Origin of the sequence: Streptomyces sp. NPDC046716 (assembly GCF_040645755.1) — a bacterium.
Taxonomy (GTDB): Bacteria; Actinomycetota; Actinomycetes; order Streptomycetales; family Streptomycetaceae; genus Streptomyces.
Genome location: NZ_JBEYYU010000011.1, coordinates 56,534 through 109,928, shown reverse-complemented (window position 1 = coordinate 109,928; position 53,395 = coordinate 56,534). Strand labels below are relative to the sequence as shown.

The window sequence follows — 53,395 nt, the reverse complement described above, 5'->3', positions numbered from 1 at the left end:
GTCGAGGTCGCGGGCGAACTCGGCCTGGACGCCGAGGAGTTCGACACCGCGCTGATCGACGGCCGGCACATCCTGATCGTCGACGCCGACCAGGCCGAGGGCAAGGTCATCGGCGTGAAGGGCACCCCGACGTACGAGATCGACGGGAAGATGCTGGACGGCAGCAAGAACCAGGCGGGGCTGCGGGCGCAGATCGAGGCGATCGCGGACGGGCTGCTCGGCGCCTAGGTCCTGGTCAGAGCAGCTGCTTGTAGAGGTGGTGGCGGGTCGGCCCGTAGCCGAGCGACTCGTACAGCCGCAGCGCCGGGGTGTTGTCCGCGAAGACGTTGAGGCCGATCCGGGTGGCGCCCGCGGCGATCGCGTCGGCCTCGGCGTACAGCATCAGGGCCCGGCCGTGGCCGCGGCCCCGGTGGTCGGCGGCCACCTCGATGTCGTAGATGTAGGCCCCTTCGAAGCCTGCGGAGCGCTGGGCCACCCACAGCGTGCCGACCGTCTCCCCGTGGTGCTCAAGGACGCTGATCAGGACGTCCGGGGTCCCGATGCCCTCGGGGAGCAGCGCCGCGTGGTCGCGCTCGGACTTCTCCCGGGCGTCGCGCTCCGTGGCGCCGCGCTCGACGACGGTGCGCTCGTAGCGCGCCTTCTCCCTGGTCAGCCACGGCCCGTACTCGGCCTCCGTCATCCGGCGCCCCGCGCTGCCCGCCGGGAGCACTGGAGGCCGGCGCGGCAGGGCCTTGGCCATGTTCCGGTTGCGCTCCACGTAGCCGAGCGCGCCGGCGAGCCGCAGCAGGGCCGACTGGTCCGCGGGGACGGTTGCCTCGAGGCGGCGGCAGTTCCAGCCGCGGGCCACTTCCTCGGCGGCCAGCGCGGCGACGGTGCCGCGGCCGCGCCCCCGGTCCGGTTCGTCGATGCGCAGATCGAGGATCTGGGCGACGGAGGGGCCGAAGGCGGGGTGCGTGGCGAGGTGGAGGGTGCCCACGGGCCGGCTGTTCACGCACACCGCGAAACGGCGTGAACGATTCCCCTCGGCGGTGCGCTGAAGCGGCTCGGTCGGCCGCAGGGTCGTGGTCATCACGGGTGTTGTACCCATCCGTGCGGACGGAGCGACAGCGGTTTTACGGGGCGCTCACGGATCGATGCCGTCCGCGGCTCGCTCGTCCCACACCCGCATCGCCTTCGCCGTGACCGGGCCCGGCGCGCCCGGCAGGTCCCGGTCGTCGATCCGGTGCACGGCCTGGACGTCGCGCAGCGTCGAGGTCAGGAACACCTCGTCGGCCTCGGCGAGCACCGACAGCGGCAGCTCGGTCTCCCGGGCGCCCGTCCACTCGACGGCGAGGGCGCGCGTGATGCCCGCGAGGCAGCCGGAGGCGACCGGCGGGGTGTGGATCTCACCGTCGAGGACGACGAACACATTGGAGCCCGTGCCCTCGCACAGCTGCCCCACGGTGTTCGCGAACAGGGCCTCGGAAGCGCCGAGTTCACGGGCGCGGGCGAGCGCGACGACGTTCTCCGCGTACGAGGTGGTCTTCAGGCCCGCGAGGGCGCTCCGCTCGTTCCTGGTCCAGGGCACGGTGATCACGGCGGTGGTGTCGGGGCGCCGCGGGGCCTCGCCGAGCGCCACGACGAGCGTCGTGCCCGCCTCCCCGCGGTCCGAGCCGAGCGGCGAGAGGCCGCCGGTGTACGTGATCCGCAGCCGGCCCAGCGGCAGCGGATTGGCCGCGAGCACCGCGGCGCAGGCCCGGCGCACCTCGTCGAGGTCCGGCTCGGGCAGGCCGAGGCCGCGTGCGGAGCGGGTGAGCCGGTCGAGGTGGCGGGTGAGCGCGAACGGCGTGCCGTCGACCGACTTCACCGTCTCGAAGATGCCGTCGCCCACGGTGAGCCCGTGGTCGAAGACGGAGACGCGCGCCTCCTCGGTGTCCTGCAGACGGCCGTCGAGCCAGATCTTCACGGGCCTTGCCTCTCGTCGTGCGGTGCGGATACGAGCGACGCCCTAGGGCGTGTTCTGAAAGTCCCGTCGTCTGCCCGAAGGGCGGGCCCTGCGGCGTCCGGTGCGTGCGATCGCAAGGCGCCGGAGCGTCCTCATAGCGGAGCTATGCGGGCGTTTCGGCAACGCCGCGAGCGTGCGTGCCGGGCGTCGCAGGGCAGGCGGGACTTTCAGAACACGCCCTAGGCGCCGGCGTACGTTCCCGACGCTACCGTGAGCAGTCGGGCCGCCTTCAGTTCGGTCTCCCGCCACTCTCCCTCGGGGTCGGAGCCCCAGGTGATGCCGGCGCCGGTGCCGAAGCGCAGCAGGCCCGCGGCGCGGTCGATCCAGAACGTGCGGATCCCGACGGCCAGTTCCCCGGTCCCCCGGTCCGCGTCGACCCAGCCGATCCCGCCGCAGTAGGGGCCGCGCGGCGCGGTCTCCAGCGCGTCGATGATCCGCAGCGCGCTGGACTTGGGGGCGCCGGTGACGGAGCCGGGCGGGAAGGTGCCCGCGAGCAGTTCGGGCCAGCCTGCGCCCTCGCGCAGCTCGCCGCGGACCGTGGAGACGAGGTGGACGAGGCCCGGGTGCTTCTCGACCGCGCACAGGTCGGGCACGGAGACCGTGCCCGTGGCGCAGACGATGCCCAGGTCGTTGCGGACCAGGTCCACGATCATCACGTTCTCGGCGTAGTCCTTCTCCAGGAGGTCGGCCTCGGTGCGGCCGGTGCCCTTGATGGGGCCGGACTCCACGACCCGGCCCCGGCGGCTCAGGAACAGCTCGGGCGAGGCGGTCGCGATCTCCACCCCGTGGCCGGGGAGCCGGATCGTGCCCGCGTAGGGGGCCGGGTTCCCGCGCGCGAGGAGAGCGGTGAGGGCGTCGACGTCGGCGTCCGGCGCCACCGGCGCGGACAGTACGCGGCAGAGGTTGGCCTGGTACACCTCGCCGGTCGCGATGCGGTCGCGTATGCGGCGCACGCCCTCCGTGTACGCGGCGTGGTCGAGGGACGACACCCAGTCCGTCGCGGCGGGGCCGCGCCACGCCCCGGGCCGCGGTGCGGGCACCGGTTCCCTGCGCACCTCGCCGAAGCGGGCGCAGACGAGGCGCCCCTCGAAGTCCGCGGAGACCGCCCAGAAACCCGCCGAGTCCAGGGCCGCCGGATCGTCGGTGACGTCCAGGAGCTCGGTCGCGAGGAGTTCGCCGAAGCGGGCGAGGGGAGACAGAGAGGGGGAACCGTGCACGGTTTCGAGTCTATGGCGGGTGACCGGGCGGTGACCTGGGGTGGAGGTCCGGTGGTCGGTCCGGTGATCGGTCCGCCGGTCATACCGGTGATCACCGCGGGGCGGCACCGCAGCACGCTGCGCAAACGCGTTTTGGACCTCCCCCGGGAATCCGCTAGAGTTCAACACGTCGCCGGGACGCGCAAGCGAATCGGAAAGACACGCGAACGTAGCTCAGTTGGTAGAGCGCAACCTTGCCAAGGTTGAGGTCGCCGGTTCGAACCCGGTCGTTCGCTCAGGATGTGGGGGATCTTCCCAAACCCCTACGCTCCTGGTGGAGTGGCCGAGAGGCGAGGCAACGGCCTGCAAAGCCGTCTACACGGGTTCAAATCCCGTCTCCACCTCCATGCGCGATTAGCTCAGCGGGAGAGCGCTTCCCTGACACGGAAGAGGTCACTGGTTCAATCCCAGTATCGCGCACTGGATCTTCGGACTCCGGTTCGTATCCGATCCGTCCCGCGCGATTAGCTCAGCGGGAGAGCGCTTCCCTGACACGGAAGAGGTCACTGGTTCAATCCCAGTATCGCGCACGCAGCACCTGGTAGTACCCGGCAGTACCCCTCGCGGCGCCTGATAGAGTCTGGCCCGTCCCGCGCGATTAGCTCAGCGGGAGAGCGCTTCCCTGACACGGAAGAGGTCACTGGTTCAATCCCAGTATCGCGCACCAGCAAGAAGCCCCCGGTCCTCGTGACCGGGGGCTTCTTCGTGTGTCAGGGCTCAGGAGGAGAACAGCATCCGGCCGAAGCTCTTCTGGTGGTGGCCGTGGTGCCCGTGGTGACCGCCGTGGTGCGGGGCGCCCCAGGCCGGGGCCGGGGCGGCGGGATACGCCTGTGGAGCGGGCGGGGCCGGCGGGACCTGCTGCTGCCACTGGGACTCGAGGCGCGTCAGCGACTCCAGCTCGCCGTAGTCCAGGAATATCCCGCGGCAACCGCTGCACTGCTCGATCTGGACGCCATTGCGGTTGTAGGTGTGCATCGGTGCGTGACACTTGGGACACTGCATGGTCGGCTCAACTCCTCGCCGGTCGGTGCTGCTTCGCCGGAACACTTCCCGGCTTCCGTCCCCCGCACCCTACTTGGCCGGATCGCTCCCCAACTGGGGCGGCACCGATGCCATTCGGGCACACGCGTCGACCACCGCCTCCTCCACCTCGTCCAGCGCCCGGCCCGCTCCGGTGGCCTTCGCCACGGCGAGCGCCGCCGTCTGCACGGTCAGCGCGCGGGCCGGTACGTCCAGGGCGGGCCAGGGATCGTCGAGGCTCAGCTCCTTCGCGCCGCCCGCGCGTTGGTAGGCGGACAGGAAGCGCGTCCAGTCCTCGGCGGGCAGCAGACCGCAGGCGAACCAGGCGGCGGGCCGGGCCAAGTCCCACGCGGGGTCGCCGAGTCCGAGGTCGTCGATGTCGATGAGGAGCCAGGCCGCCGGGTCGGCCGGATGGCGGACCAGCTGGCCGAGGTGGAGGTCGCCGTGGCAGAGCGCGCGGGCGTGGTCGTAGGGGGCCTCGGCGCGGGCCCAGGGCGGCAGGGTGCGCCAGGCGGCGAGGATCGGCCCCGCCGCCGGGTGGCCGGGGGCCGCGGCGCGCAGGCGGGCCAGCGCGGCGGCCGCCTTCCGCGGGCCCCGCATCGCGGGCAGCTCCGCGGGCAGCCGGTGGGCCGGGACGGTGTGGAGGCGGGCCAGCAGGGTGCCCACGGCTTCCCACGGTGCCCGCTCGGGGTGGTCGGGGGCGACCGGGGTGCCGTACGGCCAGAACGTGACCAGGCGGTCGTGCAGGTGCGCCGCGGCGGGGTGCAGCGGCGGCAGGAGTACGCCGGTCAGGGCGGGGTGCGCGGCCACGGCGAGACGGCGGTCGAGGTCGGCGGGGTCCGTGCCGGGGCCATGGGCCTTCGCGACGGTGTCGCCGTGCCGGACGACGGCGCCGTCGGGGCGGTCCGCGAGCGTGGTCGCGCCGCAGACGCAGGCGATGCCGGTGGGATGGGCAGCCGTCCGGGCCCTGGCGCGCAGCTCGGGAAGGATGGGTGTGGAGGTGGTCACGGGGCCCCCGGGTGTGGTGCGTGGTCGCGCCGAGCCTACGGCTCCCGGCCCCCGCGCGTGCCCCGGGGAAAGGGATCCGGAAAACCGGACAAGGGGGCCGGAAAAGCAATACTGCGCGCAGCTCCCCAGCTGCGCGCAGTATTTGTGCCGTCCGCCGCACCCCCGTCCCCACGGGGTTTCATGGCCGGATGTCCCCGCCCGGACCGCTCTTCCGGGTCTGGAGGCGCCGCTCAGCGCCCCAGCATCACGCCCACGGACGACGCCTGTGTGACCATCGCGTCCCAGCCGCCGAAGACGACGACGAGCAGGGCCGCGAGAGGGAGGACCATGGCCGTGGCCACCAGCGGGTGGCGCCGGCCGGTGGCAGGGCCGCCGAACAGGCCGGCCCGGCCGATCCGCGTGCGGAACGCAGTCGTCCGCGATGCCGTGTCCGCCATGGCCCTCTCCCCTCCCGGTCGAAATCCAGTTGTTCTGTGGAGCTTGCAGCGGCGGGCACGTGACCTCGGGGGACGAGTGCTGCACCCGCCGCTTGACCTCAAATCTATGGGCGCCGCGCGTCCCGGTCGTCATGCCCTCGTACCGATTGCCGGGCCTCCCGGAGGATGACCGCTTCCGCCTCGTGTACTCCCCTGGGTGGAGACGGTGGCCCGTGGGGCTACGCGGTCTCGGGGTCTTCCCCCAGGGAACGGCCCGTCCGCGCCTCCCGCTCGGCCGCCTCCTCGCGCGGCACCGGCTGCTCGACCAGGGCCAGCACCCGGGTCGCCATGAAGCGCGCGGTGCGCACCACGGAGCCGGACCGGGTGACTTCGCTCACTTCCACGACTCCCCTGCGCACCGCCGTCTCCACTCTTCGACCGGCGCGGCTGGCCACCACCTCGTACGTGCGTGTCGTGTCCCCGGCGTCCACGACTATCTCGACGCGATCACCCTTCATGGGCCCAATCCCCCTTCTGCGACGGGTGGTTGGGATTTCGGGCGGTATGGATCCGCCCTGCTCCCGCGCTCCCTGACCACTTTTCAAGTCTCCCACCCGGCACTGACAATCGAATCTGCCGTGAGGGCGCGGCCTCTGCGCGCAGCCGGGCGCGGAAACGTAAGCTGTGGCTCGTCAGACGGACCGGGCAGCAGCGGGGATGAACATGGCGATGATGCGCCTGAGGCGCGAGGACCCGCGCGTCGTCGGCTCGTTCAGGCTTCACAGACGACTCGGCGCCGGTGGGATGGGCGTGGTCTATCTCGGTTCCGACCGCCGGGGCCAGCGGGTCGCGCTCAAGGTGATCAGGCCGGATCTGGCGGAGGATCAGGAGTTCCGGTCGCGGTTCGCGCGCGAGGTGTCCGCCGCACGGAGGATCCGGGGCGGCTGCACGGCGCGCCTGGTCGCCGCCGATCTGGATGCCGACCGTCCGTGGTTCGCCACGCAGTACGTGCCCGGGCCCTCGCTGCACGACAAGGTCGCGGAGGAGGGCCCGTTGGCCGCCGCCGACGTCGCCGCCGTGGGTGCCGCGCTGTCGGAGGGGCTCGTCGCCGTGCACGAGGCGGGCGTCGTCCACCGGGACCTCAAGCCGTCCAACATCCTGCTGTCCCCGAAGGGGCCGCGGATCATCGACTTCGGCATCGCGTGGGCGACCGGCGCCTCGACGCTGACGCACGTGGGGACCGCGGTCGGCTCCCCCGGCTTCCTGGCGCCCGAGCAGGTGCGCGGGGCGGCCGTCACCCCGGCCACCGACGTGTTCGCCCTCGGGGCCACGCTCGCGTACTCGGCGATGGGCGACTCACCCTTCGGGCACGGCAGTTCCGAGGTCATGCTCTACCGCGTGGTGCACGAGGAGGCGCAGCTGCACGGGGTGCCGGACGCGCTGGCGCCGCTGCTGCGCGCGTGCCTGGCGAAGGATCCCGAGGAGCGGCCCAGCACGCTGCAACTGTCGCTGCGGCTCAAGGAGATCGCGGCCCGCGAAGCCCAGGGGCTGGGCGAGGCGCGCCCGCCGTCCCAGCGGGTCGCGGAGCAGGACCGGCCGACCGGGCGCATGGCCAGTCCCTACGACTCGCAGGAGCAGCACGAGCAGCAGCGCACCCAGCGGCGTACCCAGCCGGGCACGGCCACGCCCCGGCCCAGCAACGGCCGGACCGGCGGCGGATCGCGCAACAGCACGTCCCGGTCGGGCAGCAGGCCCGCGCCGCGCAGTGGCGCCGGACGCCCGGCACCGCGGACGAACGGGACGGGTACGGGCAAGCGGCTGCGGCCCGCCAATCCGCGGCTGCTCGGCCAGCGGCTCTTCGTGTTCGTGGTCGTGACGCTGCTCGTGGCGCTGGCCATCGCGGCCATGCAGGGCTGCCAGGGGCCGTCGCGCGGCCTGGGCGACCTCGGTGTGCCGCACGCGAGTGCGACACAGCCGCAGACACAGCCACAGACTCAGCCCGGCGCCGAGCCGGAGAGCTAGGACTGTCGGGTCAGAGTTCGGGGCGGCCGGTCGCCACCGCGTAGAAGGCGACCGCCGCCGCCGCTCCCACGTTCAGCGAGTCCACGCCGTGGGCCATCGGGATGCGGACCCATTCGTCGGCGGCCATGAGTGCCTTGGTGGTAAGGCCGTCGCCCTCGGCGCCGAGCATCAGGGCCACCCGGTCCATCCGGTGCGGGGCCACCTCGTCCAGGGACTTCGCCCGCTCGGCCGGGGTGAGCGCCAGCAGGCTGAAGCCCGCCTCGCGGACCGACATCAGCGATTTCGGCCAGGTCTCCAGACGCGCGTACGGCACCGCGAAGACCGCGCCCATGGAGACCTTCACCGAGCGGCGGTAGAGCGGGTCCGCGCAGTCCGGGGAGAGCAGGACCGCGTCGATGCCCAGCGCCGCCGCCGAGCGGAAGATCGCGCCGATGTTGGTGTGGTCGTTCACCGACTCCATGATCACGACACGGCGGGCCGTGGTGAGCAGGTCCTCGGCGGTGGGCAGCGGCTTGCGCTGCATGGAGGCGAGGGCGCCGCGGTGCACGTGGTAGCCGGTGACCTGTTCGGCCAGGTCGGGGGCGACCGCGTAGACCGGGGCGGGGACCTCGTCGATGACGTCGCGCATGACGTCGACCCACTTGGCGGAGAGCAGCATCGAGCGCATCTCGTAGCCGGCCAGCTTGGCCCGGCGGATGACCTTCTCGCCCTCCGCGATGAACAGGCCCTCGGCGGGTTCGCGCTTGCGGCGCAGTTCCACGTCGGTCAGGCCCGTGTAGTCGCGCAGGCGCGGGTCGTCGGGGTCCTCGATGGTGATGAGACCTCTGGGTTCAGCCACGGATCGATACTGCCTTGTTCTGGTTGTGGTGCCAACGGTTGAGTACTGCTCTTGCTACCGCTGGTTACGTGTGGGGTTCTCGTGGACCACCGCGCCGACGACGATGACCGCCGGGGGCTTCACGCCTTCGGCGACCACTCGTTCGCCGACCGTGGCGAGCGTCGCGTCGACGCGGCGCTGGGCGGCCGTCGTGCCCTCCTGGACGAGGGCGACGGGGGTGTCGGCCGGCTTTCCGTGCGCGATCAGGGCCTCGGCGATCTTCCCTATCTTGTCGACGCCCATGAGGATCACGAGGGTGCCGGTCAGCCTGGCCATCGCCGACCAGTCGACGAGGGAGCGGGCGTCGTCGGGGGCCACGTGGCCGCTGACCACGGTGAACTCGTGGGCGACGCCGCGGTGGGTGACCGGGATGCCGGCCGCGCCGGGCACCGAGATCGAGCTGGAGATGCCGGGGACGACGGTGACCGGGATGCCCTCGGCGGCGAGCGCCTGGGCCTCCTCCATGCCGCGGCCGAAGACGTAGGGGTCGCCGCCCTTGAGGCGGACGACGGCCTTGCCCTGCTTGGCGTGGTCGATCAGGGCCTGGTTGATGGCCTCCTGGACCATCTGACGGCCGTACGGGATCTTCGCCGCGTCGATCACCTCGACGTGCGGCGGGAGTTCGTCGAGCAGGTCGCGCGGGCCGAGCCGGTCGGCGATGACGACGTCGGCCTCGGCGAGCAGCCGGCGGCCGCGGACCGTGATCAGGTCGGGGTCGCCGGGGCCGCCGCCGACCAGGGCGACGCCCGGGGTACGGGTGCGCTCCGCGCTGACCGTGCCGTCGCGCAGGGCTTCGACCAGCGCGTCGCGTATCGCGGCGGTGCGGCGCGGGTCGCGGTCGGCGGCCTCGGTGGAGAGCACCGCGACGGTGACGCCCTCGGTGCGGCCGGTGGCCGGGGTCCAGGCCGTGGCGGCCTCCGCGTCGTCCGAGCGGACGCACCACGTGCGGTTGCGCTCCGCTTCGGCGGAGGCCAGGTCGTTCGCCGCGCGGTCGGCCGTGGCGACGAGGACGTACCAGGCGCCGTCGAGGTCGCCCTCCTCGTAGCGGCGGCGGGTCCATTCGATCTCGCCCGCGTCGGCCATGGCCTCGACCGAGGGGGTCGCCGACGGGGAGATCAGGGTGATGTCCGCGCCGGCCGCTATCAGCGCGGGCAGCCTGCGCTGGGCGACCTGGCCGCCGCCGATGACGATCGTCCTGCGGTTGGTCAGGCGGAGGCCCACCGGGTATGCGGGGTGCTGAGGGGACGGCATGTCGGGCGGCTCCTGGGCGGCGGCTCGGGGGCTGCGACGTTGGAGCCCTGTGACGTGCAGATTCTGATGAGGCCAGCTTATGCCGAGGCCTTCTGGACAGTCACCCGGCACCGTTAGGGCTGTGCCCACCCGTTCCGCCGGGCGGAACGCCTGCCCGCAGCGCTGGGAGGGCAGGCGTTCCTGTTGAGCGTGGCTACTTCTCGGTGACGCCCGCCGAGTCGAACGTCGCCACCTCGTGCATCGCGCGGGCCGCGCTCTGCACGATCGGCAGGGCCAGCAGGGCGCCGGTGCCCTCGCCGAGGCGGAGGTCGAGGTCGACCAGAGGGCGCAGGCCCAGCTTGTTCAGGGCCGCGACGTGGCCGGGCTCGGCGCTGCGGTGGCCAGCGATGCAGGCGGCGAGCACCTCGGGGGCGATGGCGCGGGCGACCAGGGCGGCCGCGCCGGCGCTGACGCCGTCGAGGATGACCGGCGTACGCAGCGAGGCACCGCCGAGGAGCAGGCCGACCAGGGCCGCGTGCTCCAGGCCGCCGACCGCCGCGAGGACGCCGATCGGGTCCGCCGGGTCGGGCCGGTGCACGTCGAGGGCGCGGCGCACGACCTCGATCTTGCGGGCGTGCGTCTCGTCGTTGATGCCGGTGCCGCGACCGGTGACGTCGGCGGGGTCGACCTCGGTGTAGACCGAGATCAGCGCGGCCGACGCGGTCGTGTTCGCGATGCCCATCTCACCGGTGAGCAGCGCCTTGTTGCCCGCCGCGACCAGGTCGCGGGCCGTCTCGATGCCGACCTCGATGGCGGCCTTGACCTCTTCGCGGGTCAGGGCGGGACCGGTCGTCATGTCGGCGGTGCCGGCCCGCACCTTGCGGGGCAACAGGCCGGGCGTGGCCGGGAGTTCGCTGGCGACGCCGACGTCGATGACGCAGACCTCGGCGCCGACCTGGTTCGCGAACGCGTTGCAGACCGCGCCGCCGCCCAGGAAGTTCGCGACCATCTGGCCGGTGACCTCCTGCGGCCACGGGGTGACGCCCTGGGCGTGCACGCCGTGGTCGCCCGCGAAGATCGCGACCGCCGCGGGCTCCGGGACCGGGGGCGGGCACATCCGGGACAGGCCGGACAGCTGCGCGGAGATGATCTCCAGCATGCCGAGCGCCCCGGCGGGCTTCGTCATGCGCTTCTGCCGCTCCCAGGCCTCGCCGAGCGCCTTGGCGTCCAGCGGGCGGATGTTGGAGACGGTCTCCGCGAGCAGGTCGTGCGGGTCCTCGCCGGGCAGGGCGCGACGCCCGTACGTCTCCTCGTGCACGACCCAGGACAGCGGGCGGCGCTTGGACCAGCCCGCCTGCATCAGCTCGGGCTCCTCCGGGAACTCGTCGACGTAGCCGACGCAGAGGTAGGCGACGACCTCGAGGTGGTCGGGCAGGCCGAGCGTGCGGACCATCTCGCGCTCGTCGAAGAACGAGACCCAGCCGACGCCCAGGCCCTCGGCGCGGGCGGCGAGCCACAGGTTCTCGACCGCGAGCGCGGAGGAGTACGGGGCCATCTGCGGCTGGGTGTGCCGGCCGAGGGTGTGGCGGCCGCCGCGCGTCGGGTCGGCGGTGACCACGATGTTCACCGGGGTGTCGAGGATGGCCTCGATCTTCAGTTCCTTGAACTGCTTCGCGCGGCCCTTGGGCAGGGACTTCGCGTACGCGTCCTTCTGCCGCATGGCCAGTTCGTGCATCGTGCGCCGGGTCTCGGCGGAGCGGATGACGACGAAGTCCCAGGGCTGGGAGTGGCCGACGGACGGCGCCGTGTGGGCGGCCTCCAGGACGCGGAGCAGCACCTCGTGCGGGATGGGGTCGCCGCGGAAGCCGTTGCGGATGTCGCGGCGCTCGCGCATCACGCGGAGCACGGCCTCGCGCTCGGCGTCGTCGTAGCCGGGCGCCGCGGTGCCGACCGGCTCCGGCTCGACCGCCTCCGGCACGGGCTCCGTCTCGGGTGCGGGCTGCGCCTCCTGGACGGGCTGTACGTCCTGGACCGGCTCCGGGGCGACCTCGATCAGCTCCGGCTCGTCGTCGGCGACGGGCTCCTGCGCCATGACCGGCTCGGGTGCCTCGGCCTGCTCGGGGGCCGGGGCCGCAGCGGGGCCGCCGTCCCGCGGGGCGGGCACCGAGGCCGCGACCTCGATCGGCTCGGGCTGCTCCTCGGCGACCTGCGGGGCGACCGGCACCTCGGCGGGCGCCTGCTCCTCGGCCTCGGGCTGCTGGAGGGGCTGCGGCTGCTGGAGCTGCTCGGCCGGTACGGAGGCCGGTGCGAGCGGCGCCTCGGGCTGCGGCTCGGGCTCAAGCTCCGGCGCGGCCATCGGCTCGGGGGCGGGCTGCTGCGGCTGCTCGGCGACCGGTTCCAGCGGCTCCGCCTGCGCCACCGGCTCGGCGGGCTGCGGGAGCTGCTCCGCCTCGGCGGCCGGCTCGGGCAGGTCGATCTGCTCGGGCTGGGCGGCGGCCGGCTCGGGCGCCTGCTCGGCGACGGGCTCCGGCATCGGCGGGACCGTCATGGCGTGCGGCGGCGTCGGGGCCAGGTGCGGGGTCGTGGGGACGAAGCCCTCGACGGGCACGAACTGGCCGAGCGGCTGCTGTGCGGCCTCCTGCGGCACGCCGTACGGGTCCGGGTGGCCGGGCTGCTCGGCCTGGCCGGCGTAGGCGCCGACCGGGGCGGGCTCGGCGACCGGCGCGAACTGCGCCGCGGCGGCCGGATCCTGCGGGACGGCGTACGCCTCCGGAACGACCGTTTCTGCGGGGATCTGCGGCATTTCGAACCCCGGCTGCGGCTGTGCGTCCGCGGGCTCCCACGGCGCGGCACCCTGCGGCGGGATGTCGAGGTACTCGGGGCCCGTGGTGGGCGGACCCGACTGGCGTACGGGCATCGGACTGGCCGGGGTCTGCTGCGCGGGGCCGCGGTCGGCGAGCGAGCGCACGGTGCCGCCGGTCTCGGGCATGGGCGGGCCCATGTGCAGCGGACGGCGGGCGGGGCCCTGGTTCACCGCGCCGACGGCGGCCGGCTGGTTCTGCAGGTGCATGCCGCCCATGTCGTGGTGTCCGCTGTCGCGGCCGGCCATCTCGTGCGGGCCGGGCTCGTGCGGCTGGGGGGCGCCGGGCGCCGGGGCGTAGTTCTGCTGCGGGGCGGGCGCCGGGATCTGGCCGTCGTACGGCTGGCCCCACGCGCCCTGGGAGCCCGGCATCAGGAGGAGTTCGTCGTCCTCGGCGGTGACTTCGGCGGGATCGAGGTAGGTGTATGCACCCGGGGCGGGAACGCCCGGCTGCTCCACCGCGCCTGCGTTCTCCGGCAGCCCCTCGCCCGGAACCTGACCGGTGTCGGTCATGCCTACCCCTCGCCCATCGATGAGAACTTGCCGGCCGCCCCGGGCCCGTGGCCCGGTGAGCAACCCCCTTGACCGGAGCGGCGCGTCAACCGCCCGTCATGGTGAACGAGCGTGCGCGCCGCGCGGCACGAACCGCCCCGGACAACAGGCATTGTCCCGGTCGGACCGCGACCACGGTACGTAGATCAACCATGGCCTTCTGTGGACTGCGCCACGTTGCGCGTCCTCCGGTCGGCGCCGTACCACAGAACGCTCCAAAGCTGGCGCGCTTTCCGGACATTGACCGACGAATTGTCGGACGCCCCGGTGCGGTACAACGATCGGCCAGCCTACAGCGCGTACTGGGCCGTCAGGGTCACGGGTGGCGGTCCGGGAGGCGTCCGGACAGGAGGAATCCCACAGTCCGCTCCTTCTCGTTCCAGACACGTGTGTCCAGTTCGACGGATTGCAGGAGGGCGCACTCGACGTCGTATCCGTGCTCCGTCAGGTCCCTGCCGATGAGTTCGGCCTGATCGCGTGTCGCGGCGTGCGCGACGATCCGCGCGGGACGGCGGTCGGCGACCGCGGCGACGACCGCCGCTCCCCCGGCGCCGACCCGGACGACGTCGGGCTCGGGCAGGTCCTCCAGGGCGTGCGGGGCGGTGCCGTGCACGATCTGCGCCTGGACGTTGAAGCGGCGGACGGCCGCCAGGGTGCGGGCGCAGGCGTCCGCGTCTCGGTCCACGGCGATGACGGCGGCGCCGAACCGGGCGGCCTCCGCGGTGAACGCGCCGCTGCCGCAGCCGATGTCCCACACCAGGTCGCCGGTCCGCGGCCCCAGCCGGGCGAGTTGGGCCGCGCGCAGTTGTTCGGTCTCGCCCTCCCCGAAGGGGCCGGCGTACTCGGCGGCGGGCAGCGCCCAGCCGCGCGGGGCGGCGGCCGCGTCCCGCGACTCGCCGCCGGCGAGCCAGCCGCCGTTCTCCGGGGACGGGCCGGTGACCGTGCCGCCGGCGACGATCACGACGTTGGGGTCGCGCCAGGTGTGGTCGGCGGCCTTGTCCGAGGTGACGACGGTGACCTGCTCGCGGTCGGTGCCCAGTTCCTCGCAGATGACGAAGGTGCGGTGGACGCCTTCGAGGAGGAGGCCGAGTTCGGCGGGGCCCGCGCCGGGCGAGGTGAGGACCGCCACCTTGGTGTGGGCCCGGCACACGTTCACCGCCCGCCGCAGGGTGCGGCGGTGGGCGACGACCACCTGGGCGTCGTCCCACGGCATACCGGCCCGCGCGAAGGCCTGGGCGACGGAGGAGACGGCGGGGACGACCTCGACCTCCAGGCCGTACTCGGGGGCGCGCAGGGTGCGCACGACGCCGAAGAAGCCGGGGTCGCCGTCCGCGAGGACGACGGCGGTGCCGCGGTGCCCCGTGATCCGGCGGGCGGCGAGGGAGACGCTGCCGAGGCGGATGCGCTCGGCGCGCTCGGGCAGTTCGGGCAGCGACAGGTGGTGGGCGGCGCCGGCCACGAGGGTGGCCGCGCCGAGTGCGGAACGGGCTGCCGCGGTCAGGGGCGAGCCGTCCCAGCCGATCACCGTGACCCGGTCGGCCATCGTTGTCAGTCTCCAGGAAGGGTGCGGATGCGTACGCGAGGGGGAGCCGCCGATGGGCAGGGCCGGGCGGGGCACCGTGAGCGTACCTGCTGGGTCCGGCCACTGCCTGTGCGCAGGTTCCGGTCGGGGCCGCTTCCCGTCGGGACTCTCCCTTCCGGACCGCTTCCCGCTCGGGTCAGTTCCAGTCGGAGAACGCGGTGAAACCGCCGGCCTCGGCGAGTTGCTCGGTGACTCCCTCGATGTCCTCGGGGAGCAGGCTCCACACGATGAAGTCGGTACGGACGTCGGCCCAGGTGCCGTCCTCGGTGCGGGTGCGCGCTATGCAGGCGCCCCGCAGCACGCCCTCACTGATGCAGCCGATCTTCTGGGCGACCTGCTGGGAGGCGGTGTTGTCGGCGGCGGTGCGCAGTTCGATGCGCTCCATGCCCTGGTCGCGGAAGAGCCACTGGGCGGTGGCGAGCGCGGCCTCGGAGGCGTAGCCCTCGCCGCGGGCCCAGGGGGCGACGATGTACGACATCTCGGTGGAGCGGACGTGCCAGTTGGTCTTGGTGAGCTGGATGACGCCGACCAGGCGCTGGGTCAGGAACTCGGTGACGGCCAGGTCGAGTCCGGTGCCGGCCGCGCGCTCGCGCGGGGCGTACTCCCTGATCCAGGTCCGCGCGCCGTCCTCGGTGAAGGGCTGCGGCACCGACGTCCAGGCGGCGACCAGTTCGTCGTTCATCATCTCGGCCAGGGCGGGGACGTCGTCCTCGTCGAACGGACGCAGCACCAAGCGCTCCGTGCTGATGGAGATCTCGGGGAAGGTGTTCGTCATGGGCCGCTCCGTAACCTTCGTGGCCGCCTGTCGTCCCTCGTGCCGGCCGGGGGTGAAGTGCCCAGCATGCAGCATGCAGGCACGTAACTGCACATGGGGGCCGCCCCTGTTGCCGGGAACGGCCCCCATGAAGGGTGTGCCTGCGGGGCGTACGGCCCGCGTGTCGTCCTGTTTCCGACGGAGGATCGGAAACAGGATCAGAAGGATCAGAAGGAGGGGAGCACCGAGCCCTTGTACTTGTCCTCGATGAACTTCTTCACCTCGGGCGAGGTGAGCAGCTTGGCGAGCTTCTTCACGCGGGGGTCGCTCTCGTTGCCCTCCTTGACCGCGAGGACGTTGTTGTACTTGTTGTTCTTCGCCGACTCCAGGACGAGGGCGTCCTTGGCCGGGTTGAGGTCGGCGCCGATGGCGTAGTTGCCGTTGATCACCGCGGCGTCGACGTCCTGGAGGGAGCGCGGGGTCTGGGCCGCCTCGACCTCCTTGAAGGTCAGGTCCTTCGGGTTCTTCGCGATGTCCTGGGGGGTCGCGGTGGCCTCGGAGCCGCTCTTGAGGGTGATGATCCCGTTGGCGGCGAGGAAGCGCAGGGCGCGGCTCTCGTTGTCGGCGTCGTTCGGGACGGCGATGGTGCCGCCCTTCTTGAGGTCGCCGACCTTCGTGGCCTTCTCGGAGTAGAGGCCGAGCGGCTCCAGGTGGACGGTGGCGACCGACTTCAGGTGCGTGCCGTTCTTCTTGTTGAAGTCCTCGAGGTACGGCACGGTCTGGAAGTAGTTGGCGTCGACCGAACCGTCCTCGGTGGCGTTGTTCGGCTGGACGTAGTCCGTGAACTCCTTGACCTCGAGGTTGAGGCCGGCCTTCTTCGCGAGGTTCTTCTTGATGTAGTCGAGAACCTCGGCGTGCGGGACGGGAGTCGCGGCGACGACCAGCGGGTCGGACGCCTTGGCCTTGGTGTCGCCCTTGTCGGAGCCGCAGGCGGTCAGGCCCAGGGTGAGGGCGCCGGTGGCGAGGACAGCAGCGGTGATCTTGGTGGTGTTACGCACGAAAAGTGCCTTTCTCCATGGTGGTGCAACCCGCCGGGTGGGGCGGGGAGACGAGGGGTGGGCGGGTCAGCGGGTCTTGGCCGGGGCGGCCTCGGCGCCGGCCGGGCCCGCGGGCAGGAAGCCGCCGAGCACGCGGAAGCGGAGCGGTTCGCCGCCCTTGCCCGCACGGCGGTGCAGGGCGCGGGCCGCGCTGTCGCCGGCGAACTGGATGATGGCGATGGCGACCGCGAGGACGGCCACGATGATCCACATCAGGGTCGTCTCGAAGCGCTGGTAGCCGTAGCGGATGGCGAGGTCGCCGAGACCGCCCGCGCCGACCGTGCCGGCCATCGCGGAGTAGCCGATGATGGCGACGATCGTGGTCGTGGTCGCCGAGATCAGCGACGGCAGCGACTCGGGCACGAGGACCCGGCGGACGACGGTCCAGGTGTTGCCGCCCATCGACTGCACGGCCTCGACGAGCCCGCCGTCGACCTCCCGTACGGACGTCTCGACGAGCCGCGCGAAGAACGGGATGGCGCCGATGGCGAGCGGCACGATGGCGGCCTCGCGGCCGATGGTGGTGCCGACGATCCAGCGGGTGAAGCTCATGAGAGCGACCATCAGGATCAGGAAGGGCATCGAGCGGACGATGTTCACGATCTGCCCGATGACCTTGTTGGCGAAGGCGTTCTGCAGCAGTCCGCCGCGGTCCGTGAGGACGAGCAGGATGCCGAGCGGCAGGCCGACGACGACGGCGATCAGCGCGGACCAGCCGACCATGTAGAGGGTGTCCCAACACGCCTGGGACAACAGCGGCTGCATCTCCGACCAGGTCACTCGGACACACCTTCCTTCAGCAGTACGGACGCGGCGGCGTCTCGGGGCGCGCTCTCGACGACGTCGACCTGGAGGCCCTGCTCGCGCAGGAAGCCGATGGGGACGACGTTGTCCTCGTAGCGGCCGGGCAGTTCGATGCGCATCCGGCCGACCTGCTTGCCGGCGACGGTGTCCATCGCGGCGCCCAGGATCGAGATGTCGATGTTGTAGGTGCGCGCGAGCTGCGAGACGACCGGCTGGGTCGTCGACTCCCCGTGGAAGGTGACGTCGATGACGGTGCGGTCGGCGCCGGACGCGTCGCCGCTGACGGGGAAGAGCGCGGCGGCGAGCTCGGAGCCCGGCGTCGCGAGGAGTTCGCTCACGGTGCCGGACTCGACGACCTGCCCCTGCTTCATCAGGGCGGCGGAGTCGCAGACGGTCTTGACGACGTCCATCTCGTGCGTGATGAGCAGGACGGTCAGGCCGAGCTGCCGGTTGAGGTCGCGCAGGAGCTGGAGGATCGAGCGGGTGGTCTCCGGGTCGAGGGCGCTGGTGGCCTCGTCGGATAGCAGCACCTTCGGGTCGCCGGCCAGCGCGCGGGCGATGCCGACGCGCTGCTTCTGGCCGCCGGAGAGCTGCGCCGGGTAGGACTTCGCCTTGTCGGCGAGACCGACCAGGTCGAGGAGCTCCAACGCCTTGGAGGAACGTTCCTTCCCCGACTTGCCGAGGATTTCGAGGGGCAGCTCGATGTTGTCCTGGACGGTGCGCGAGGACAGCAGGTTGAAGTGCTGGAAGACCATGCCGATGCGGCTGCGCGCCTCGCGCAGTTCCCGGCCGGCGCGCGGACCGCGCCCGGCGAGCGCGGTGAGGTCCTGGCCGGCCACCGTCACGGTGCCGGAGGTGGGGCGCTCCAGGAGGTTCACGCAGCGGATCAGCGAGGACTTGCCGGCGCCGGACTGGCCGATGACGCCGTACACCTCGCCTTCGCGCACGTGCAGATCGACGCCGTCGAGGGCGGTGACCTCTCGGCCGCGCGAGCGGTAGACCTTGGTGAGGCCCTGGGTGGTGATCACGTGGATGTCCGTCACTGTCGAGTGCGCGGCACGGGTGGCGCCGGGCACGGGGCATTCATTCGGAACTGGGGAGTTTCCGGGCGCGCGACAGGTTCTCGCGCCGGCACGGGGCCGGCTCTGGAGTCCGTACGGAGAAGCTGTGCGCGGGGCAGGCCCGGTCACGTAGGCGAACTGTTTCTCCCTGCGGAGTCACTCCCTACGGAACAGGGCGCGCGGGTCTCGCTTCGGGGCGCGAGATCAGGCGGTGGGGGCCCTCAGAAGGCGCACATTCGACACATACAACGAGCACCGGGCGTCATGGTCGCCTCGGTCGCAAGGGTGCGGCTGCTCGTCGTGGTCATGCGGGCAAGTAAAGCAGACGTGAGGGTCCGCCCGACCCGCACTGTCCGAATAGCGGACAGTGCTGGATGGCGGCCCGGGGCCCCTCAGGGCTCCGCGACGACCTCCACGCCCGCCTCCGTGGCCAGTGCTGACACGGCCGACAGGTCCTTCACCACGACGTCCGCGGAGAGTTCGGCGGCCGCGTGCGTTGTGGTCAAGGCCACGGTCCTCATGCCGCCCGCGCGGCCCGCGGCCAGTCCGGCCGGGGCGTCCTCGAAGACGACGCAGCGCGCCGGGTCCGCGCCCAGCTTCCCGGCGGCGAGCAGGAACGGCTCGGGGTCGGGCTTGCCGCGCGTGATGTCGTCGGCGGCGACGATCAGCGGCGGGGTGATGCCGACGGCCGCGAGCCGGGCCGCGGCGAGCCGGCGGGTGGCGGAGGTGACGACGGCCCAGCGCCCCTCGGGCAGCGAGCCGAGGAGCTCCCGCACGCCGGGCAGCAGCCGCGTGCCGCCGTTCGGCACGTCCTCGACCTCCAGCTCCTCGATGCGGGCGACGGCCCCGGCGACCCGCTCGGCGGGCAGCAGGTCGGCGACGATCTCGGCGGCGGGGCGGCCGTGCAGCTCGATGGCCGCGAACTCCTCGGCGGTGATGCCGTACTCCTGCGCCCACCGGGTCCAGCAGCGGTACACGGACTCCAGCGAGGAGACGAGGGTTCCGTCGTTGTCGAAGAGGAGGGCGTCCGCGGTGATCTTCATACGTCGAGCGTACGGGCGGTCGGGCGGGGGCGCGGGCGGCGGGTCATTTCGGCCGTAATAGGCTCTCGGCCATGCTTGATGCCCTGACCCTGGTGACGGGTCTCGCCGCGCTCGCGCTCGCGGCCTGGTGCGGCTTCGCCGCCTCTCGCGACCAGCCCACCAAGGACTGGCACTTCATCGGCATGGCCGTGGTGTCGGTGCTGGCGCTGGTGCAGCTGGTGGTCGGGATCGTCCAGCTCGCGCGCGGCGAGAAGCCGGACCAGGGCACGACGATCTTCGTCGCGTATCTGATCGGGGCGTTCGCGTGCGTCCCGGCGGCGGGGTTCATGTCACTGGCGGAGCGGACCCGGTGGGGGTCGGTGACCGTCGCGGCGGGCGGTGTGGTGCTCGCCGTACTCGAAGTACGGCTCTACGACATCTGGGGAGGATGAGGTGGCTGTGGCCTCTTCGGAGAAGGCGTCCGCGAAGCGGGAGCAGAAGCAGCGGCGACGGTTGATCAGCGGGCCCGGCATCCTGCTGGTGTGGCTCTACGGGGTCATGGTCGTCGGGGCCGTGTCGCGCTCCGCGGTGCAGATCTCCACCGACTTCGGCAAGGCGCCGCTCGCGTACACGCTGTCCGCGGTGGCGGGGGTCGTGTACGGGTTCATCACGTACTCGCTGGTGCGCGGCGGGGACCGGGCGCGGCGGGCCGCGTTCGCGTGCTGCGCGCTGGAGCTGGCCGGGGTGCTGATCGTCGGCGTGTGGACGCTGGTGGAGCCGTCGGCGTTCCCGGACGCGACCGTGTGGTCGGACTTCGGGATGGGCTACCTCTTCATTCCCGTGATCCTGCCGGTGACCGCCATGTACTGGCTGCGCAAGGGCGTGCTCCAGCACGGGGCGGCCAAGGACGGGACCGCGCGGGCCTGAGGCGTTCACGGGGTGCGGCCGGGGCGGGGCCCCGGCCGTCCGGTCAGACCCCGGTGAGGGTCGGCGCCGCGGTCTCCTTCGCCAGGGTCACCAGGGTCAGGCGCTCGTCGACCTTCTCCGTGGTGACCGGGGCGTAGCCGTGCCTGCGGTACAGGCGCAGGTTGTGGTCGCTGCGGTGGCCCGTGAAGAGCTCGAAGCGCTTGGTCGTCCCCGCCGTGACCAGCTGGGCCTCTATGGCGGCGAGGAGCCGGCCGCCGAGGCCGTGGCGGCGCAGTCGCGGATGGACGATGAGCTTGCCGATGTGCGCCGTGCCGTCCGCGTCGGTGGTGCCGCGTACGGACGCCACCACTTCGTCGCCGAGCCGGGCCACCAGGACGGTGCCGCCCGCCAGTTCCCCGCGGAGCGACTCCAGGGACTGTGTGAGCGGTTCGATCGAGTAGTCCCCGTAGAGCTGTGCCTCGCTCTGGTAGCAGAGGTACTGCAGTTTCAGGATCTGTTCGGCATCCGCTTCGGTCGCCGCAGAGATGGTCACGCTCATGCCCATGTGTGCATGCCTCCCGCTCACCTGTCCGCCGTGTGTCCCTCAGCCTTTTCCCCAGTGGGCCCGCGGCGCAACCTCGGCGGCCATGATTCTGCGCAGGCAACCCAGACATCTGGAGCGTTCCGGCCCAAGACTGCCCTGTGAGATACCCAACTCGCCCGCGATCTCCCGGTACGTGAGGTCGTCCGGGGACAGCAGGGCGCCGATGAGGCGGGGGCAGCGTCCGGGCAGTCGGCGCACGGCCGCGCGCAGGGTCCGCGCCCGCTCCCGGTCGAGCGCGCGGCGTTCGGGGTCCGACGTGTGAGGGTCGGCGGCGGGCTCGGCGGCGCCGGACCGTTCGGCCGGACCGGTGCGGCGCAGACGACGGGCCTCGTCGTGGACCGTCCGGGTGAGCCAGGCGGCCGGGTCGGGCGGCGGGCCCTGGGTGGCGAGCCGCTCCAGCAGGCGCAGCCAGACGTCCTGCTCCAGGTCGGCCAGGTCGTCGCGGTCGGCCGCGGCGGGGAGTTCGGCGTGCGCCTCCGCGGCGAGCAGGGGGCGCAGGGCGTCGAGCACCCGGATGTCGTACGTCATGCACGAGGGGACGGGCGGGTCCGGCCGCTGGTTGCCGGACCCGCCCGTGATCACTCCAACCGGCGCTCGCCGGTCAGCCGTTGACGAAGTCCTCGCGGGCGAGGAGGGCGGTGTCGCAGTTGTCCGAGAAGATGCCGTCGATCCCGGTGGCGTAGTACGCCTTGAAGGCGCCGAACGCGTCGCCGTACGCGTTCGGGTCCGTCCCCTTCTTGAAGTCGGCGGGGAGGAAGGTGTTCTCGTTGCGCATCGTGTAGGGGTGCAGGATGAGGCCCGCGGCGTGCGCGTCCTCGACCAGGGTGGTCGGCGCCAGGAGCTTGCCCGAGGCGTCCTTCGGGATGATCAGGTCCAGGGTGGGGCCGATGCCGTTCGCGTACCGGGCGATCTCGGCGAGCCCCTTCGGCGTGATCAGGTCGGCGACGGTGCGCGGGTCTCCGATGTCGACGAAGTCGGCGGGGCGGGAGCCGGCCGTGGAGAGCAGGACGGCCAGCGGGTTGTCGACGAGCTTGTTCAGGCGCTGGATGCTGGTCGGCTCGAAGGACTGGAGGATGACCGGCGAGTTCTTCCGGTGCAGCCCGTGGGCGCGCAGGATCTTGGCGAGCCGCTCCTCCAGGCCGAGGCCGAGCTTGCGGAAGTAGGTGGGGTGCTTGGTCTCGGGGTAGATCCAGACCTCGCGGCCGCGCTTGCGGCTCTGCTCGGCGCGCCAGGCGAGGACCTCCTCGAAGGTGGGGATCTCCCAGCGGCCGTCGTAGAGGGTGTTGCGCTGGCGGTTGCCGGGGATGCGCTCCTTGGCTCTCAGGGTCTTCAGCTCGGCGAGCGTGAAGTCCTCGGTGAACCAGCCGGTCGTCGAGACCCCGTCGATGATCTTGGTGGTCTTGCGGGAGGCGAACTCGGGGTGCGCCGAGACGTCCGTGGTCCCGCCGATTTCCGGCTCGTGACGGCATACGAGGTGGCCGTCCTTGGTCGGGACGATGTCACCGGCCTCGATGACGTGGGCGCCCATGTCGAGCGCCAGCTGGTACGAGCCCAGGGTGTGCTCGGGGCGGTAACCGCTGGCGCCGCGGTGACCGATGACGGTCGGCACGGGCAGGCCCTTGACGCCCTGTCCGGAGTGATTCCCGCCACTGCCGCGGTCCGCGGCGCTCGCCGTGGTGGGCGCCGCGAGGGCTGCGGCGCCGGCGCCGAGCACCGCCGCGCCGAGGAGCGAGCGGCGGCCCACTCCTGCGGTCCCCCGGTTCTCCTGCGCAGACTGTGACTTCTCGTTCCCCATGGAGCACTCCTCCCGACCGGTCGTGCCTTGCACCTGTCAAAGCGGTCCCGATCGTAGGTGGGCGGGAGTGACGAACGGGAGACCTCGTGCGGAACGGCAGGGTGTGGTGAGGTGACTCCTGGGAGTCGTCCGCGCACCACGGGTGCGCGCGGCCAGGTCAACTCTGCGTATCTAGTCGGTGAACCCGATGTGCGACCGGGCCGCAGGCGCGAGTATCGTCCTCACCTGCACAGACCCCCACGGCCTATCCCAGGCCGTGCCCCGACTGAAATCTTGTCAATCTCGACATCGGAGGGCCCGTTGTCCCGCTTCGCGCTCATCAAGGCAGTGCTCGGACCGATCATCCGCCTGATGTTCCGCACCCGCGTGGAAGGCGCCGAGAACATTCCGGGCACCGGCCCCGTCATTCTGGCGGGCAACCATCTGACGTTCATCGACTCGATGATCATGCCGCTCGTCTGCGACCGGCAGGTGTGCTTCATCGGCAAGGACGAGTACGTCACCGGGAAGTCGCTCAAGGGCCGTCTCATGGCCTGGTTCTTCACCGGCGTCGGCATGGTCCCGGTGGACCGGGACGGCGCCAACGGCGGTGTGGCCGCACTGATGACCGGCCGTCGCATCCTGGAAGAGGGCCGGATCTTCGGCATCTACCCGGAGGGGACCCGCTCCCCCGACGGGCGGCTGTACCGCGGCCGTACCGGTATCGCGCGGCTGACGCTGATGACGGGCGCGCCCGTGGTGCCGTTCGCCATGATCGGCACGGACAAGCTGCAGCCGGGCGGGGCGGGGATGCCGCGTCCGGGGCGGGTGACCGTGCGGTTCGGTGAGCCCATGGAGTTCTCGCGGTACGACGGGATGGGGCGCGACCGGTATGTGCTGCGCGCCGTGACGGACTCGGTGATGGCCGAGGTCATGCGGTTGTCCGGGCAGGAGTATGTGGACATGTACGCCACGAAGGCGAAGGCCGCGTAGGCCTTTTGACCGAGCCTGGGGCCCCCGGAGTTGTCCGGGGGCCCCAGGTTTTTCTGTGCCGGGCTGGAGTGCGGGCCCTTGGAAGCGCCTGCCCGGCGCTGGGGGGCCGCCTTGCCCACCCTGCCGCCCTTGGCGGCAGATTGCCCAAGGCGGGGCGGGGCGGGGCAGGGGGCGGTTAGTTCTCCAGGCGTTGGCCTCGGAGCATGAACCAGGCTGCCACCGATGTCGCCAGGAGGACCGCCGCGCCGATTCCGGCCGCCAGCTGGAGGCCGTCGACGAACGCGCCCTGGGCGGAGGTCAGCAGTTCCCGGGCCTGGGCCGTCGGCAGGGCCGAGGCCGATTCGACCGCGCCGCCCAGTGATTCGTGGGCGGCCGACGCCACGTCCTCCGGGGTGCCCGCGGGGGCGGTGAAGCTCGCGTAGACGCCGGTGACGATCGAGCCGAGCAGGGCGATGCCGAGGGCCGCGCCGAGTTCGTACGCCGTCTCGGAGACCGCGGACGCCGAACCCGCCTGCTCCTTGGGGACGCTGGAGAGGATCACGTCGGCCGTCACCGTGAAGGAGAAGCCGGCGCCGACGCCGACGACCAGCAGGACGGTGCCGAGCATCGGATAGCCGGTCGCCGGGCTCAGGGTCGTGAGTGCGGCGAGGGCCAGGCCCACCGCCGCCAGTCCGCCCGCCACCACGACACGTACCGAGAAGCGGCGCGCCACGAACCCGGCGATCAGACCGGCGCCCACCGCGCCCACCGCGGCCGGGAGTTCGGCGAGGCCCGCCTCGAACGGCCGCCTCCCCTGGACCAGTTGGAGGAACTGGGACAGGAAGAAGATCAGGCCCGCGAGGCCCAGGATGGTGAGCAGGTCGGCGAGGACGGCGCCGGAGAAGCCGCGATTGCGGAACAGGCGCATGTCCAGCAGGGGTGAGGCGAGGGTGAGTTGGCGCCGGACGAAGGTGACCAGCGCCGTCACGCCGACGACCGCGGCCGCCGCGACCTCCCAGCTGATGCCGTGCGCCGCCGCCTCCTTGATCGCGTAGACGACACCGATCATGCCGATCAGGGAGAGGCCGACACTGGGCAGGTCCCAGGGGCCCGGAACCGGGTTCTTCGACTCGGGGATGAGCTTCGCGCCGACGACGACCAGGACCGCCATCACGGGAAGGTTGATCAGGAAGACCGAGCCCCACCAGAAGTGCTCGAGCAGGAAGCCGCCGACGACCGGGCCGACCGCCGCGCCCGCCGAGGCCATGGCGCCCCAGATGCCGACGGCGAGCGAGCGCTCGCGCGGGTCGTGGAAGATGTTGCGGATCAGGGCGAGGGTGGACGGCATGAGCGTGGCGCCCGCGACGCCGAGGAGGGCGCGCGCCAGGATCATCAGCTCCGGCGTCGTGGCGTAGGCGTTGAGCACCGAGACCGCGCCGAACGCGACGGCGCCCGTCAGCAGCAGCTTCTTGCGGCCGATGCGGTCGCCGAGGCTGCCCATGGAGACCAGGAGTCCGGCGATGACGAAGGAGTAGACGTCGCCGATCCACAGCAGCTGGGTGCCGGACGGCTTCAGGTCCTCACTGATGTACGGGGTCGCGAGTCCGAGGACCGTCGCGTCCACGGCGACGAGCAGCACGGCGAGCACGAGGACGCAGAGGGCGAGCCATCGGCCGGGGCGCGACACCACCTCCGCCGCGGGGGTGCGCTGGTGTGTGCTGGTCATGGTTCCACTCTCCGTCGTGCGCCGCCGAGCAGCAGCTCAGCGATCATGTATGAGAAGTCCTTGGCCGCGACGCGGCCGTCCTGTACGGCCCAGGCGCCGCTGCCGATGAGGCCGTAGAGCGCCTCGCAGAGCCAGGCCGGTGTCAGGTCGATGCGGAACTCGCCCGCTTCCTGGCCGCGCCGGAACAGCGCCACCATGCGGCCGTCGAGCCGCTCCCAGCCCACGTTCTGCCCCTCGCCCTCGAAGAGCTGGTTCTCCGTGGTGAGGAAGGCGAGCAGCGGGGCCGCGGGCTCCATCTCCCGGATGAGGCGGCGCAGCGCGTCCGCGGCCGGGCCCTCGTCGAGCCGGGCCCGGTCGAGCGCCGTCTCGCACTCCTGGATGCCGAGGCTCTCCAGGGCGCGGACGAGGGCGTCGCGGCCCGCGAAGTGGCGGTGCAGGGTGGCGCGGCTGATGCCGGCGGCCCGGGCCACCTCGTCCATCGTGGCGGTGGACTTGCGGGTGAGCAGGGCCGCGGCGCTGCGCAGTACCTGTTCGCGATCGACTGACATGAGACAAGAGTAAGCCACATGAGACATTGATGTCTCATTATTGAGTGGCGCGATCGATGGCCGTGACTCCGGTGGCCCGTCCGTTCACCCGGTGTTACGACTGACGGGACGGAGTGATTCTCGGGAGGTACGGGCATGGGGTGCTGCATCTTCGCGGCGATGGCGGCGATCGGGCCGCGCGTCGCCCTGGCGATCACATGGCTCTTCACCAACCTCGTGGACCGGGCGTTCACCGGCGTGCTGCTGCCGCTGCTCGGGCTGGTCTTCCTGCCCTGGACGACGCTGGGCTACGTGTTCGCGTACGCGCCCGTGGCCGGGGTGCGCGGCATCGGCTGGCTGGTCGTGCTGATCGGGCTGCTGATGGACCTGTCGAGCTACGGCGGCGGGGCGAAGGCCCGTCGCTGACCGGGCTTCGGCCACGACGCCAGGGGCCCGGTCCGTCCTCGTACGGACGAACCGGGCCCCTGGCCGTGGGGACGGGTCTGCGCGTTACTTCTTGGCGTCGGCCCAGGTGCGCTGGACGCCCAGGTCCTGCTTGAGCTCCGCGAGCTGGACGGCGACGGCGCTGGGGGCCGTGCCGCCGCGGCCGTCGCGGGAGGCGAGCGCGCCCGGCACGTTCAGGACCGTGCGGACCTCGGGCGTGAGGTGCTCGGAGATCTTCGCGAACTGCTCGTCGGTCAGCCCGTCGAGCTCCTTGCCCTCGGACTCGGCGACCTTGACGCACTCGCCGGCGACCTCGTGGGCGACCCGGAACGGCACGCCCTGCTTCACCAGCCACTCGGCGATGTCGGTGGCCAGCGAGAAGCCGGCCGGGGCCAGCTCCTCCATGCGCTCCCGGTTGACCGTGAGCGTGGCCATCATGCCGGTGAAGGCAGGAAGCAGCAGGCGGAGCTGGTCGCAGGAGTCGAAGACCGGCTCCTTGTCCTCCTGGAGGTCCCGGTTGTAGGCGAGGGGCAGCGCCTTGAGCGTCGCCATCAGGCCGGTCAGGTTGCCGATGAGGCGGCCGGACTTGCCGCGCGCCAGCTCGGCGATGTCGGGGTTCTTCTTCTGCGGCATGATCGACGAGCCGGTGGAGAAGGCGTCGTGGAGGGTGACGAAGGAGAACTCCTTCGTGTTCCACAGGATGATCTCCTCGGCGATCCGGGAGATGTTCACGCCGATCATCGCGGTGATGAAGGTGAACTCGGCGACGAAGTCGCGCGAGGCCGTGCCGTCGATGGAGTTGCCGGCCGAGCCGTGCTCGAAGCCGAGGTCGCGGGCGACCGCCTCCGGGTCGAGGCCGAGCGAGGAGCCGGCGAGGGCGCCCGAGCCGTACGGCGAGACGGCCGTGCGCGTGTCCCACTGCCGCAGTCGCTCGGCGTCCCGGGACAGCGCCTGGACGTGGGCGAGGACGTGGTGGGCGAAGAGCACCGGCTGGGCGTGCTGGAGGTGGGTGCGGCCGGGCATCGCGGTGTCCGGGTGCGCCTCGGCGAGGCCGACGAGGGCTTCCTGGAGGTCGGCGATCAGGGCGCCGATGACCCTGGCCTCGTCGCGCAGGTACATCCGGAAGAGGGTCGCCACCTGGTCGTTGCGCGAGCGGCCCGCACGCAGCTTGCCGCCGAGGTCGGCGCCGAGGCGCTCCAGAAGGCCGCGCTCCAGGGCGGTGTGCACGTCCTCGTCGGCGATGGTGCCGACGAAGGAGCCGTCCGCGACGTCGGCCTCGAGCCGGTCGAGACCGGCGATCATGCGCGTGAGTTCGTCGTCGGTGAGCAGGCCCGCCTTGTTGAGCACGCGGGCGTGGGCGCGGGAGCCCGCGATGTCGTACGGCGCCAGGCGCCAGTCGAAGTGGACGGAGGCGGAGAGTTTCGCCAGGGCCTCGGCGGGGCCGTCGGCGAACCGGCCGCCCCAGAGGCGGACATCGCCGGTGTTGCTGCTCACGTGCTCTGCTCCTCTAGCCGGTGGGTGTCATGCATGATTATGCAGAGCCACGCATGAATCGTCAATCGCGGCACCGCACCCCGCGCCGCCGTCTCGCCATTCAAAATACGCTGTCCAACATGTGATCCACTTCGTCATACTCCCCGCATGGGCAAAAGCTACGAGAGCATCGACGGCCGGCTGCGCACCTTCATCGAGTCCCAGCCTCTCTTCTTCACCGCCACGGCCCCGCTGTCCGGCGACGGCACGGTGAACCTCTCCCCCAAGGGCCTCAAGGGCTCGTTCGCCGTCCTCGACCCGCACACCGTGGCCTACCTCGACTTCGCGGGATCCAACGCCGAGACCATCGCGCACCTGCGGGAGAACGGACGGATCACCCTGATGTGGTGCGCCTTCCAGGGGCCGCCGACCATCGTCCGGGTGCACGGCCGCGGCGAGCCCGTCTTCCGCGACGATCCGCGCTTCGACGACCTCCTCGGGCACTTCGACACCGTCGACCCGACGCGCAACGGGCTGCGCGCGATCATCCTCGTACGGGCCGAACTCGTCCGGGACACCTGCGGATACGCCGTCCCCTTCATGACGTACGACGAGGAGCGCACGCTGCACGGGGACTTCTTCGTGCGCAAGGACGACGCCGAACTCGACGCGTACTTCCAGAAGAAGGAGTACATCGGAACCAGCCTGGACGGCCTTCCGGGGCTGCCGTTGCCGCTGCCGCCCGCTACCTTCTGACCCATGCGTCCTTTACGAGCAGGTATCGCCGTCGCTGTCACCTTCTGTGCCGCACTCACCGGCGCGCCGTCCGCGAGCGCCGCCGCGCCGCTGCCCGCCCGGATGGCGGACACCGGCGGCGGCAGTCAGCTGATCACCGCCGAGGCGCCGCGCGCGTCCGCCACGTCCGGCACCGTGACCTGGTGGGACCGGCGCCCCGACGGCCGCTGGGTGAAGGCCGGTTCGGCGCCCGCGCGGTTCGGGGCCAACGGGCTCGTGGCGGGGAGCGGCCGCCGGCAGGGCACGAACACCACCCCGGCCGGGCTCTACGGCCTCCCCTTCGCGTTCGGCACGAAGGCGGCGCCGAGCGGCACGTCGGTCGCCTACCGCAGGGTGCGCGACTCCTCCTGGTGGTGCCAGGACAACAAGTCCCGCTCGTACAACCGCTGGACACAGCCCCGCCCGGCCGACTGCCGCGCCGCCGAGTCCGAGCACCTCGCCGACTACGGCACGCAGTACGCGCACGCCCTGGTGATCGGCTTCAACTACGACCGCCCGGTGCGCGGGCGCGGCGCCGGGATCTTCCTGCACGTCAACGGGCGGGCGGCGACGGCCGGTTGCGTGTCCGTGCCGCGGGACGACATGCGGCGCATCATGACGTGGGTACGGCCCGGACGGGCGCCGCACATCGCGATCGGGACGGCGGGCGGGGCGACGGCGATCACGAAGTACTGAGGTCCGGGTACCGGGGTCCGCCCGAGCCACCGCAATAAGATGTACTGACCACATATCGAGACGCGGTTGCGCGGCCCTGCCGTCGCGACGTTGCATCGCCCGGTGCGAAGCGAAACCGAACCCCAGAGCGACCAGGGCGACCGTACGTCCACCGACCGCGCCGCCCGCCTCGCGGTGACCGTCTTCCCCGTGCTCGTGCTCGTCGCGGGCGCGCTGGGACTTCTGCTGCCCGACGCGTTCGCGGACTTCAAGACCGATGTGCCGTACCTGCTGGGCGTGGTCATGTTCTGCATGGGCCTGACCATGAGCCTCGGGGACTTCAAAGGCGTCGCCCAGCGGCCGTGGGCGGTCGGGATCGGGCTCGTCGCGCATTACGTGATCATGCCGGGGCTCGGCTGGCTGATCGCCAACGTCCTCGACCTGTCGCCCCAGCTCGCCGCGGGCGTGATCCTCGTCGGCTGCGCGCCCAGCGGCACGGCGTCGAACGTCGTGACCTATCTCGCGCGCGGCGACGTCGCGCTCTCCGTGTCGGTCGCGACCGTCTCCACCGTGCTCGCACCGCTCATCACCCCGCCGCTGACGCTGCTGCTGGCCGGCGAGTACCTGCCGGTGGACGCGGGCTCGATGGTGACGGACATCCTCAAGACCGTGCTGCTGCCGGTGCTCGCGGGCCTCGCCGTACGACTGCTGTTCGGGCGGTACGTGGACCGGGTGCTGAGCGCGCTGCCCTGGCTGTCCGCGCTGACCGTCTCCGTGATCGTCGCGGTGGTCGTGGCGGGCAGCGCCGCCGCGATCAAGTCGGCGGCGGCCGTGGTGCTGCTGGCCGTGGTGCTGCACAACGGCCTCGGACTGGCGCTCGGCTACGGCGCGGGCAAGGTCGCCCGGCTCGGCAAGCCCGCTTCGCGCGCCATGGCCTTCGAGGTCGGCATGCAGAACTCCGGTCTCGCCGCCTCCCTCGCCACCGCCCACTTCAGCCCGCTGGCCGCGCTGCCCGCCGCCGTCTTCTCGGTCTGGCACAACGTGTCCGGCGCGCTCGTGGCGGCCTGGATGTCGTACCGGTCCAGGCGCACGGCGTGAACGCAGCGGCGCCGGGTCACGAGGACCCGGCGCCGGTGTGCGTGCGGAGATTCAGTGGTCGTTCTGCGCCAGTCGCAGCAGATGCTCCGCCAGTGCCTGGCCGCCCGCCGGATCCCGGCTGATCAGCATCAGGGTGTCGTCGCCCGCGATCGTGCCGAGGATGACGTGCAGCTCCGCCTGGTCGATGGCCGAGGCCAGGAACTGGGCGGCGCCCGGCGGGGTCCGCAGCACCACGAGGTTCGCCGACGCCTCGGCAGAGATGAGCAGTTCCCCGGCGAGGCGGCGCATCCGCTCCTCCTTCGCCGACTCACCCAGCGGGGCCTGCGGGGTGCGGAAACCGCCCTCGCTGGGCACGGCGTAGATCAGCTCACCGTTGGTGTTGCGGATCTTGACCGCGCCCAGCTCGTCGAGGTCGCGGGAGAGCGTGGCCTGGGTGACGCTCAGCCCGTCGTCGGACAGCAGCTTCGCCAGCTGGCTCTGCGAGCGCACCGGCTGCCGGTTGAGGATGTCCACGATCCGGCGGTGGCGCGCGGTCCGCGTCTGCGGCACGGCGGGGCCGTGCGCGCCGTTGGCTCCGCGCTCGGCGCCGGGCGTCGTCTCCACTGGGTCCGCTTGGCTGCTCATCGTCGTCGTCCCATCCTCAGGATCGTCCTTCCCCGTCGGCCGCTGCGGCGTCCAGGACCGAGGGCAGCGCCGCGAGGAACGCGTCCGCCTCGGCGTCGGTCAGGTTCAGCGGCGGCATCAGCCGGACGACATCGGGGGCGGGCGCGTTCACCAGGAAGCCCGCGTCCTGGGCCGCCTGCTGCACCTGGGGTGCGCGCGGCCCGGTGAGCACGATACCCAGCAGAAGCCCGGCTCCCCTGACACGACCGACCAGCGGGTGCCCCAGAGATTCGATTCCGGCCGTCAGTCGCTCGCCGACCCGCTTGGCGTTGTCCAGCAGGCCCTCGGCGGCGACGGTGTCCAGCACCGCGAGTCCGGCGGCGCACACCACCGGGTTACCGCCGAACGTCGTGCCGTGCTGGCCCGGGTTCAGCAGCCGCGCCGTCTCGCCGAACGCCACGGTCACGCCGAGCGGCAGCCCGCCGCCGATGCCCTTGGCGAGCGTGACGACGTCCGGGTCGACGCCCTCCTCGGCCTGGTACGCGAACCAGTGGCCGGTGCGGCCGATGCCGGTCTGCACCTCGTCGAGGACGAGCAGGGTGCCGGTGGCGCGGGTGATCTCGCGGGCCGCCTTGAGATAGCCGGCCGGCGGCACGACCACGCCGTTCTCGCCCTGGATCGGCTCGATGATGACGAAGGCGGTGTCCTCGGTGACGGCGGCGCGGAGCGCGTCCGCGTCGCCGTACGGGACGTGCGTGACGTCGCCCGGGAGCGGGGTGAAGCCGTCCTGCTTGCCGGGCTGGCCGGTCAGCGCGAGGGAGCCCATCGTGCGGCCGTGGAAGCCGCCGGTGGTGGCGACCATGTGGCGCCGCCCGGTGAGCCGGCCGATCTTGAACGCGGCCTCGTTGGCCTCGGCGCCCGAGTTGCAGAAGAAGACCGAGCCGTCGCGGCCGAACAGCTGGAGCAGCCGCTCGGCGAGGACGACCGGCGGTTCGGCGATGAACAGGTTCGAGACGTGCCCGAGCGCGCCGAGCTGCCGGGTGACCGCCTCGACGATCGCGGGGTGGGCGTGGCCCAGGGCGTTGACCGCGATGCCGCCGACGAAGTCGGTGTACTCCTTGCCGTCGGCGTCCCACAGGGTGGCGCCGGCGCCCTTGACGAGGGGCAGCCGCGGGGTGCCGTAGTTGTTCATGAGCGCGCCCTGCCAGCGCGACGTCAGCTCTTCGTTGCTGCTCATGATGTGCTGTCCCCCTCCGCATCGGGCACGACCATCGTGCCGATGCCTTCGTCCGTGAAGATCTCCAGCAGGATCGAGTGCTGGACGCGGCCGTCGATGACGCGGGCGGTGTGCACGCCGTTGCGCACGGCGTGCAGGCAGCCCTCCATCTTCGGGACCATGCCGCTCGCCAGGTCGGGGAGCAGCTTCTCGAGTTCGGCGGCGGTGAGCCGGCTGATGACCTCGTCGGAGTGGGGCCAGTCCTCGTAGAGGCCCTCGACGTCGGTCAGCACCATCAGCGTCTCGGCGTCCAGCGCAGCAGCGAGTGCCGCAGCCGCCGTATCAGCATTGACGTTGTAGACATGGTGGTCGTCCTGGGAGCGGGCGATCGAGGAGACGACCGGGATCCGGCCGTCGGCGAGCAGGGCCTCGATGGCGCCGGTGTCGATCGCGGTGATCTCGCCGACGCGGCCGATGTCGACCAGTTCGCCCTCGATGCGGGGCTGGTGCTTGGTGGCGGTGATGGTGTGGGCGTCCTCGCCGGTGATGCCGACGGCGAGCGGGCCGTGCTGGTTGAGCAGCCCGACGAGCTCGCGCTGGACCTGTCCGGCGAGCACCATCCGTACGACGTCCATGGCGTCCTCGGTGGTGACGCGCAGGCCCGCCTTGAACTCGCTGACGATGCCGTGCCGGTCGAGCGCCTTGCTGATCTGCGGGCCGCCGCCGTGCACGACGACGGGCTTGAGGCCCGCGTGGTGCAGGAACACGACGTCCTGGGCGAAGGCGGCCTTCAACTCCTCGTCCACCATGGCGTTTCCGCCGAATTTGATGACGACGGTCTTGCCGTGGTGCCGGGTCAACCAGGGCAGCGCCTCGATGAGCGTCTGCGCCTTGGGGAGCGCGGTGTGCTTGCGCGCGGTGGGCTGCGCGTCCTTCGTCTCGCTCATGAGGAGTACGCGCTGTTCTCGTGGACGTAGTCGGCGGTCAGGTCGTTCGTCCAGATCGTCGCCGTCTCGGTGCCCGCGGCGAGGTCGGCGGTGACGACGACCTCCCGGTAGCGCATGTCGACCTGGTCGCGGTCCTCGCCGACGCCGCCGTTCTTGCAGACCCAGACGCCGTTGATGGCGACATTGAGCCGGTCGGGATCGAAGGCGGCCTTCGTCGTGCCGATGGCGGACAGGACGCGGCCCCAGTTGGGGTCCTCGCCGTGGATGGCGCACTTGAGGAGGTTGTTGCGGGCGATGGAGCGGCCCACCTCGACGGCGTCGTCCTCGGTCGCGGCGTTGACGACCTCGACCTTGATGTCCTTGCTGGCGCCCTCGGCGTCGCCGATGAGCTGGCGGCCGAGGTCGTCGCAGACGGCGCGCACGGCCTCGGCGAACTCGACGTACTCCGGGGCGACTTCGGACGCGCCGGAGGCGAGCAGCAGCACGGTGTCGTTGGTCGACATGCAGCCGTCGGAGTCGACGCGGTCGAAGGTGAGGCGGGTCGCGTCGCGCAGCGCCCTGTCGAGCACCTCGCCGTCGAGGTCGGCGTCGGTGGTGAGGACGACGAGCATGGTGGCGAGGCCCGGGGCGAGCATGCCCGCGCCCTTCGCCATGCCGCCCACGGTCCAGCCGTCGCCCTCGAACACCGCGGTCTTGTGCACGGTGTCGGTGGTCTTGATGGCGATGGCGGCCTTCTCGCCGCCGTGCTCGGAGAGCTGGCCCGCGGCCGTCTCGACGCCCGGGAGGAGCTTGTCCATCGGGAGCAGGACGCCGATGAGGCCGGTGGAGGCGACGGCGATCTCGCCCGCGTTCAGGTCGAGGACCTCGGCGGCCTTCTCGGCGGTGGCGTGCGTGTCCTGGAAGCCCTTCGGTCCCGTACAGGCGTTGGCGCCACCGGAGTTGAGGACCACAGCGGAGACGAGCCCGCCCTTGAGGACCTGCTCGGACCACAGCACCGGGGCGGCCTTGACGCGGTTGGAGGTGAACACACCCGCGGCCGCCAGACGCGGGCCGCGGTTGACCACGAGGGCCAGGTCCGGGTTCCCGCTCTCCTTGATCCCGGCGGTGATGCCCGCCGCCTGGAATCCCTTGGCTGCCGTCACACTCACGGCGCGACTCCGATCGTCGTAAGTCCCGTGGTCTCGTCGAGACCCAGGGCGATGTTCATGGACTGGACGGCGCCGCCCGCCGTGCCCTTGGTCAGGTTGTCGATCGCACTGATGACGACGACCCGGCCCGCGGCCTCGTCGAGGGCGACCTGGATCTGCGCGGCGTTCGACCCGTACACGGCCGCCGTCTGCGGCCACTGGCCCTCGGGCAGCAGGTGCACGAACGGTTCGTCGGCGTACGCCTTCTCGTAGGCGGCGCGGACGGCCTCGGCGCTCACGCCCGGGACGGCCTTGGCGCTGCACGTGGCGAGGATGCCGCGCGGCATGGGCGCGAGGGTCGGCGTGAACGACACGGAGACCCGGCCGCCGGCGGCCGCGCTGAGGTTCTGGATCATCTCGGGGGTGTGCCGGTGGCCGCCGCCGACGCCGTACGGCGACATGTTGCCCATGACCTCGCTGCCGAGGAGATGGGGCTTGGCGGCCTTGCCGGCGCCGGAGGTGCCGGACGCGGCGACGACGACGGCCTCGTGCTCGACGAGCCCCGCCGCGTACGCGGGGAAGAGCGCGAGCGAGACGGCCGTCGGGTAGCAACCGGGCACCGCGATGCGCTTGGACCCCTCCAGCGCGGCGCGGCCACCCGGCAGTTCGGGAAGGCCGTAGGGCCAGGTGCCCGCGTGCGGGCTGCCGTAGAACGCCTCCCAGTCGGCGGCGTCCTTCAGCCGGAAGTCGGCGCCCATGTCGACGACGAGCACGTCGGGCCCGAGCTGCTCGGCGACGGCGGCGGACTGGCCGTGCGGCAGCGCCAGGAAGACGACGTCGTGACCGGCGAGCGCGTCGGCGGTGGTCGCCTGCAGCACGCGGTCGGCGAGCGGGAAGAGATGGGGCTGGAGGGCACCGAGGCGCTGTCCCGCGTTCGAGTTGCCCGTCAGGGCGCCGATCTCGACCTCGGGGTGGGCGAGGAGCAGGCGCAGGACCTCGCCGCCCGCGTATCCACTCGCCCCTGCCACTGCTGCGCGTACCGCCATGGAACCCTCCTTCTAGATGGCATGACTATACGTCGCGCTGCACGTTTATGCAATCAACCTTTACGGGCGCCCCACCCGGTGCACCGAGGGCGCCCGCGGGTCACTCCGCCGGATCGGGGGCCTTGCGGCGGCTCGCCTGGAAGCGCGCCTTCTTCTGGCGGTTCCCGCAGGTGTTCATGTCGCACCACCTGCGGCTGCGACTCTGGCTGGTGTCGAAGAAGGCGGCCCGGCAGGTCGGCGAGGCGCACAGGGCCAGCTTTCCGTCGCGCTCGCCCGCGATGACGGCGACCGCGTCGGCGGCGATCACGCCGAGGGCGTCCTCGACGGGAGACTGCGGACCGAGCCGCCAGTGCCGCCCGCCGCCGGGCGTCAGGACCGCCGCGGCCCGGCCCCGGGCACTGCGGTCGTTGATGACCCGGACGGCCGCCGCGGGGAGAGCCTCCCCGAGCGCGGCCGCGGTCGCGGCGGCGTGGATCGACTCCCTCAGCTCCCGGGCGAGGGCGAGCTGGTCCGCGGTGCAGGAGTCCACGGCGAGCCCGCTCACCGCCAGCCAGTCGGCGAGCCGCTCCGGCACGGGAAGGCGCTCCACGGAATCGCCGAAACGCTCCGAGAGCGTCCCCGTGAAGCTGGTCGCGAGGACGGGGCCGAGGCGGAAGTCAGGGAAGCCGGCGCGCATGGAACCAGCTTAGCCGGTTGCGACAGGGCTCCGAGAGTTGCTAGAACCGTCTTAGCCGGTTCACGGTAGGGCGTGGCCGGTTCCCCGACGGCCAGGAGACCTCATGCCTCGTCCCCGCAGTGACGTACAAGCGTTTGAAGCCCGTGCGACCGACGCCGACCTGGACGATCTGCGGGCCCGCCTGGCAGCGGCGCGGCTGCCGGAGGCCGAGACGGTGCGCGGCGCCCCGCCCGGCCCTCGCCGATGGGCGCAGGGCGTGCCTCTCGCCGACCTCGTCGAGGTCGTGGAGTACTGGCGCACCGGGTACGACTGGCGGGCGTTCGAAGCGCGCCTCGACCGGATCGGCCAGTTCCGCACGACCGTCGACGGCCTGGGCATCCACTTCCTGCACCGCCGGTCCGCACGCGCGGACGCCGTTCCGCTTCTCCTGACGCACGGCTGGCCGGGCAGCGTCGCCGAGTTCACCGACGTCGTGGACGAGCTGGCGGATCCGCGCGACGCGGGCGCTCCGGCGTTCCACGTCGTGGTCCCGTCGCTGCCGGGCTTCGGCCACAGCGACAAACCGGCCACCCCCGGGTGGGGCACCGAGAAGATCGCGGCCGCGTGGGTGGAGCTGATGGGCAGGCTCGGCTACGACAGGTTCGCCGCCCACGGCGGGGACTGGGGCGGCGTCATCACCACCGTCCTCGGCGGCAGGTTCCCGGATCACGTGCTGGGGATCCACACCCTGACCCCGCAGGCACCGCCCGGGCTGACGACGGACGGGCTGACGGCGGCGGAGCGCGCGTGGGCCGAGGAGACCCGCGGTTTCTGGGACGGCCCCCGCGCGGCGTACGCGAAGCAGCAGGCGGCCCGGCCGCAGACCATCGGCTACGCGCTCGTCGACTCGCCGGTCGGGCTGCTCGCCTGGATCCTCGACAAGTTCGCCGAGTGGTCGGACACCGAGGACAGCCCCTTCGAGCGGATCTCCCGGGACCGGATCCTCGACGACGTCACCCTGTACTGGCTGACGCGGACCGGCGCGTCGGCGGCCCGTATCTACCATGAGAGCCACGACTCGCTCGATCCCGCACTCCGGGTCGACGTCCCGGCGGCGCTCAGTGTGTATCCCCACGACATCGAGAAGTGCCCGCGTCCCTGGGCGCAGGAGAGGTTCCGCAACATCGTCCGGTGGAACACGCCCGGCACCGGCGGTCACTTCCCGTCGCTGGAGGTTCCCGAGTACTTCGTCAAGGACCTCCAGCAGGGCCTCGCGGCGGTGCTGGCCGCCCGAGGGTGAGCCGGGTTGATAGACAGGTGCCAGGCGAGCGGTGGCTCGTGCACGACACGTCCGGCCCCGAGGAGAGCACCCCCATGAAGATCAAACTGACCAGTGTCTTCGTCGACGACCAGGCGAAGGCCGAGCACTTCTACACCGAGATCCTCGGCTTCCGGAAGAAGCACGACATCCCGCTGGGCGAGGGGGCCCGCTGGCTCACCGTCGTCTCGCCCGAGGAGCCCGGCGGCACGGAACTCCTGCTGGAGCCCGCCGGACACCCGGCCGTCAAGCCGTACCGCGACGCGCTCGTCGGGGACGGCATCCCGCTGGCGCAGTTCACCGTCGACGACGTGCGGGCGGAGTACGAGCGGCTGACGGCCCTCGGGGTCCGCTTCACCCAGGAGCCCGTGGAGATGGGCCCGGTGATCACCGCCGTCCTCGACGACACGTGCGGGAACCTGATCCAGCTCGCCTCGGAACCGGCGTAGCCGCCGCCCGCTACCGCGGTTCGGGCCCGCCCCGCAGCCCCAGCACGAGGTCGCGCGGCAGGCCGTGCGTGTCGTGCAGGTAGTGCAGGTCCTCCTCGGTGAGCGGACCGCGGAAGCGCGGCCGGTCGAGCACCTTGCGGCCGGTGTCCAGGAGCCGTCGGAAACGGCGCTCCTCGTCGAGGAGGACACCGCGCACCCGCTCGGGATCGGTGTCCTGGCGGAAGTGGTCGCGGGTGTGCTCGATCAGCTCGGCCGGCAGATCGCCGAGGTGCCGGTCGCGGTCGTCGCGCCACAGCGTGGTGAGGACGCGGCGCACCAGCCTGCGCAGGACGTAGCCGCGGCCGGTGGCGGCCGGGACGACGCCGTCGCCGAGCACCACCAGGGCCGAGCGGAGATGGTCGGTGACCAGCCGTGTCGACGTCTCGTCCAGGGGACCCCACAGCCCGGGCAGCCGCTCCCGCCACGGAGTGAAGACATCGCAGTCGAAGACCGAGGTGCGGCCCTGCAACAGCGTGGCCAGCCGCTCCAGGCCGAGCCCGGTGTCGACGTTGCGCCGGGGCAGCGGCACGAGGGAGCCGTCGGGCAGGCCGCGGTACCGCATCATCACGTGGTTCCAGACCTCGACCCAGCGCTCGTCCCGGGTGGGCGTCGAGCGGGGCGGGGTGTCGCCGGTCCACAGGAAGATCTCCGAGTCGGGACCGCACGGCCCGGTCGGCCCGCCGGACCACCAGTTGTCGTCGACGGTCAGCTCCACCGGGACGCCGAGCCGCTGCCAGGTCTCCAGCGATCCGGTGTCGGGGCCGCTGCGTCCGTCGCCGCCGAACACGGTGGCGTGCAGCCGGCCCGGGTCGACGCCGAAGCCCTCGGTGAGCAGTCCGTGCCCCCATTCCAGGCTGCGCGGCAGCCCGTAGTCGCCGAGCGACCAGGTGCCGAGCATCTCGAAGACGGTCAGGTGCGTGAGGTCGCCCACCTCGTCCAGGTCCGTGGTGCGCAGACAGCGCTGGACGTTGACGAGGCGGGTGCCGAGGGGGTGCGGGCGGCCCTCCAGGTACGGGGTGAGGGGGTGCATGCCCGACGTCGTGAACAGGACCGGGTCGCCGGGCGGCGGCAGCAGCGTGGACCCGGTGATCCGGCGGTGACCGCGCTCCTCGAAGTACTCGACGAAGGTGCGCAGAACGGTCTCGGTGTCCACGGGCTCGGTGTCCATGAGGGGCTCCTTGGGTGTGCGTGCGGAGCGGCGCCGGAGGACGGATGCGCGCGATCACCGGGAGCGGGGCCAAGAGCCCTGGGAAGTCATCGGCGTACCGTTTCCGGTCGCCGAGGAGGTGAAGTCGTCAGGCGGCGGCAACCGGCGAGCTGGTCGCTCGCGCGGTCGCGGTGGTGGTTCGGCCGATGACGTTCATGGCATCGACGGTAACGCGGCGGAGCGCGCCGCCGCATCCGCTTTTCGGCGCAGGGCCGCGGTTGACCTGGAGCGCACTCCAGGTCTTACGGTCGAGGCGAGACCGCATCCCGGCGGCGCATCCACGGAGGCAGCACGTGACCGGACTTCCCGCACGACGACTCGGCTCGCTCACCGTCTCCGCCCAGGGCCTGGGCTGCATGGGCATGAGCCACGCCTACGGTGCGGCGGACGACGAGCAGTCGATCGGCACCATCCACCGCGCCCTCGATCTCGGCGTCACCTTCCTCGACACGTCCGACTTCTACGGCGTGGGCCACAACGAGCAGCTGATCGGCCGCGCCCTCGCCGCGCCGGGCCGCCGCGAACAGGCCGTGCTGGCCACGAAGTTCGGGTTCGTGAACCGGCTCGGCGAGCCCACCCGGCTGCGCGGCGACGCCGCCTACGTCCGCGCGGCCTGCGAGGCGTCCCTGCGGCGCCTGGGGGTCGACCACATCGACCTGTACTACCTGCACCGCGTCGACCGGAGCGTCCCGATCGAGGAGACCGTGGGCGCGATGGCCGAGCTGGTGGCCGAGGGCAAGGTCCGGCACCTGGGCCTGTCCGAGGCGGGCCCCGCGACGCTGCGCCGGGCCCACGCCGTCCACCCGATCGCGGCCCTGCAGAGCGAGTACTCGCTGTGGACGCGGGACCTGGAGGCCGAGACCCTGCCGGTCTGCCGGGAGCTGGGCATCGGACTCGTGCCGTTCTCGCCGCTCGGCCGGGGCTTCCTCACCGGGCGGTACACGTCGGTGGAGGACCTCGACGCGACCGACATGCGGCGCGGCCAGCCGCGGTTCGCCGACGGCAACCTGGAGCGCAATCTGGCGATCGTGTCCCGCCTGGAGGAGCTGGCGGCCCGCAAGGGCGTCACCGCGGGCCAACTGGCCCTGGCCTGGGTGCAGCACCAGGGCGACGACGTGGTGCCGATCCCCGGCACCCGCCGCCGGAAGTACCTGGAGGAGAACGCCGCCGCGGCCACCCTCGCCCTGTCCGCCGACGACCTCGCGGAGATCGCGGCGCTGGCCCCGGCCGATCAGGTCGCGGGGGCGCGCTACGACGACGGCAGCATCCGGTTCGTGAACGGCTAGGCGGATGACGGACGTGCTGTGGCTGGGCGGCCCGCCCGGCGCCGGGAAGTCGACCGTCGCCGAGCGGCTGGCCCGCCGGTACGGACTGCGCCGCTATCACGCGGACACCCGCACCTGGGCGCACCGCGACCGAGCGCTCGCCGAGCGGATTCCGGCCGCGGAGCGGTTCGAGCGGCTCTCCCCCGCGGACCGCTGGGCGGCGCCCGTCGACGAGCTGTACGCGATGGCGCTGCACCACGAACGCGGCCCGATGGTGGTGGACGACGTACGGTCCCTGCCGCCCGCCCCGCTCACGATCGCCGAGGGCACGGTGGTCACCCCGCGCGTGGCCCGCGCGCTCCCCGGCCGTGCCGCGCTGTGGCTGCTCCCGACTCCGGAGCTCCTCGAAGAGCGGCTGGCGCAGAGGGAGTTGTGCCCCGGCCCGCTCGCCCTCTACCGGCGCGTCGCCGAGGTAGTCGAGGACGAGGTACGCGCGTCGGGGGCGCCCTTCCTCAGCGTCGACGGCGACACGGACATCGTGCGGGCCGTCGAGGACCGGTGGGCCCGGCAGCTGGCCGCCGGCCCGCACGCCGCCGGCCTGGAGGAACGCCGGGCCCTGCTGCGCGAGGCCAACGAAGCGGTCGTCGCCCAGTACAACGGCTTCTTCGCCCGCCCCTGGGCGCCGGACGGCCGGGACACGGCCGTGGCCGCCTTCTCCTGCGGGTGCGGGGACACCGCCTGCACGGACCGCGTCGAGCGCCGGATCGCGGCGTTCGACCAGGCCGGACCGTGACGAGCGGGCTCGGGCAGGATGGGAGGCGACGGTTCGCGCGGCGGCAGACAGGAGAGGTGCACGTGACGGGTGAGTACTGGCCGGTTTCCGACGCGCCGGCGTTCCTCGCCGGGAGCTGGCAGGTGGAGCGGACGGTGCGGGATCTCGCCGACGACGTCACCGGCACGTTCACCGGCACGACGGACTTCACGGCCGACCCCACGGCGGCGGAGCCGGGTGCGCTGCGGCACTTGGAGTCGGGCAGCTTCACCTGGCGGGGCACGGCGCGGCCCGCCGAGCGGACGCTGCTCTACGTGCCGGGCGACGTCCCCGGCACCGTCGTCGTGCGCTTCGCCGACGGCCGCTTCTTCCACGGCCTCGACCTGCGCACCGGCCACCACGTGGCGGACCACCCGTGCTCGGCGGACCTCTACCGGGGCGAGTTCACGGTGTACGACGCCGGGCGGTGGCGGACCGTGTGGCGGGTGAAGGGCCCGGCGAAGGACCTGGTCCTCACGACGGAGTACCGGCGCCGAGCCGCAGGCTCCAACGGCCCGGCCGGCCGATGACGCCGGCCGTCGACAGCGGCGGCACATCGATGTTCCAGTACGTCGACGGGGGCGCCTTCAGCGCGTAGACGAGCGCCGCGCGGACCACGGACGGCTCGGCGATCGCCACCATCCGGGTGCCGTCGTCGGCGGGCCGGGTGTCCAGCCAGCCGCCGACCCGGGCGATGAAGGCGAGCAGCGGCTCCCCGCCGTGCGGCGCCGCGCGCGGATCGGCCAGCCAGCGGTCGACGGCGGCCGGTTCGACGGCCGTCACCTCGGCCAGCGTGCGGCCCCGCCAGCGGCCCATGTCGCAGTCGCGCAGGGCGGGTTGGACCAGTGGGGAGAGCCCGAGCGCGTCGCCGGTGGCCCGGCTGCGCGGGGTCGGTGAGCAGTAGCGGAGCTCGGCGGCCGCCAGCGGCCCGAACCCGGGCGCCGCGCGCAGCACCTCGTACCAGCCCGCGTGGTCGAGCGGCCGGTCGTCGTCGAAGCGCTCGGTGAGCAGCGAGGAGCTGCGCGCGGCCGCGAGGAGTGTGACGCTGAGCTGCATACCCGATCGTGTAACCGGCCGGTAGTACCGGTCAAGGGTTCACTCCCGGTTCACAGCAGACGGGGCACAGGCGGCGAGGTGCGGGCGGCGGGATCAGGAGCGTACGGCCGGGTCGTAGTAGTGCACCATCCACTGGGCCGGCTCCGGCAGCGGCTGGAAGCCGGCCTGCTCATATACGCCGTGCGCGTCGCTGGTGGCCAGCAGGACGCGGCGGACGCCGAGCGGCCCGAGGTGGTCGCGGACGGCCACGACGAGGGCCTTGCCGAGGCCCTTGCCGCGTACCGACCGGTCCACGTAGACGTCGCAGAGCCAGGCGAAGGTCGCCGCGTCCGTCACGACCCGCGCGTAGGCCACCTGCTCCCCGGAAGCGGCGTCGTACGCGCCGAAGTTGAGGGAGCCGGCGATCGCGCCGTCCTGCGTCTCGCGCGTGCGGCCCTTGGCCCAGTACGCGTCGGTGGACAGCCAGTGGTGGACGCGGGCGGCGTCGATGCGCGCGGGGTCGACGGAGATCTCGTAGCCGTCGGGACATTCGGACGCGGGTACGGAGGTTGCTGACATGGGCGGGATCGTCGCACGTCACAGCGGGTCCGGTCGATCCGGTTTCCGCTCGTCCCAGGCCGTCGCGAGCCGCCGCACCCCCTCGGTGATCTCGGCCGTGCTCGCCACGGCCACGAAGCCGAACCGGAGGTACGGGGCCGGTGGTTCGGCCGGGAAGTACGGGCGGCCCGGGGCGACCGCGACGCCCGCCCGCAGCGCGCCCGTGACCAGTTCGCGCTCGTCCGTGCCGTCGGGCAGCCGCGCCCAGAGGTGGTAGCCGCCGGCCGGGATGTGCGGCAGCATCAGTTCGGGCAGCCGCTCGGCGACGGCGGCGGCCATCAGATCGCGACGACCCCTCAACTCCCGTGCCACGGTGCGCAGATGGCGCGGCCAGGCGGGCGAGCCGACGAGTTCGAGGGTGGCCTCCTGGAGCGGGCGGGGCACGAAGAGGTGGTCGACGACCTGGATGGCGCGCAGCCGCTCCAGGACCGGTCCGCGCGCGGCGAGCGCCCCGATCCGCAGGCTCGGTGACGTCGCCTTGGTGAGGGAGGACACGTGCACGACGACTCCGTCGGCGTCGTCGGCGGCCAGCGGCCCGGGCAGCGGTCCCGCGTCCTCGTGGGCGAGGCGGCGCACGAAGTCGTCCTCGACGACGAAGGCCCCGGCCGCGCGGGCGATCCGCAGCACCTCGGGGCGGCGGTCCGGGGCGAGCACGGCGCCGGTCGGGTTCTGGAACAGAGGCTGGCAGACGAAGAGCCGGGCACCGGACGCCCTGAAGGCCTGTTCGAGGAGGTCGGGGCGGACCCCGTCGCGGTCGACCGGGACCGGAACGGGCCGCAGTCCGGCGGCCCGCGCGATCGCCAGCATGCCGGGGTAGGTGGGTGACTCGACCAGCACCGGCGCCCCGGGCGGAGCGAGCGCGCGCAGGGCGGTGACCAGCGCCGACTGCCCGCCGGACGTGATCAGCACCTCGGCGTCGGTGACGGCTCCGCCGATGCCGCGCGCGAACCACTCCCGCAGCTCGGGCAGTCCGTCGACGGGCGGGCGGGCCCAGGCGCCGGGGCGGCGGCCCGCGCGGGCGAGCGCGGCGGCCAGTGCGGCGCCGGGCTGGAGCACCTCGTGCAGATAGCCGCCGTTGAACTCGATCACTCCGGGCGGCGGCGCAGCCAGCGTGACCAGGACGCCGGACGCGTCGACGGTGCGCGGTACGCCCTCGGTGGCGCCCTCGGCGCTCAGCGCGACCTCCTGCCAGGAGGTGTCCCCGGCCGGTGGCGCCGCACGGACGGCGGCCTTGAAGGCGCCCGCGCCGGGCCGGGTCACGACGAGCCCTTCGGCGGCGAGCTGCGCCAGTGCCCGCGAGACCGTCACGGGACTGACCCGGAACCGCTCGACGAGCGCCCTGCTCGACGGCAGCTTCTCGTGTTCCGAGTAGCGGTTCAGCTCGCTCTTCAACCGTTTCGTCAATTCTTCGACGCTGCTACCGTGTTGCATGAAGCTTGAGAATAGCGCTACCGACCAGAAGCCGATAGCGGTCGCCGCTCCCCCGGCCGCTCCGTCGGGCCGGGCGCGGGGCACCCTCCTCGCGGCGCTCGGCGTCGTCACGTTCTCGCTCACCTTCCCGTCCACCGCGTGGGGCCTCGAAGGCTTCGGCCCGTGGTCGCTGGTGGGTGTGCGCAGCGTGCTCGCCGCGGTGATCGCGGGCGCGGGGCTGCTCGTGCTGCGGGTGAGGGTGCCCGAGCGCCGCCACTGGAGCGGGCTCGCCGTCGTCGGCGCCGGAGTCGTGCTCGGCTTCCCGCTGCTGACGACGCTCGCCCTGCGCACGGCGACGACCGCGCACTCCGCCGTGGTCGTCGGCCTGCTGCCGCTGACCACGGCCGCGTACTCGGTGCTGCGCACCGGGGCCAGGCCCTCGCGGACCTTCTGGATCGCGGCGTGCGCGGGCGCCGCCGCGGTGGTCGCGTTCACCGTGCAGCAGAGCGGCGGCGCGCTGACCCGCGCCGACGTCTACCTCTTCGGCGCCCTGCTGGTCTGCGCCGCCGGGTACACCGAGGGCGGCCGGCTGGCCGGGCACATGCCGGGCTGGCAGGTCATCGCGTGGGCGCTGGTGCTGTGCCTGCCGGTCACCGTGACCGGGGCGGGCGTCGCGCTGTCGGCGGAGCCGGTGCGCCTCACCGCGCACGCCGTCATCGGCCTCGTCTGGGTGGCGGCCGTCTCGACCTTCCTCGGCCTGCTCCTCTGGTACAAGGGCATGAGCCTCATCGGCATCCCCAAGGCCAGTCAACTCCAGCTCGCCCAGCCGCTGCTGACGCTCGTCTGGTCCGTGGTGCTGCTCGGCGAGACCCTGCCGGTGGCGGCACCGGTCACCGCCGCGGCGGTCCTGGTGTGCATCGCCGTCACCCAGCGGACCCGCGGCTAGGTCGTGTCCCGGCGTCACAAAAGGGTCCAACTTGCCTACCCCGCAGTAGACTTGCCGCCAACACAGGCAGGGCGAGGGGGCACTCCTGATGTACGCATCCGTTGGCGATCAGCTCCTGGTGCACGGCCGGATCGTCGGGCAGCGCGACCGGATCGCCCAGATCGTCGAGGTCCTCGGGGCGAACGGCTCGCCGCCGTTCCGGGTCCGCTTCGAGGACGGCCACGAGGCCATCATGTCGCCGGGCCCGGACTCGGTCGTAAGGCCGCTCAGGAATCCGGAGTGACCCGGCGGCCGTAGTGGTCGGCGACGACCCGGGCCATCGCCCCGATCCGGTCCTCGCCGACCTCCTTGGCGGAGAAGTAGACGTGCCCGCGCACCTCGCGGAAACTGTCCGCGAACGTGAGGTGCCGGGACAGCTCGGCCGGGTCCTGCCAGGCGGCACCCTGAGCGGGATCGCCCGCCTTGTAGAGCGCCTCACCGATGTACAGCCGCACCCCGGTCCCCCGCACCGCGTCGGCCCACCAGGGCACGAGCTTGGCGTAGTCGGCGGCCGCGAAGCCGATGTTCCAGTACACCTGCGGCACGATGTAGTCGATGCGCGCCTCCCGCACCCAGGTGAGGGTGTCGGCGTGCAGGTCGTCGTAGGTCTGCACGCCCGCCGTGGTGTCCGAGCCGCGCGGGTCCGTCGCCCTGTTGCGCCACACCGCGAACGGGCTGATCCCGAACCGCACCCCGGGCCGCGCCTTCTTGACGCGCTGTCCCATCTCCCGCACGAGCCGGTCGATGTTGTCCCGCCGCCAGGCCGCCCTGTCGGCGAACCCGGCGCCGTGCGCGGCGAACGCGGCGTCGTCGTCGAAGGTCTGGCCGGGCACGGGATAGGGGTAGAAGTAGTCGTCGAAGTGGACGGCGTCGACGGCGTACTTCTTCACCGCGTCGACCATCGCGTCCTGGACGAACCGGCGGACCTCGGGCAGCCCCGGGTTGTAGTACAGCTTCCCGCCGTACGGCACGATCCAGTCCGGGTGGAGCCGGGCCGGGTGCGTGGGCACGAGCCGGGTGGGGTCGGTGTGGTTGGCGACGCGGTACGGGTTGAACCAGGCGTGCAGTTCGAGGCCGCGCCGGTGCGCCTCCGTCACGGCCGTGCCCAGCGGGTCCCAGCCCGGGTCCTTGCCCTGGACCCCGGTGAGCACCTCCGACCACGGTTCGTGCGGGGACGGCCACAGCGCGTCGGCGGCCGGGCGCACCTGGAAGATCACCGCGTTCAGCCGTCGGGCCCGGGCCGTGTCGAGGTGGGCGAGGAGTTCGGCCCGCTGCCCGGCGGCGGTCAGGCCGGGCTTCGAGGGCCAGTCCCGGTTCGCGACGCTGGCCAGCCACATCCCCCGCAGCGCGGGCCCGCGCCGCGGCACGGGGTCCCCGGCCACCGCGTCCCCGGCCGTCACCCCGGCCAGCGTGAGCGCCGCCCCCAGCGTGAAGGCCCGGCGTGACATACGTCCCATGGATCCCCCCAGATTCCCGTGCAACTGTGAGCCTCTATATAAACAGCCGTTAACCCGGACTCCACCCCTCTCATGAGCACGGGGTAACGTGCAGACCCGGAATCCCGGGAGACGAATCATCGAAAGGCACGAGGTGACGGACGCCTTGACTGACATCACACGCGTCGGAGTGGTGGGCTGTGGCCAGATGGGCGCCGGCATCGCTGAGGTCTGCGCCCGCAGCGGCCTCGACGTGATGGTCGCGGAGACCACCGGCGAGGCCCTGGAGATCGGCCGCACCCGGCTGCTCAACTCCCTCGCGAAGGCGGCCGAGCGCGGCAAGATCACCGAGACCGAGCTGGCGGAGACGCAGGCCCGGCTGACCTTCACCACGGATCTCGGCGAGTTCGCCGACCGCGACCTCACCATCGAGGCCGTCGTGGAGAACGAGCAGGTGAAGACCGAGATCTTCCAGGTCCTCGACCAGGTCGTGACGCGTCCCGACGCGATCCTCGCCTCGAACACCTCCTCCATCCCGCTGGTGAAGCTGGCCGTGGCGACGTCCCGCCCGGACCATGTCATCGGCATCCACTTCTTCAACCCGGCCCCGGTGCAGAAGCTGGTCGAGCTGATCCCGGCCCTGACCACGTCCGAGGGCACGATCAGCCGCGCCCAGGCGCTGGTCGAGAAGATCCTCGGCAAGCACGCGATCCGCGCCCAGGACCGCTCGGGCTTCGTGGTGAACGCCCTCCTCGTGCCGTACCTCCTCTCCTCCATCCGGATGTTCGAGTCCGGCATCGCCAGCCGCGAGGACATCGACAACGGCATGGAGCTGGGCTGCGCCCACCCGATGGGCCCGCTCAAGCTGTCCGACCTGATCGGCCTCGACACGATCGCCTCGATCGCGGACTCGATGTACGCCGAGTACAAGGAGCCGCTGTACGCCGCTCCCCCGCTGCTGCAGCGGATGGTCGACGCGGGCCGGCTCGGCCGGAAGTCCGGATCGGGCTTCTACACGTACGCCTGAGGACGTCCAGGAATCACTCAGCGTATCCGTACAGCGGGCCCGGTGTTCTTCGGAACACCGGGCCCGTTCCTTTCGCACGGGGTGCGTGCGCATTGCTCGCATATGCCCATCGCACACGCTCCCGCCGCGTCCACCAGGCGAGTTGACTTCCGTTGCGCACAACACGGATGCGCCGACTACGGAAAGGAGCGGACTAGTGACCACCGACCCGGAGCATCCCGTGGTCTCGGAAGAATTCGCAGAGTTACGCCGCGTCTTCGAGGTCGGACTGACCCGTATCGACGGTGAACTGGCCCTGCTCGCCCATCGCGACGACCAGACCGTCAAGGATCACGACGACCTGAGCGCGCGGATCACCGCGCTGGAGAACACTCGCTGGCCGCTGCCCACGGTCGCCGCGCTGGCCGCGGTCGGCGCCATCGCCATCGCGGTGTGGCAGGCGCTCGCACACTAGAGCCTGCCCCGGCGGGAGGAGCTCAGCCCAGCCTGAGCTGGTGGAGCAGCAACAAGGCGGCCGCCATATTGGCGGCCGGGACCTCACCTCGGGCGAGCATGTCGGGGACGAGTTTGAGCGGGACCCATTCCCTGCGGTCCGACTCGAAATCGTCCTGGGGGTGGCCGATGTACCTTGCCTCGTCGGTCCAGTAGATGTGGTGCCGGGCGTCCGTCAGACCGTTGCACGGTTCGACGCTCATAAGGTGCCGCAGCGGTCCCGGCCGCCAGCCGGTCTCCTCCTCCAGTTCCCGGGCGGCCGCGTACGCGATGTCCTCGCCGTCCTCGACGACGCCCGCGGCGAGCTCCCAGCCCCAGCTGTCGGTGATGAAGCGGTGCCTCCACAGCAGGAGCACCTCGTCCGCGTCGTTGACCACCGTCGCGACCGCCACCGGGCGCAGCCGGATGAGGAAGTGGTCGAGGTGCCGGCCGTCGGGGAGTTCGACGTCCGCCAGATTGACGCTGAACCACCGGTTTTCATACACAGTTTGTTCGTTCTGTTTCGTCCACTGCACGGTTCTGCCACCTTCCGTCGAGTTGATGGCAATATCGCAGCAGTGGCGTGATCGAGCGCCCCGCGAAAAGGCTCAGAGCGGTACGCGCAGCGCCCCGTCGATGAGTTCGGCGGCTTCCGCCGTGCCGGCGCAGCCGCTGCGCACCAGGTGCTCGCGCACCGCCCGGAGTCTGTCGCGCAGCCGCTGGGACTCCATCCCCCTGGCGGCTTCGGCCATCTGAACGGCGGTCTCGACGGCCTGTTCCGTGTTCCCCTGTCTGAGCTGGATCTGGCTGAGGACGGCGAGCCGGTGGACGCGGCCCCGGTCGTGCGCGGGCGTGTGCACCGCCTCGGTGGCGTGCTCCTTGGCGCCCGCGTAGTCACCGAGGCTCAACAGGGCTTCCGCCACCTGGACGTTGACGAATCCCGGCTGGACGTAGCCCGTCTCGTCCGGTTCGTGGCCGCGCCGGATCCGGTCGGCGGCGGACTCGGCACGCCGGATGCATTCCAGGGCGCTGGTGCCGTCACCGAGGTGGGCGTACGCCTTGGCCTGCATCGCGTAGAGATCGGACGCCAGGGCGGGGGTGATGTGCCGGCCCGCCGCCCGCAGCGCGGCCTCCGCGAAGGCGACCGCCTGCCGGTACTCGCGCATGTGCAGCGACTGATTGACGAGCAGCGCTATGACATAGGCACCGAGTCCGCGGTCCCCGCTGGCCTTGGCCAGGCGCAGGGCCTGGTGGAAGTAGCGCTGGGCGAGCCCGTGCGCGTCCGAGTCGTAGGCGCAGATGCCCGCGATGGCCACCAGACCGCCGGTGGCGCGGTGCAGATCGCGTCCCGTCTCGTCCCCGTAGCTGCCGCGCAGCAGCGGCGCCGCCTCGGTGTTGAGGAAGCCGACGATGCGGATCCTGGTCGCGATGCCGCCCGCCTTGCGGTACATCTGCTCGTAGTGCGTCCGGGCCGAGCGCATCAGCTCCAGATCGGCGAGGCTGACCTGGTGGCGCCCGCCGCGCGAGACGTCGGTGTCCTCCGGCGGGTTCTCCCACTCCCAGACCGGCATCACGGCCGGGGTGCCGGTGACGGCGGGCGCGTCCAGGATGTGCCGGCGCTGCTGCTGGTCCGAGCGCCACAGCGCGGTGGCCCGCTCCACGAACCCGGAGAGCGTTCCGCTGTGGGGGACGGCCGGTTCGCCGGGGATGCCGAGGCCGATGTCGTCGAGGGTGACGTGCCGCTGGAGGCGGGCGGCCAGCACCTCGCAGATCAGGTCGGGCACCTGGCCGCGCGGGCGCTGCCCCTTCAACCACCGCGCCACGGCGGTGTGTTCGTATCTCAGGGCGAGCCCGCGGGCCCTGCCCGCCTGGTTCACATGAGCGGCGAGGCCCGCGTGGGAGACCCCGGCCTCGTCGAGGATCGCGTCGAGCAGGGTGTTGGGCTGCATGGATGCCCTCCGTTGGCTCGGTACGACCAGCGTAATGGAGTCCGCTTCACACGGGGTGTGATCGGAATGCCCAACTCCGCCACCAAAGCGCTCTGTTGTGGCCGGTTTCCACCCGCTTGACTGAACTGCCTCGCAAGAGGCCGGCCGGGCCGCCGGCTCCCCCTCGTACAGCGCGGTGGCCCGCACCCGCGCCGTCCGCCCGCCCGTCTGCCCGACACTCCACGGCGGGCGGACGGCGCGCCCCGGAGAGGCGGTGGTGTCAGGGAACCGAGTGCACGGTGCGCCCCAGGGGATCCCCGTGCTGGACCGGAACGCGCCTGCGGTCGTTGCGCAGCACCAGCATCGCCGCGTCGTCGCCGGGCGGCCCGCCGATGTGCCGCAGCAGCCGGGCGTACACGGCGCGCACCACGACGGCCGGGACGACGGTCCGGTGCCGCAGGACCTCGGCGAGCGCGTCCTGGAACGGAAAGAACCGGCCACGCGCGTCGCGGGCGTCCTCGATGCCGTCGGTGTGCAGCAGCAGGCCCTCCCCCGGCAGGATCCGCCCGCACCGCACCGGCGCCAGCTCGGGCGGCAGCGGGAACGGCCCGAGGGGCGGCATCGGATCGCCGCCGGTCAGCTGCTCGGCGCCGCGACCCGCGCCCGGGCGCAGCAGATACGGCCACGGGTGACCGCAGTTGAGCGCGTGCACGGCGCCGTCCTGCCGGATCTCCAGGAGCAGCACGGTCACGAACTCCTCGGCGAGCGGGTGCTCGGGCTCGGCGCCCCCGGCGGCCGGATGCTCGTCGCGCGAGCGCTGGCGCAGATGCCGGGCGTGCGCGCGCTCCAGCCGCCGCAGCACACCGGCGAGTTCGGTCTCGTCGTGGGCGGCCTCGCGGAAGCTGCCGAGGACGGCGCCGACGGTGGCGAGCGCGGCGAGGCCGTGTCCGCGGACGTCCCCCATGACGATCCGGACGCCGTGATCGGTGGCCATGACGTCGTACAGGTCGCCGCCGATGCTCGCCCCCCGGTCCGCGGAGAGCTGGCCCGCGGCGAGCGCGAGTCCGTCGATCCGCGGCGGCAGCGGCCGCAGCAGCACGGCCTGGGCGGCACCGGCGACCGCCCGCATCTCTCTCAGTTCCCGGAGCAGGCCGTGGCGTGCGTGGAGTATCAGCCCGGTGCCCACGACGAAGAAGACGGCGCTGCTCACGATCCGCGCCCCCAGACCGGTCTGCTGGGCGAGCGGACAGGCGAACTTGTACGAGATGGCGAAGGCGCCCCAGACGGTGGGCAGCCCCAGCATGAGGACACGCCGGGCCCGTCGGGGGCGGACGCGGGCGGCCCGGGCGAGCCGGCCGCGAAGGGTGGTGGATAAGACTCGGGTGGGCGCCCTGGTCTCGGAACGAATCATGCCGACAGCCCCTTAGGCCCCGTTCAGCGGGCACACCGGTCGGCCCGGCGGCCGCACTGGTTGTTGCGAGCCGCTGTGGCACCCGGGTGGGATCATCGCGATACCTCACCCGAATGAGTGAGGGGCCCACCCGGTGACCCGGGTGCGCCCCTCATGAGAGTGCCGACTGCGCCGCTATGCGCCGCGCAGCACCGCGCCCGCGCTCTCGGCGGCCTGGGCGACCGCGGCGTCGCGGGCGGCGCTGGCCTCCTCGACCGTCAGGGTGCGGTCGCCGGCGCGGAAGCGCAGCGCGTACGCGAGGGACTTCTTGCCCTCGCCGAGCTGCTCCGCGTTCTCGTACACGTCGAACAGGCGGATGCCCTCCAGGAGTTCACCGGCGCCGGTGCGCAGGTGGTGCTCCACGGCGGCGGCCGGGACGTCCTTGTCGACGACGAGCGCGACGTCCTGGGTGGCCACCGGGAACGTGGAGATGCGCGGCGCCTCGACGGCACCGTCGCTCGCCCGCTCCAGGAGGTCCAGGTCGAGCTCCATCGCGCTGGTACGGGCCGGCAGACCGAGCGCCTTGACGACGCGCGGGTGCAGCTCACCGGCGTGACCGGCGAGGGTCTTCTCCCCGTCGATGCTCACGTACAGCGCGGCGCAGCGGCCCGGGTGCCACGGCTCGTGCTGGTCCTGGTCGACCGCGAGCTCGGCGTTGGCCTCCCGGGCGACGATCCGGGCGGCCTCGACGGCGTCGGCCCAGGTCGACGGGTGGCCCTTGCCCCACCAGCCGGCCTGCTCGCGGCCGCCCGCGAGGACGACGGCGACGCGGCGCGGCTGGGCCGGCAGCGCGCTGGTCAGCTCGGCGATCTCCGCGTCCGTGGGACGACGGTCGACGGGCAGCCGGACGGCCTTGTGCTCGTCACCGGTCGGCCGGAAGACCAGGCCGGTCTCGAAGAGCGCCAGGTCGTGGCTGCCGCGTCCGTCGTTGCGGCGCAGCGCGCCGAGCAGGCCCGGCAGCAGCGTCGTACGGAGCGAGGGCTCCTCGTCGGAGAGCGGGTTGACCAGCTCGACGGTGGTGCGGCGCGGGTCGTCCGCGGCCAGGCCCAGCTGGTCGAGGACGGCCTGCCCGATGAACGGGTAGTTCAGGGCCTCGACATAGCCGGCGCCGGCGAGCGCGCGGCCGACGCGGCGGTGCGTCCGCTGGCGCTCGGTCAGGCCCCGGCCGGCCGGGGGCTTCGGCAGGGTCGAGGGCAGGTTCTCGTAGCCCTCCAGCCGGATGACCTCTTCGGCCAGGTCGTTCGGGTCGGTCAGGTCGGGGCGCCAGGACGGCACCGAGACGACCAGCTCGTCCTGCCCGTAGACGTCGCAGCCGACCTCCTGGAGGCGGCGCACGACGGTCTCCCGCCCGTAGGCCACGCCCGCGACCTTGTCCGGGTGGTCGGCCGGGATGGTGAGGGTGCGCGGGGCGCCCGGGGCGATGACCTCGGTGACGCCCTCCTCGGCGGTGCCGCCGCCGAGCAGCACCAGCAGGTCGACGACGCGCTGGGCGGCGGCCGACGTGGCCTGCGGGTCGACGCCGCGCTCGAAGCGCTTGGCGGCCTCGGAGGACAGCTTGTGGCGGCGCGCGGCGCGGGCGATCGTGATCGCGTCGAAGTGCGCGGCCTCGATGACGACGTCGGTGGTCCCGGCGTCCTCGGCGTGGTCCGCGATCTCCGTGTTCGCGCCGCCCATCACACCGGCGAGTCCGATGGGACCGCGGTCGTCGGTGATGACCAGGTCCTCGGCGTCGAGGGTGCGCTTGGTGCCGTCGAGGGTGGTGAGCTTCTCGCCCTGCTCCGCCCGGCGCACGCCGATCGCGCCCTGGACGAGGGAACGGTCGTACGCGTGCAGG

At 72.4% G+C, this 53,395-nt stretch carries 55 protein-coding genes and 5 tRNA genes (2 of these 60 cut by a window edge); 23 read left to right on the top strand and 37 right to left on the bottom strand.

Annotated elements, in window-relative coordinates; genetic code table 11:
* Positions 1-228, top strand: the final stretch of a protein-coding gene (locus ABZ930_RS11475; protein WP_361545222.1) for a DsbA family protein. The gene continues 276 nt to the left of window position 1, outside the view; the window shows 228 of its 504 coding nt (coding positions 277-504); its start codon lies beyond the left edge, outside the window; it ends in the stop codon at positions 226-228.
* Between the two features lie 7 nt (positions 229-235).
* Here ABZ930_RS11475 and ABZ930_RS11470 read toward each other — a convergent pair whose 3' ends face one another.
* The 3 genes from ABZ930_RS11470 to ABZ930_RS11460 form a co-directional block, all read right to left on the bottom strand.
* The gene (locus ABZ930_RS11470; protein ID WP_361545219.1) at positions 236-1,069 is read right to left on the bottom strand and encodes a GNAT family N-acetyltransferase; all 834 of its coding nucleotides are present in this window, start codon (positions 1,067-1,069) and stop codon (positions 236-238) included.
* Positions 1,070-1,123: 54 nt separating this feature from the next.
* Positions 1,124-1,945, bottom strand: a complete 822-nt coding sequence (locus tag ABZ930_RS11465) for an aminodeoxychorismate lyase (protein ID WP_361545216.1) — start codon at positions 1,943-1,945, stop codon at positions 1,124-1,126.
* 218 nt (positions 1,946-2,163) lie between these two features.
* Positions 2,164-3,201, bottom strand: a complete 1,038-nt coding sequence (locus ABZ930_RS11460) for a chorismate-binding protein (RefSeq protein ID WP_361545213.1) — start codon at positions 3,199-3,201, stop codon at positions 2,164-2,166.
* A 202-nt stretch (positions 3,202-3,403) separates the two neighbouring features.
* Here ABZ930_RS11460 and ABZ930_RS11455 point away from each other — a divergent pair.
* From ABZ930_RS11455 to ABZ930_RS11435, 5 genes are all read left to right on the top strand, one after another.
* A tRNA-Gly gene (locus ABZ930_RS11455) sits at positions 3,404-3,476 on the top strand.
* 37 nt (positions 3,477-3,513) lie between these two features.
* A tRNA-Cys gene (locus ABZ930_RS11450) sits at positions 3,514-3,587 on the top strand.
* A gap of 1 nt (position 3,588) precedes the next feature.
* Positions 3,589-3,660 (top strand) — tRNA-Val (locus ABZ930_RS11445).
* A gap of 38 nt (positions 3,661-3,698) precedes the next feature.
* Positions 3,699-3,770: transfer RNA gene (locus ABZ930_RS11440), tRNA-Val, on the top strand.
* A 62-nt stretch (positions 3,771-3,832) separates the two neighbouring features.
* Positions 3,833-3,907 (top strand) — tRNA-Val (locus ABZ930_RS11435).
* 50 nt (positions 3,908-3,957) lie between these two features.
* Here the strand turns inward: ABZ930_RS11435 and ABZ930_RS11430 are convergent.
* The 4 genes from ABZ930_RS11430 to ABZ930_RS11415 form a co-directional block, all read right to left on the bottom strand.
* Complete coding sequence (locus ABZ930_RS11430) at positions 3,958-4,242, bottom strand: zf-TFIIB domain-containing protein (protein ID WP_361545211.1); 285 nt, start codon at positions 4,240-4,242, stop codon at positions 3,958-3,960.
* A gap of 69 nt (positions 4,243-4,311) precedes the next feature.
* Positions 4,312-5,268 carry an aminoglycoside phosphotransferase family protein gene (locus ABZ930_RS11425; RefSeq protein ID WP_361545208.1) on the bottom strand — a complete coding sequence of 319 codons (957 nt, stop codon included), beginning with the start codon at positions 5,266-5,268 and terminating at the stop codon, positions 4,312-4,314.
* 230 nt (positions 5,269-5,498) lie between these two features.
* Entirely contained in the window at positions 5,499-5,705 is a 207-nt protein-coding gene (locus tag ABZ930_RS11420) for a hypothetical protein (protein ID WP_361545205.1), read from the bottom strand.
* A gap of 218 nt (positions 5,706-5,923) precedes the next feature.
* Positions 5,924-6,202, bottom strand: a complete 279-nt coding sequence (locus ABZ930_RS11415; RefSeq protein ID WP_353941394.1) for a hypothetical protein — start codon at positions 6,200-6,202, stop codon at positions 5,924-5,926.
* Positions 6,203-6,401: 199 nt separating this feature from the next.
* Here ABZ930_RS11415 and ABZ930_RS11410 point away from each other — a divergent pair, with 199 nt between their 5' ends.
* The gene (locus ABZ930_RS11410; RefSeq protein WP_361545361.1) at positions 6,402-7,706 is read left to right on the top strand and encodes a serine/threonine-protein kinase; all 1,305 of its coding nucleotides are present in this window, start codon (positions 6,402-6,404) and stop codon (positions 7,704-7,706) included.
* 10 nt (positions 7,707-7,716) lie between these two features.
* Here the strand turns inward: ABZ930_RS11410 and ABZ930_RS11405 are convergent, their stop codons facing one another.
* The 9 genes from ABZ930_RS11405 to ABZ930_RS11365 form a co-directional block, all read right to left on the bottom strand.
* Positions 7,717-8,544 (bottom strand): RNA methyltransferase, encoded by an 828-nt coding sequence (locus ABZ930_RS11405; protein ID WP_361545202.1) that lies wholly within the window; start codon positions 8,542-8,544, stop codon positions 7,717-7,719.
* A 54-nt stretch (positions 8,545-8,598) separates the two neighbouring features.
* Positions 8,599-9,834, bottom strand: coding sequence for a uroporphyrinogen-III C-methyltransferase (gene cobA, locus ABZ930_RS11400; RefSeq protein WP_361545199.1), 1,236 nt, complete (start codon positions 9,832-9,834; stop codon positions 8,599-8,601).
* 193 nt (positions 9,835-10,027) lie between these two features.
* Entirely contained in the window at positions 10,028-13,186 is a 3,159-nt protein-coding gene (gene cobT / locus ABZ930_RS11395) for a nicotinate-nucleotide--dimethylbenzimidazole phosphoribosyltransferase (RefSeq protein ID WP_361545196.1), read from the bottom strand.
* Between the two features lie 355 nt (positions 13,187-13,541).
* Positions 13,542-14,768, bottom strand: coding sequence for a precorrin-6y C5,15-methyltransferase (decarboxylating) subunit CbiE (gene cbiE / locus ABZ930_RS11390; protein WP_361545193.1), 1,227 nt, complete (start codon positions 14,766-14,768; stop codon positions 13,542-13,544).
* Between the two features lie 175 nt (positions 14,769-14,943).
* Entirely contained in the window at positions 14,944-15,582 is a 639-nt protein-coding gene (locus tag ABZ930_RS11385) for a GNAT family N-acetyltransferase (RefSeq protein WP_361545190.1), read from the bottom strand.
* 206 nt (positions 15,583-15,788) lie between these two features.
* Positions 15,789-16,619: a MetQ/NlpA family ABC transporter substrate-binding protein gene (locus ABZ930_RS11380; RefSeq protein WP_361545187.1), complete on the bottom strand. Its 831-nt coding sequence runs from the start codon at positions 16,617-16,619 to the stop codon at positions 15,789-15,791.
* A gap of 66 nt (positions 16,620-16,685) precedes the next feature.
* On the bottom strand, positions 16,686-17,438 hold the full coding sequence (locus ABZ930_RS11375) for a methionine ABC transporter permease (RefSeq protein ID WP_361545184.1): 753 nt from the start codon (positions 17,436-17,438) through the stop codon (positions 16,686-16,688).
* Positions 17,435-18,490 carry an ATP-binding cassette domain-containing protein gene (locus tag ABZ930_RS11370; RefSeq protein ID WP_361545358.1) on the bottom strand — a complete coding sequence of 352 codons (1,056 nt, stop codon included), beginning with the start codon at positions 18,488-18,490 and terminating at the stop codon, positions 17,435-17,437. The genes ABZ930_RS11375 and ABZ930_RS11370 overlap by 4 nt, the downstream gene beginning before the upstream one ends.
* Positions 18,491-18,915: 425 nt before the next feature.
* The gene (locus tag ABZ930_RS11365; RefSeq protein WP_361545181.1) at positions 18,916-19,566 is read right to left on the bottom strand and encodes an HAD-IA family hydrolase; all 651 of its coding nucleotides are present in this window, start codon (positions 19,564-19,566) and stop codon (positions 18,916-18,918) included.
* Between the two features lie 71 nt (positions 19,567-19,637).
* On the opposite strand from ABZ930_RS11365, the gene ABZ930_RS11360 reads away from it, so the two are divergent.
* Together ABZ930_RS11360 and ABZ930_RS11355 are read left to right on the top strand one after the other, a co-directional pair.
* Positions 19,638-19,997: a hypothetical protein gene (locus ABZ930_RS11360; protein ID WP_111665730.1), complete on the top strand. Its 360-nt coding sequence runs from the start codon at positions 19,638-19,640 to the stop codon at positions 19,995-19,997.
* Between the two features lies 1 nt (position 19,998).
* Positions 19,999-20,472 carry a hypothetical protein gene (locus ABZ930_RS11355; RefSeq protein WP_361545178.1) on the top strand — a complete coding sequence of 158 codons (474 nt, stop codon included), beginning with the start codon at positions 19,999-20,001 and terminating at the stop codon, positions 20,470-20,472.
* Positions 20,473-20,515: 43 nt separating this feature from the next.
* Here the strand turns inward: ABZ930_RS11355 and ABZ930_RS11350 are convergent, their stop codons facing one another.
* The 3 genes from ABZ930_RS11350 to ABZ930_RS11340 all read right to left on the bottom strand — a co-directional run bounded on the left by ABZ930_RS11350 (position 20,516) and on the right by ABZ930_RS11340 (position 22,850).
* A complete protein-coding gene (locus tag ABZ930_RS11350; RefSeq protein WP_361545175.1) occupies positions 20,516-21,016 on the bottom strand; it encodes a GNAT family N-acetyltransferase in 501 nt (166 codons plus the stop codon).
* Between the two features lie 39 nt (positions 21,017-21,055).
* Positions 21,056-21,583: a sigma-70 family RNA polymerase sigma factor gene (locus ABZ930_RS11345; protein WP_361545172.1), complete on the bottom strand. Its 528-nt coding sequence runs from the start codon at positions 21,581-21,583 to the stop codon at positions 21,056-21,058.
* Between the two features lie 73 nt (positions 21,584-21,656).
* On the bottom strand, positions 21,657-22,850 hold the full coding sequence (locus ABZ930_RS11340) for a glycerophosphodiester phosphodiesterase (protein WP_361545169.1): 1,194 nt from the start codon (positions 22,848-22,850) through the stop codon (positions 21,657-21,659).
* A 351-nt stretch (positions 22,851-23,201) separates the two neighbouring features.
* Between ABZ930_RS11340 and ABZ930_RS11335 the strand changes: the two genes are divergently transcribed.
* Positions 23,202-23,822 carry a lysophospholipid acyltransferase family protein gene (locus tag ABZ930_RS11335; RefSeq protein ID WP_361545167.1) on the top strand — a complete coding sequence of 207 codons (621 nt, stop codon included), beginning with the start codon at positions 23,202-23,204 and terminating at the stop codon, positions 23,820-23,822.
* Positions 23,823-23,997: 175 nt separating this feature from the next.
* Here the strand turns inward: ABZ930_RS11335 and ABZ930_RS11330 are convergent, their stop codons facing one another.
* A complete protein-coding gene (locus ABZ930_RS11330) occupies positions 23,998-25,527 on the bottom strand; it encodes an MFS transporter (protein ID WP_361545164.1) in 1,530 nt (509 codons plus the stop codon).
* Positions 25,524-26,075: a helix-turn-helix domain-containing protein gene (locus tag ABZ930_RS11325; protein WP_361545162.1), complete on the bottom strand. Its 552-nt coding sequence runs from the start codon at positions 26,073-26,075 to the stop codon at positions 25,524-25,526. Before ABZ930_RS11325 ends, ABZ930_RS11330 begins: the two co-directional genes overlap by 4 nt.
* 135 nt (positions 26,076-26,210) lie before the next feature.
* On the opposite strand from ABZ930_RS11325, the gene ABZ930_RS11320 reads away from it, so the two are divergent.
* Positions 26,211-26,480: a hypothetical protein gene (locus ABZ930_RS11320; protein WP_361545160.1), complete on the top strand. Its 270-nt coding sequence runs from the start codon at positions 26,211-26,213 to the stop codon at positions 26,478-26,480.
* 84 nt (positions 26,481-26,564) lie between these two features.
* Here ABZ930_RS11320 and argH read toward each other — a convergent pair whose 3' ends face one another.
* Complete coding sequence (gene argH, locus ABZ930_RS11315) at positions 26,565-27,992, bottom strand: argininosuccinate lyase (protein WP_361545157.1); 1,428 nt, start codon at positions 27,990-27,992, stop codon at positions 26,565-26,567.
* A gap of 147 nt (positions 27,993-28,139) precedes the next feature.
* Between argH and ABZ930_RS11310 the strand changes: the two genes are divergently transcribed.
* From ABZ930_RS11310 to ABZ930_RS11300, 3 genes are all read left to right on the top strand, one after another.
* Positions 28,140-28,727, top strand: a complete 588-nt coding sequence (locus ABZ930_RS11310; RefSeq protein ID WP_361545154.1) for a pyridoxamine 5'-phosphate oxidase family protein — start codon at positions 28,140-28,142, stop codon at positions 28,725-28,727.
* Positions 28,728-28,730: 3 nt separating this feature from the next.
* The gene (locus tag ABZ930_RS11305; protein WP_361545151.1) at positions 28,731-29,441 is read left to right on the top strand and encodes a L,D-transpeptidase family protein; all 711 of its coding nucleotides are present in this window, start codon (positions 28,731-28,733) and stop codon (positions 29,439-29,441) included.
* 102 nt (positions 29,442-29,543) lie between these two features.
* The gene (locus ABZ930_RS11300) at positions 29,544-30,518 is read left to right on the top strand and encodes a bile acid:sodium symporter family protein (RefSeq protein ID WP_361545148.1); all 975 of its coding nucleotides are present in this window, start codon (positions 29,544-29,546) and stop codon (positions 30,516-30,518) included.
* 51 nt (positions 30,519-30,569) lie between these two features.
* Here ABZ930_RS11300 and ABZ930_RS11295 read toward each other — a convergent pair whose 3' ends face one another.
* The 6 genes from ABZ930_RS11295 to ABZ930_RS11270 form a co-directional block, all read right to left on the bottom strand.
* On the bottom strand, positions 30,570-31,142 hold the full coding sequence (locus tag ABZ930_RS11295) for an arginine repressor (RefSeq protein WP_361545145.1): 573 nt from the start codon (positions 31,140-31,142) through the stop codon (positions 30,570-30,572).
* A gap of 16 nt (positions 31,143-31,158) precedes the next feature.
* Positions 31,159-32,358 carry an acetylornithine transaminase gene (locus tag ABZ930_RS11290; RefSeq protein WP_361545142.1) on the bottom strand — a complete coding sequence of 400 codons (1,200 nt, stop codon included), beginning with the start codon at positions 32,356-32,358 and terminating at the stop codon, positions 31,159-31,161.
* Complete coding sequence (gene argB, locus ABZ930_RS11285) at positions 32,355-33,284, bottom strand: acetylglutamate kinase (protein ID WP_361545139.1); 930 nt, start codon at positions 33,282-33,284, stop codon at positions 32,355-32,357. The genes ABZ930_RS11290 and argB overlap by 4 nt, the downstream gene beginning before the upstream one ends.
* Entirely contained in the window at positions 33,281-34,432 is a 1,152-nt protein-coding gene (gene argJ, locus ABZ930_RS11280) for a bifunctional glutamate N-acetyltransferase/amino-acid acetyltransferase ArgJ (protein ID WP_361545136.1), read from the bottom strand. Before argJ ends, argB begins: the two co-directional genes overlap by 4 nt.
* Positions 34,429-35,457 (bottom strand): N-acetyl-gamma-glutamyl-phosphate reductase, encoded by a 1,029-nt coding sequence (gene argC, locus ABZ930_RS11275; protein ID WP_361545133.1) that lies wholly within the window; start codon positions 35,455-35,457, stop codon positions 34,429-34,431. The genes argJ and argC overlap by 4 nt, the downstream gene beginning before the upstream one ends.
* 100 nt (positions 35,458-35,557) lie before the next feature.
* Positions 35,558-36,133, bottom strand: coding sequence for a CGNR zinc finger domain-containing protein (locus tag ABZ930_RS11270; protein ID WP_361545130.1), 576 nt, complete (start codon positions 36,131-36,133; stop codon positions 35,558-35,560).
* 103 nt (positions 36,134-36,236) lie between these two features.
* On the opposite strand from ABZ930_RS11270, the gene ABZ930_RS11265 reads away from it, so the two are divergent.
* Together ABZ930_RS11265 and ABZ930_RS11260 are read left to right on the top strand one after the other, a co-directional pair.
* Positions 36,237-37,412, top strand: a complete 1,176-nt coding sequence (locus ABZ930_RS11265; RefSeq protein ID WP_361545127.1) for an epoxide hydrolase — start codon at positions 36,237-36,239, stop codon at positions 37,410-37,412.
* A gap of 74 nt (positions 37,413-37,486) precedes the next feature.
* The gene (locus ABZ930_RS11260; protein ID WP_361545124.1) at positions 37,487-37,879 is read left to right on the top strand and encodes a VOC family protein; all 393 of its coding nucleotides are present in this window, start codon (positions 37,487-37,489) and stop codon (positions 37,877-37,879) included.
* Between the two features lie 10 nt (positions 37,880-37,889).
* Here the strand turns inward: ABZ930_RS11260 and ABZ930_RS11255 are convergent, their stop codons facing one another.
* Positions 37,890-39,071 (bottom strand): alanine--tRNA ligase-related protein, encoded by a 1,182-nt coding sequence (locus tag ABZ930_RS11255; protein WP_361545355.1) that lies wholly within the window; start codon positions 39,069-39,071, stop codon positions 37,890-37,892.
* A 347-nt stretch (positions 39,072-39,418) separates the two neighbouring features.
* Here ABZ930_RS11255 and ABZ930_RS11250 point away from each other — a divergent pair, with 347 nt between their 5' ends.
* The 3 genes from ABZ930_RS11250 to ABZ930_RS11240 all read left to right on the top strand — a co-directional run bounded on the left by ABZ930_RS11250 (position 39,419) and on the right by ABZ930_RS11240 (position 41,731).
* Positions 39,419-40,411: an aldo/keto reductase gene (locus ABZ930_RS11250; protein ID WP_361545121.1), complete on the top strand. Its 993-nt coding sequence runs from the start codon at positions 39,419-39,421 to the stop codon at positions 40,409-40,411.
* Positions 40,412-40,415: 4 nt separating this feature from the next.
* Positions 40,416-41,183, top strand: a complete 768-nt coding sequence (locus ABZ930_RS11245; protein WP_361545118.1) for an AAA family ATPase — start codon at positions 40,416-40,418, stop codon at positions 41,181-41,183.
* A 62-nt stretch (positions 41,184-41,245) separates the two neighbouring features.
* The gene (locus ABZ930_RS11240; protein ID WP_361545116.1) at positions 41,246-41,731 is read left to right on the top strand and encodes a DUF6314 family protein; all 486 of its coding nucleotides are present in this window, start codon (positions 41,246-41,248) and stop codon (positions 41,729-41,731) included.
* Here the strand turns inward: ABZ930_RS11240 and ABZ930_RS11235 are convergent.
* From ABZ930_RS11235 to ABZ930_RS11225, 3 genes are all read right to left on the bottom strand, one after another.
* Positions 41,676-42,257: a histidine phosphatase family protein gene (locus ABZ930_RS11235; RefSeq protein ID WP_361545113.1), complete on the bottom strand. Its 582-nt coding sequence runs from the start codon at positions 42,255-42,257 to the stop codon at positions 41,676-41,678. The two genes, ABZ930_RS11240 and ABZ930_RS11235, sit on opposite strands and share 56 nt — an antisense overlap.
* A gap of 93 nt (positions 42,258-42,350) precedes the next feature.
* The gene (locus ABZ930_RS11230) at positions 42,351-42,815 is read right to left on the bottom strand and encodes a GNAT family N-acetyltransferase (protein ID WP_361545110.1); all 465 of its coding nucleotides are present in this window, start codon (positions 42,813-42,815) and stop codon (positions 42,351-42,353) included.
* An 18-nt stretch (positions 42,816-42,833) separates the two neighbouring features.
* Entirely contained in the window at positions 42,834-44,285 is a 1,452-nt protein-coding gene (locus tag ABZ930_RS11225; protein WP_361545107.1) for a PLP-dependent aminotransferase family protein, read from the bottom strand.
* Here ABZ930_RS11225 and ABZ930_RS11220 point away from each other — a divergent pair.
* Both ABZ930_RS11220 and ABZ930_RS11215 read left to right on the top strand, forming a co-directional pair.
* Positions 44,284-45,210: a DMT family transporter gene (locus ABZ930_RS11220; protein WP_361545104.1), complete on the top strand. Its 927-nt coding sequence runs from the start codon at positions 44,284-44,286 to the stop codon at positions 45,208-45,210. The genes ABZ930_RS11225 and ABZ930_RS11220 overlap by 2 nt on opposite strands.
* 88 nt (positions 45,211-45,298) lie before the next feature.
* Complete coding sequence (locus ABZ930_RS11215; RefSeq protein ID WP_361545101.1) at positions 45,299-45,493, top strand: DUF1918 domain-containing protein; 195 nt, start codon at positions 45,299-45,301, stop codon at positions 45,491-45,493.
* On the opposite strand, the gene ABZ930_RS11210 is transcribed toward ABZ930_RS11215, so the two are convergent.
* Complete coding sequence (locus ABZ930_RS11210) at positions 45,477-46,706, bottom strand: family 10 glycosylhydrolase (protein WP_361545098.1); 1,230 nt, start codon at positions 46,704-46,706, stop codon at positions 45,477-45,479. The two genes, ABZ930_RS11215 and ABZ930_RS11210, sit on opposite strands and share 17 nt — an antisense overlap.
* Before the next feature lie 145 nt (positions 46,707-46,851).
* Here ABZ930_RS11210 and ABZ930_RS11205 point away from each other — a divergent pair, with 145 nt between their 5' ends.
* Positions 46,852-47,712: a 3-hydroxybutyryl-CoA dehydrogenase gene (locus tag ABZ930_RS11205; protein ID WP_361545095.1), complete on the top strand. Its 861-nt coding sequence runs from the start codon at positions 46,852-46,854 to the stop codon at positions 47,710-47,712.
* A 196-nt stretch (positions 47,713-47,908) separates the two neighbouring features.
* A complete protein-coding gene (locus tag ABZ930_RS11200) occupies positions 47,909-48,166 on the top strand; it encodes a hypothetical protein (protein ID WP_361545092.1) in 258 nt (85 codons plus the stop codon).
* A 22-nt stretch (positions 48,167-48,188) separates the two neighbouring features.
* Here the strand turns inward: ABZ930_RS11200 and ABZ930_RS11195 are convergent, their stop codons facing one another.
* The 4 genes from ABZ930_RS11195 to pheT all read right to left on the bottom strand — a co-directional run.
* On the bottom strand, positions 48,189-48,719 hold the full coding sequence (locus tag ABZ930_RS11195) for an NUDIX hydrolase (protein ID WP_361545089.1): 531 nt from the start codon (positions 48,717-48,719) through the stop codon (positions 48,189-48,191).
* A 72-nt stretch (positions 48,720-48,791) separates the two neighbouring features.
* Complete coding sequence (locus tag ABZ930_RS11190) at positions 48,792-50,132, bottom strand: transcriptional regulator (RefSeq protein ID WP_361545086.1); 1,341 nt, start codon at positions 50,130-50,132, stop codon at positions 48,792-48,794.
* 259 nt (positions 50,133-50,391) lie between these two features.
* On the bottom strand, positions 50,392-51,414 hold the full coding sequence (locus ABZ930_RS11185; protein ID WP_361545083.1) for a PP2C family protein-serine/threonine phosphatase: 1,023 nt from the start codon (positions 51,412-51,414) through the stop codon (positions 50,392-50,394).
* A gap of 282 nt (positions 51,415-51,696) precedes the next feature.
* A protein-coding gene (pheT, locus tag ABZ930_RS11180; protein WP_361545080.1) for a phenylalanine--tRNA ligase subunit beta crosses the window boundary here: on the bottom strand, positions 51,697-53,395 show its 3' portion. Its footprint extends 815 nt past the window's final position; only the last 1,699 of its 2,514 coding nucleotides appear in the window; its start codon lies off the right edge, out of view; the stop codon is at positions 51,697-51,699.

What these genes read in the sequence shown, in the direction of transcription:
- ABZ930_RS11470 (WP_361545219.1), bottom strand. Translation starts at nt 1,069, where the DNA reads ATGACCACGACCCTGCGGCCGACCGAGCCGCTTCAGCGCACCGCCGAG.
- ABZ930_RS11430 (WP_361545211.1), bottom strand. Translation starts at nt 4,242, where the DNA reads ATGCAGTGTCCCAAGTGTCACGCACCGATGCACACCTACAACCGCAAT.
- ABZ930_RS11420 (WP_361545205.1), bottom strand. Translation starts at nt 5,705, where the DNA reads ATGGCGGACACGGCATCGCGGACGACTGCGTTCCGCACGCGGATCGGC.
- ABZ930_RS11415 (WP_353941394.1), bottom strand. Translation starts at nt 6,202, where the DNA reads ATGAAGGGTGATCGCGTCGAGATAGTCGTGGACGCCGGGGACACGACA.
- ABZ930_RS11410 (WP_361545361.1), top strand. Translation starts at nt 6,402, where the DNA reads ATGAACATGGCGATGATGCGCCTGAGGCGCGAGGACCCGCGCGTCGTC.
- cobA (WP_361545199.1), bottom strand. Translation starts at nt 9,834, where the DNA reads ATGCCGTCCCCTCAGCACCCCGCATACCCGGTGGGCCTCCGCCTGACC.
- cobT (WP_361545196.1), bottom strand. Translation starts at nt 13,186, where the DNA reads ATGACCGACACCGGTCAGGTTCCGGGCGAGGGGCTGCCGGAGAACGCA.
- cbiE (WP_361545193.1), bottom strand. Translation starts at nt 14,768, where the DNA reads ATGGCCGACCGGGTCACGGTGATCGGCTGGGACGGCTCGCCCCTGACC.
- ABZ930_RS11385 (WP_361545190.1), bottom strand. Translation starts at nt 15,582, where the DNA reads ATGACGAACACCTTCCCCGAGATCTCCATCAGCACGGAGCGCTTGGTG.
- ABZ930_RS11365 (WP_361545181.1), bottom strand. Translation starts at nt 19,566, where the DNA reads ATGAAGATCACCGCGGACGCCCTCCTCTTCGACAACGACGGAACCCTC.
- ABZ930_RS11360 (WP_111665730.1), top strand. Translation starts at nt 19,638, where the DNA reads ATGCTTGATGCCCTGACCCTGGTGACGGGTCTCGCCGCGCTCGCGCTC.
- ABZ930_RS11350 (WP_361545175.1), bottom strand. Translation starts at nt 21,016, where the DNA reads ATGGGCATGAGCGTGACCATCTCTGCGGCGACCGAAGCGGATGCCGAA.
- ABZ930_RS11345 (WP_361545172.1), bottom strand. Translation starts at nt 21,583, where the DNA reads ATGACGTACGACATCCGGGTGCTCGACGCCCTGCGCCCCCTGCTCGCC.
- ABZ930_RS11340 (WP_361545169.1), bottom strand. Translation starts at nt 22,850, where the DNA reads ATGGGGAACGAGAAGTCACAGTCTGCGCAGGAGAACCGGGGGACCGCA.
- ABZ930_RS11335 (WP_361545167.1), top strand. Translation starts at nt 23,202, where the DNA reads ATGTTCCGCACCCGCGTGGAAGGCGCCGAGAACATTCCGGGCACCGGC.
- ABZ930_RS11330 (WP_361545164.1), bottom strand. Translation starts at nt 25,527, where the DNA reads ATGACCAGCACACACCAGCGCACCCCCGCGGCGGAGGTGGTGTCGCGC.
- ABZ930_RS11325 (WP_361545162.1), bottom strand. Translation starts at nt 26,075, where the DNA reads ATGTCAGTCGATCGCGAACAGGTACTGCGCAGCGCCGCGGCCCTGCTC.
- ABZ930_RS11320 (WP_361545160.1), top strand. Translation starts at nt 26,211, where the DNA reads ATGGGGTGCTGCATCTTCGCGGCGATGGCGGCGATCGGGCCGCGCGTC.
- ABZ930_RS11310 (WP_361545154.1), top strand. Translation starts at nt 28,140, where the DNA reads ATGGGCAAAAGCTACGAGAGCATCGACGGCCGGCTGCGCACCTTCATC.
- ABZ930_RS11305 (WP_361545151.1), top strand. Translation starts at nt 28,731, where the DNA reads ATGCGTCCTTTACGAGCAGGTATCGCCGTCGCTGTCACCTTCTGTGCC.
- ABZ930_RS11295 (WP_361545145.1), bottom strand. Translation starts at nt 31,142, where the DNA reads ATGAGCAGCCAAGCGGACCCAGTGGAGACGACGCCCGGCGCCGAGCGC.
- ABZ930_RS11290 (WP_361545142.1), bottom strand. Translation starts at nt 32,358, where the DNA reads ATGAGCAGCAACGAAGAGCTGACGTCGCGCTGGCAGGGCGCGCTCATG.
- argB (WP_361545139.1), bottom strand. Translation starts at nt 33,284, where the DNA reads ATGAGCGAGACGAAGGACGCGCAGCCCACCGCGCGCAAGCACACCGCG.
- argC (WP_361545133.1), bottom strand. Translation starts at nt 35,457, where the DNA reads ATGGCGGTACGCGCAGCAGTGGCAGGGGCGAGTGGATACGCGGGCGGC.
- ABZ930_RS11270 (WP_361545130.1), bottom strand. Translation starts at nt 36,133, where the DNA reads ATGCGCGCCGGCTTCCCTGACTTCCGCCTCGGCCCCGTCCTCGCGACC.
- ABZ930_RS11265 (WP_361545127.1), top strand. Translation starts at nt 36,237, where the DNA reads ATGCCTCGTCCCCGCAGTGACGTACAAGCGTTTGAAGCCCGTGCGACC.
- ABZ930_RS11260 (WP_361545124.1), top strand. Translation starts at nt 37,487, where the DNA reads ATGAAGATCAAACTGACCAGTGTCTTCGTCGACGACCAGGCGAAGGCC.
- ABZ930_RS11245 (WP_361545118.1), top strand. Translation starts at nt 40,416, where the DNA reads ATGACGGACGTGCTGTGGCTGGGCGGCCCGCCCGGCGCCGGGAAGTCG.
- ABZ930_RS11235 (WP_361545113.1), bottom strand. Translation starts at nt 42,257, where the DNA reads ATGCAGCTCAGCGTCACACTCCTCGCGGCCGCGCGCAGCTCCTCGCTG.
- ABZ930_RS11230 (WP_361545110.1), bottom strand. Translation starts at nt 42,815, where the DNA reads ATGTCAGCAACCTCCGTACCCGCGTCCGAATGTCCCGACGGCTACGAG.
- ABZ930_RS11220 (WP_361545104.1), top strand. Translation starts at nt 44,284, where the DNA reads ATGAAGCTTGAGAATAGCGCTACCGACCAGAAGCCGATAGCGGTCGCC.
- ABZ930_RS11225 (WP_361545107.1), bottom strand. Translation starts at nt 44,285, where the DNA reads ATGCAACACGGTAGCAGCGTCGAAGAATTGACGAAACGGTTGAAGAGC.
- ABZ930_RS11215 (WP_361545101.1), top strand. Translation starts at nt 45,299, where the DNA reads ATGTACGCATCCGTTGGCGATCAGCTCCTGGTGCACGGCCGGATCGTC.
- ABZ930_RS11210 (WP_361545098.1), bottom strand. Translation starts at nt 46,706, where the DNA reads ATGGGACGTATGTCACGCCGGGCCTTCACGCTGGGGGCGGCGCTCACG.
- ABZ930_RS11190 (WP_361545086.1), bottom strand. Translation starts at nt 50,132, where the DNA reads ATGCAGCCCAACACCCTGCTCGACGCGATCCTCGACGAGGCCGGGGTC.
- ABZ930_RS11185 (WP_361545083.1), bottom strand. Translation starts at nt 51,414, where the DNA reads ATGCTGGGGCTGCCCACCGTCTGGGGCGCCTTCGCCATCTCGTACAAG.